Annotated in this window: 58 protein-coding genes and 5 pseudogenes (1 of these 63 running past the window's edge); 37 read left to right on the forward strand and 26 right to left on the reverse strand. The window is 41.8% G+C overall.

The annotated features are described in order from the left end of the window. On the reverse strand, positions 1-472 hold a 472-nt coding region (locus AACQ83_RS07455; RefSeq protein ID WP_339366765.1), incomplete at its 3' end, for a DEAD/DEAH box helicase. 318 nt (positions 473-790) lie between these two features. On the opposite strand from AACQ83_RS07455, the pseudogene cpmA reads away from it, so the two are divergent. From cpmA to panD, 16 genes and pseudogenes are all read left to right on the forward strand, one after another. Then, positions 791-2,296 (forward strand): annotated as a pseudogene (cpmA, locus tag AACQ83_RS07460) (carbapenam-3-carboxylate synthase). 2 nt (positions 2,297-2,298) lie between these two features. Then, positions 2,299-3,060, forward strand: coding sequence for a carboxymethylproline synthase (cpmB, locus tag AACQ83_RS07465; protein WP_112877014.1), 762 nt, complete (start codon positions 2,299-2,301; stop codon positions 3,058-3,060). Beyond that, a pseudogene (cpmC, locus tag AACQ83_RS07470) lies at positions 3,061-3,882 on the forward strand ((5R)-carbapenem-3-carboxylate synthase). It abuts the gene before it with no gap. A gap of 76 nt (positions 3,883-3,958) precedes the next feature. After that, positions 3,959-5,160: pseudogene (gene cpmD, locus AACQ83_RS07475) on the forward strand (carbapenem biosynthesis protein CpmD). Beyond that, complete coding sequence (cpmE, locus tag AACQ83_RS07480; RefSeq protein WP_112877016.1) at positions 5,129-5,383, forward strand: carbapenem biosynthesis protein CpmE; 255 nt, start codon at positions 5,129-5,131, stop codon at positions 5,381-5,383. Before cpmD ends, cpmE begins: the two are co-directional and overlap by 32 nt. A gap of 8 nt (positions 5,384-5,391) precedes the next feature. Then, positions 5,392-6,240, forward strand: coding sequence for a carbapenem biosynthesis protein CpmF (cpmF, locus tag AACQ83_RS07485; RefSeq protein ID WP_112877017.1), 849 nt, complete (start codon positions 5,392-5,394; stop codon positions 6,238-6,240). After that, positions 6,230-6,766: a carbapenem biosynthesis protein CpmG gene (gene cpmG, locus AACQ83_RS07490; protein WP_011145247.1), complete on the forward strand. Its 537-nt coding sequence runs from the start codon at positions 6,230-6,232 to the stop codon at positions 6,764-6,766. The genes cpmF and cpmG overlap by 11 nt, the downstream gene beginning before the upstream one ends. Beyond that, on the forward strand, positions 6,747-7,307 hold the full coding sequence (cpmH, locus tag AACQ83_RS07495; RefSeq protein ID WP_370446050.1) for a carbapenem biosynthesis protein CpmH: 561 nt from the start codon (positions 6,747-6,749) through the stop codon (positions 7,305-7,307). Before cpmG ends, cpmH begins: the two co-directional genes overlap by 20 nt. A 502-nt stretch (positions 7,308-7,809) precedes the next feature. Continuing rightward, a complete protein-coding gene (gene sfsA, locus AACQ83_RS07500) occupies positions 7,810-8,517 on the forward strand; it encodes a DNA/RNA nuclease SfsA (RefSeq protein WP_112877019.1) in 708 nt (235 codons plus the stop codon). A gap of 195 nt (positions 8,518-8,712) precedes the next feature. After that, positions 8,713-9,168: an RNA polymerase-binding protein DksA gene (gene dksA, locus AACQ83_RS07505; RefSeq protein WP_011145244.1), complete on the forward strand. Its 456-nt coding sequence runs from the start codon at positions 8,713-8,715 to the stop codon at positions 9,166-9,168. 62 nt (positions 9,169-9,230) lie between these two features. Beyond that, entirely contained in the window at positions 9,231-10,181 is a 951-nt protein-coding gene (gene gluQRS / locus AACQ83_RS07510) for a tRNA glutamyl-Q(34) synthetase GluQRS (RefSeq protein ID WP_112877020.1), read from the forward strand. A 90-nt stretch (positions 10,182-10,271) separates the two neighbouring features. After that, a complete protein-coding gene (gene pcnB, locus AACQ83_RS07515; RefSeq protein WP_240000729.1) occupies positions 10,272-11,774 on the forward strand; it encodes a polynucleotide adenylyltransferase PcnB in 1,503 nt (500 codons plus the stop codon). 6 nt (positions 11,775-11,780) lie between these two features. Beyond that, complete coding sequence (folK, locus tag AACQ83_RS07520) at positions 11,781-12,275, forward strand: 2-amino-4-hydroxy-6-hydroxymethyldihydropteridine diphosphokinase (RefSeq protein ID WP_112877022.1); 495 nt, start codon at positions 11,781-11,783, stop codon at positions 12,273-12,275. Between the two features lie 89 nt (positions 12,276-12,364). After that, positions 12,365-13,156, forward strand: a complete 792-nt coding sequence (gene panB / locus AACQ83_RS07525) for a 3-methyl-2-oxobutanoate hydroxymethyltransferase (RefSeq protein ID WP_112877023.1) — start codon at positions 12,365-12,367, stop codon at positions 13,154-13,156. Between the two features lie 53 nt (positions 13,157-13,209). Further along, complete coding sequence (gene panC / locus AACQ83_RS07530) at positions 13,210-14,064, forward strand: pantoate--beta-alanine ligase (protein ID WP_112877024.1); 855 nt, start codon at positions 13,210-13,212, stop codon at positions 14,062-14,064. A gap of 67 nt (positions 14,065-14,131) precedes the next feature. Continuing rightward, on the forward strand, positions 14,132-14,512 hold the full coding sequence (gene panD, locus AACQ83_RS07535) for an aspartate 1-decarboxylase (RefSeq protein ID WP_112877025.1): 381 nt from the start codon (positions 14,132-14,134) through the stop codon (positions 14,510-14,512). A gap of 99 nt (positions 14,513-14,611) precedes the next feature. On the opposite strand, the gene AACQ83_RS07540 is transcribed toward panD, so the two are convergent. Beyond that, positions 14,612-15,382: an ABC transporter permease gene (locus AACQ83_RS07540; RefSeq protein WP_112877026.1), complete on the reverse strand. Its 771-nt coding sequence runs from the start codon at positions 15,380-15,382 to the stop codon at positions 14,612-14,614. Between the two features lie 11 nt (positions 15,383-15,393). Continuing rightward, complete coding sequence (locus AACQ83_RS07545; protein WP_112877027.1) at positions 15,394-16,305, reverse strand: ABC transporter ATP-binding protein; 912 nt, start codon at positions 16,303-16,305, stop codon at positions 15,394-15,396. Between the two features lie 187 nt (positions 16,306-16,492). Here AACQ83_RS07545 and can point away from each other — a divergent pair, with 187 nt between their 5' ends. The 3 genes from can (at position 16,493) to AACQ83_RS07560 (ending at position 18,258) form a co-directional block, all read left to right on the forward strand. Continuing rightward, positions 16,493-17,146, forward strand: a complete 654-nt coding sequence (gene can / locus AACQ83_RS07550) for a carbonate dehydratase (protein WP_011145235.1) — start codon at positions 16,493-16,495, stop codon at positions 17,144-17,146. Between the two features lie 516 nt (positions 17,147-17,662). After that, complete coding sequence (locus tag AACQ83_RS07555) at positions 17,663-17,917, forward strand: AbrB/MazE/SpoVT family DNA-binding domain-containing protein (protein WP_225816796.1); 255 nt, start codon at positions 17,663-17,665, stop codon at positions 17,915-17,917. Further along, positions 17,917-18,258, forward strand: coding sequence for a type II toxin-antitoxin system ChpB family toxin (locus tag AACQ83_RS07560; protein WP_112877029.1), 342 nt, complete (start codon positions 17,917-17,919; stop codon positions 18,256-18,258). The genes AACQ83_RS07555 and AACQ83_RS07560 overlap by 1 nt, the downstream gene beginning before the upstream one ends. Positions 18,259-18,425: 167 nt before the next feature. Here AACQ83_RS07560 and hpt read toward each other — a convergent pair whose 3' ends face one another. The 4 genes from hpt to cueO all read right to left on the reverse strand — a co-directional run bounded on the left by hpt (position 18,426) and on the right by cueO (position 21,539). Then, the gene (gene hpt / locus AACQ83_RS07565; protein WP_112877030.1) at positions 18,426-18,962 is read right to left on the reverse strand and encodes a hypoxanthine phosphoribosyltransferase; all 537 of its coding nucleotides are present in this window, start codon (positions 18,960-18,962) and stop codon (positions 18,426-18,428) included. 448 nt (positions 18,963-19,410) lie between these two features. Then, positions 19,411-19,608 (reverse strand): Panacea domain-containing protein, encoded by a 198-nt coding sequence (locus AACQ83_RS07570; RefSeq protein ID WP_262981281.1) that lies wholly within the window; start codon positions 19,606-19,608, stop codon positions 19,411-19,413. Between the two features lie 13 nt (positions 19,609-19,621). Further along, the gene (locus AACQ83_RS07575) at positions 19,622-19,882 is read right to left on the reverse strand and encodes a Panacea domain-containing protein (RefSeq protein ID WP_255566960.1); all 261 of its coding nucleotides are present in this window, start codon (positions 19,880-19,882) and stop codon (positions 19,622-19,624) included. Positions 19,883-19,994: 112 nt separating this feature from the next. Further along, positions 19,995-21,539 (reverse strand): multicopper oxidase CueO, encoded by a 1,545-nt coding sequence (cueO, locus tag AACQ83_RS07580; RefSeq protein WP_112877031.1) that lies wholly within the window; start codon positions 21,537-21,539, stop codon positions 19,995-19,997. Positions 21,540-21,743: 204 nt separating this feature from the next. Between cueO and AACQ83_RS07585 the strand changes: the two genes are divergently transcribed. From AACQ83_RS07585 to AACQ83_RS07600, 4 genes and pseudogenes are all read left to right on the forward strand, one after another. Continuing rightward, positions 21,744-22,091 carry a YacC family pilotin-like protein gene (locus tag AACQ83_RS07585; protein ID WP_112877032.1) on the forward strand — a complete coding sequence of 116 codons (348 nt, stop codon included), beginning with the start codon at positions 21,744-21,746 and terminating at the stop codon, positions 22,089-22,091. A 112-nt stretch (positions 22,092-22,203) separates the two neighbouring features. Then, a complete protein-coding gene (gene speE / locus AACQ83_RS07590) occupies positions 22,204-23,067 on the forward strand; it encodes a polyamine aminopropyltransferase (RefSeq protein ID WP_112877033.1) in 864 nt (287 codons plus the stop codon). Between the two features lie 28 nt (positions 23,068-23,095). Continuing rightward, on the forward strand, positions 23,096-23,890 hold the full coding sequence (gene speD, locus AACQ83_RS07595; protein ID WP_112877034.1) for an adenosylmethionine decarboxylase: 795 nt from the start codon (positions 23,096-23,098) through the stop codon (positions 23,888-23,890). A 110-nt stretch (positions 23,891-24,000) separates the two neighbouring features. Then, positions 24,001-24,399, forward strand: a pseudogene (locus AACQ83_RS07600) (transposase); the annotation flags it as partial. A 142-nt stretch (positions 24,400-24,541) separates the two neighbouring features. On the opposite strand, the gene AACQ83_RS07605 reads toward AACQ83_RS07600, so the two are convergent. The 3 genes from AACQ83_RS07605 to AACQ83_RS07615 all read right to left on the reverse strand — a co-directional run bounded on the left by AACQ83_RS07605 (position 24,542) and on the right by AACQ83_RS07615 (position 25,582). Next, positions 24,542-24,949, reverse strand: coding sequence for a type II toxin-antitoxin system HicB family antitoxin (locus tag AACQ83_RS07605; RefSeq protein ID WP_036782624.1), 408 nt, complete (start codon positions 24,947-24,949; stop codon positions 24,542-24,544). A 51-nt stretch (positions 24,950-25,000) separates the two neighbouring features. Beyond that, positions 25,001-25,183, reverse strand: a complete 183-nt coding sequence (locus AACQ83_RS07610) for a type II toxin-antitoxin system HicA family toxin (protein ID WP_112877036.1) — start codon at positions 25,181-25,183, stop codon at positions 25,001-25,003. Between the two features lie 309 nt (positions 25,184-25,492). After that, the gene (locus AACQ83_RS07615) at positions 25,493-25,582 is read right to left on the reverse strand and encodes an S-4TM family putative pore-forming effector (protein WP_232832504.1); all 90 of its coding nucleotides are present in this window, start codon (positions 25,580-25,582) and stop codon (positions 25,493-25,495) included. Positions 25,583-25,780: 198 nt separating this feature from the next. Here AACQ83_RS07615 and AACQ83_RS07620 point away from each other — a divergent pair, with 198 nt between their 5' ends. Together AACQ83_RS07620 and AACQ83_RS07625 are read left to right on the forward strand one after the other, a co-directional pair. Next, positions 25,781-26,260, forward strand: coding sequence for a hypothetical protein (locus tag AACQ83_RS07620; RefSeq protein ID WP_112877037.1), 480 nt, complete (start codon positions 25,781-25,783; stop codon positions 26,258-26,260). A gap of 83 nt (positions 26,261-26,343) precedes the next feature. Then, positions 26,344-26,502 (forward strand): annotated as a pseudogene (locus AACQ83_RS07625) (IS982 family transposase); the annotation flags it as partial. Here the strand turns inward: AACQ83_RS07625 and AACQ83_RS07630 are convergent. Beyond that, positions 26,489-26,650, reverse strand: coding sequence for an isochorismatase family protein (locus AACQ83_RS07630; protein WP_112877039.1), 162 nt, complete (start codon positions 26,648-26,650; stop codon positions 26,489-26,491). The pseudogene AACQ83_RS07625 and the gene AACQ83_RS07630 sit on opposite strands and share 14 nt — an antisense overlap. Before the next feature lie 238 nt (positions 26,651-26,888). On the opposite strand from AACQ83_RS07630, the gene AACQ83_RS07635 reads away from it, so the two are divergent. After that, positions 26,889-27,068: a type II toxin-antitoxin system HicA family toxin gene (locus AACQ83_RS07635; protein ID WP_049583294.1), complete on the forward strand. Its 180-nt coding sequence runs from the start codon at positions 26,889-26,891 to the stop codon at positions 27,066-27,068. Positions 27,069-27,088: 20 nt separating this feature from the next. Next, positions 27,089-27,499: a type II toxin-antitoxin system HicB family antitoxin gene (locus AACQ83_RS07640; RefSeq protein ID WP_112877040.1), complete on the forward strand. Its 411-nt coding sequence runs from the start codon at positions 27,089-27,091 to the stop codon at positions 27,497-27,499. A 129-nt stretch (positions 27,500-27,628) separates the two neighbouring features. Here the strand turns inward: AACQ83_RS07640 and AACQ83_RS07645 are convergent, their stop codons facing one another. The 9 genes from AACQ83_RS07645 to agaR are packed head-to-tail and all read right to left on the reverse strand — an operon-like array spanning position 27,629 to position 36,345. Beyond that, positions 27,629-29,533 carry an enterotoxin gene (locus AACQ83_RS07645; RefSeq protein WP_112877041.1) on the reverse strand — a complete coding sequence of 635 codons (1,905 nt, stop codon included), beginning with the start codon at positions 29,531-29,533 and terminating at the stop codon, positions 27,629-27,631. Positions 29,534-29,572: 39 nt separating this feature from the next. Then, the gene (locus AACQ83_RS07650; RefSeq protein ID WP_112877042.1) at positions 29,573-30,433 is read right to left on the reverse strand and encodes a tagatose bisphosphate family class II aldolase; all 861 of its coding nucleotides are present in this window, start codon (positions 30,431-30,433) and stop codon (positions 29,573-29,575) included. A gap of 9 nt (positions 30,434-30,442) precedes the next feature. Beyond that, positions 30,443-30,877: a PTS galactosamine/N-acetylgalactosamine transporter subunit IIA gene (agaF, locus tag AACQ83_RS07655; RefSeq protein ID WP_112877043.1), complete on the reverse strand. Its 435-nt coding sequence runs from the start codon at positions 30,875-30,877 to the stop codon at positions 30,443-30,445. A 22-nt stretch (positions 30,878-30,899) separates the two neighbouring features. After that, positions 30,900-31,793, reverse strand: a complete 894-nt coding sequence (locus AACQ83_RS07660; protein ID WP_112877044.1) for a PTS system mannose/fructose/sorbose family transporter subunit IID — start codon at positions 31,791-31,793, stop codon at positions 30,900-30,902. Beyond that, positions 31,783-32,568 (reverse strand): PTS N-acetylgalactosamine transporter subunit IIC, encoded by a 786-nt coding sequence (gene agaW / locus AACQ83_RS07665; RefSeq protein WP_112877045.1) that lies wholly within the window; start codon positions 32,566-32,568, stop codon positions 31,783-31,785. The genes AACQ83_RS07660 and agaW overlap by 11 nt, the downstream gene beginning before the upstream one ends. A 10-nt stretch (positions 32,569-32,578) precedes the next feature. Then, positions 32,579-33,061 (reverse strand): PTS N-acetylgalactosamine transporter subunit IIB, encoded by a 483-nt coding sequence (gene agaV / locus AACQ83_RS07670; protein WP_192880998.1) that lies wholly within the window; start codon positions 33,059-33,061, stop codon positions 32,579-32,581. After that, entirely contained in the window at positions 33,027-34,244 is a 1,218-nt protein-coding gene (locus AACQ83_RS07675; protein ID WP_112877046.1) for an AgaS family sugar isomerase, read from the reverse strand. The genes agaV and AACQ83_RS07675 overlap by 35 nt, the downstream gene beginning before the upstream one ends. Next, positions 34,241-35,536, reverse strand: a complete 1,296-nt coding sequence (locus AACQ83_RS07680) for a D-tagatose-bisphosphate aldolase, class II, non-catalytic subunit (protein ID WP_112877047.1) — start codon at positions 35,534-35,536, stop codon at positions 34,241-34,243. The genes AACQ83_RS07675 and AACQ83_RS07680 overlap by 4 nt, the downstream gene beginning before the upstream one ends. A gap of 35 nt (positions 35,537-35,571) precedes the next feature. Then, a complete protein-coding gene (agaR, locus tag AACQ83_RS07685) occupies positions 35,572-36,345 on the reverse strand; it encodes a transcriptional repressor AgaR (protein WP_112877048.1) in 774 nt (257 codons plus the stop codon). Positions 36,346-36,745: 400 nt separating this feature from the next. Here agaR and ampC point away from each other — a divergent pair, with 400 nt between their 5' ends. Next, positions 36,746-37,903 (forward strand): class C beta-lactamase, encoded by a 1,158-nt coding sequence (gene ampC, locus AACQ83_RS07690; protein WP_112877049.1) that lies wholly within the window; start codon positions 36,746-36,748, stop codon positions 37,901-37,903. Positions 37,904-37,982: 79 nt separating this feature from the next. On the opposite strand, the gene AACQ83_RS07695 is transcribed toward ampC, so the two are convergent. Further along, entirely contained in the window at positions 37,983-39,281 is a 1,299-nt protein-coding gene (locus AACQ83_RS07695; RefSeq protein ID WP_112877050.1) for a phospholipase, read from the reverse strand. A gap of 36 nt (positions 39,282-39,317) precedes the next feature. Continuing rightward, complete coding sequence (locus AACQ83_RS07700) at positions 39,318-39,797, reverse strand: CesT family type III secretion system chaperone (protein ID WP_240000730.1); 480 nt, start codon at positions 39,795-39,797, stop codon at positions 39,318-39,320. A gap of 1 nt (position 39,798) precedes the next feature. Here AACQ83_RS07700 and AACQ83_RS07705 point away from each other — a divergent pair, with 1 nt between their 5' ends. Further along, positions 39,799-40,026: a hypothetical protein gene (locus AACQ83_RS07705; protein WP_112886941.1), complete on the forward strand. Its 228-nt coding sequence runs from the start codon at positions 39,799-39,801 to the stop codon at positions 40,024-40,026. Here AACQ83_RS07705 and AACQ83_RS07710 read toward each other — a convergent pair. Continuing rightward, a complete protein-coding gene (locus AACQ83_RS07710; RefSeq protein ID WP_112877051.1) occupies positions 40,023-41,117 on the reverse strand; it encodes a terpene synthase family protein in 1,095 nt (364 codons plus the stop codon). The genes AACQ83_RS07705 and AACQ83_RS07710 overlap by 4 nt on opposite strands. A gap of 264 nt (positions 41,118-41,381) precedes the next feature. Here AACQ83_RS07710 and AACQ83_RS07715 point away from each other — a divergent pair, with 264 nt between their 5' ends. The 8 genes from AACQ83_RS07715 (at position 41,382) to AACQ83_RS07750 (ending at position 50,192) form a co-directional block, all read left to right on the forward strand. Continuing rightward, a complete protein-coding gene (locus AACQ83_RS07715; RefSeq protein WP_112877052.1) occupies positions 41,382-42,014 on the forward strand; it encodes a response regulator transcription factor in 633 nt (210 codons plus the stop codon). Further along, a complete protein-coding gene (locus AACQ83_RS07720) occupies positions 42,011-43,555 on the forward strand; it encodes an MASE1 domain-containing sensor histidine kinase (RefSeq protein ID WP_112877053.1) in 1,545 nt (514 codons plus the stop codon). The genes AACQ83_RS07715 and AACQ83_RS07720 overlap by 4 nt, the downstream gene beginning before the upstream one ends. 213 nt (positions 43,556-43,768) lie before the next feature. Continuing rightward, complete coding sequence (uhpC, locus tag AACQ83_RS07725) at positions 43,769-45,100, forward strand: MFS transporter family glucose-6-phosphate receptor UhpC (protein WP_112877054.1); 1,332 nt, start codon at positions 43,769-43,771, stop codon at positions 45,098-45,100. A gap of 17 nt (positions 45,101-45,117) precedes the next feature. After that, positions 45,118-46,149 carry an ABC transporter substrate-binding protein gene (locus tag AACQ83_RS07730; RefSeq protein WP_112877055.1) on the forward strand — a complete coding sequence of 344 codons (1,032 nt, stop codon included), beginning with the start codon at positions 45,118-45,120 and terminating at the stop codon, positions 46,147-46,149. 71 nt (positions 46,150-46,220) lie between these two features. Next, complete coding sequence (locus AACQ83_RS07735) at positions 46,221-48,299, forward strand: ABC transporter permease (RefSeq protein WP_112877056.1); 2,079 nt, start codon at positions 46,221-46,223, stop codon at positions 48,297-48,299. Positions 48,300-48,314: 15 nt separating this feature from the next. After that, entirely contained in the window at positions 48,315-49,370 is a 1,056-nt protein-coding gene (fbpC, locus tag AACQ83_RS07740) for a ferric ABC transporter ATP-binding protein (RefSeq protein ID WP_112877057.1), read from the forward strand. A gap of 181 nt (positions 49,371-49,551) precedes the next feature. Beyond that, positions 49,552-49,884, forward strand: coding sequence for a type II toxin-antitoxin system RelE/ParE family toxin (locus AACQ83_RS07745; protein ID WP_112877058.1), 333 nt, complete (start codon positions 49,552-49,554; stop codon positions 49,882-49,884). Further along, complete coding sequence (locus tag AACQ83_RS07750; RefSeq protein ID WP_112877059.1) at positions 49,881-50,192, forward strand: helix-turn-helix domain-containing protein; 312 nt, start codon at positions 49,881-49,883, stop codon at positions 50,190-50,192. The genes AACQ83_RS07745 and AACQ83_RS07750 overlap by 4 nt, the downstream gene beginning before the upstream one ends. 251 nt (positions 50,193-50,443) lie before the next feature. On the opposite strand, the gene AACQ83_RS07755 is transcribed toward AACQ83_RS07750, so the two are convergent. From AACQ83_RS07755 to AACQ83_RS07765, 3 genes are all read right to left on the reverse strand, one after another. Then, a complete protein-coding gene (locus tag AACQ83_RS07755; protein ID WP_240000731.1) occupies positions 50,444-50,653 on the reverse strand; it encodes a type II toxin-antitoxin system HicB family antitoxin in 210 nt (69 codons plus the stop codon). A 105-nt stretch (positions 50,654-50,758) separates the two neighbouring features. After that, positions 50,759-55,171 carry a Tc toxin subunit A-related protein gene (locus AACQ83_RS07760; protein ID WP_112877060.1) on the reverse strand — a complete coding sequence of 1,471 codons (4,413 nt, stop codon included), beginning with the start codon at positions 55,169-55,171 and terminating at the stop codon, positions 50,759-50,761. Between the two features lie 48 nt (positions 55,172-55,219). Beyond that, positions 55,220-57,671: the 3' portion of a Tc toxin subunit A gene (locus tag AACQ83_RS07765; RefSeq protein WP_158537763.1), read on the reverse strand. 437 nt of this gene lie beyond the right edge of the window; 2,452 of the gene's 2,889 nt are visible here — the last part of the coding sequence; the start codon falls outside the window, past its right edge — the gene reads right to left on this strand; it ends in the stop codon at positions 55,220-55,222.

Raw genomic sequence — 57,671 nt, forward strand, 5'->3', positions numbered from 1 at the left:
GTTCTGCGTGAGTTTGGAACATTTTACCGTACCTCAATGAAATAGTTATTACTAAGATCAGCAAAATAGAAAAAGATTCAAAAAAATCCCCCGATTTTTTATCAGGGGATTTGTGTATGAAAGACAGTGTCAGCATGGGGTCCTGCTGTAACATTCGGGTTAAAATGCCTTCTGTTACCACTTCAAGGCGAGTAGTTGCACTCATTTTCGTTTCTGAACGCATCCGGTAACCCACGGTCTGCCCGATATTTTCATTCAATTGAGCGGCAAGGCGATTGGCGACACTGCGAGCAGCAATCCGCCGTGGTTCTAACATTATGATACGCCCAGAGAAATCGGCTTTTTTCAGAATTTCCAATGGCAAAACCGTCGATTTCCCGGCCCCAGCCGGAGCATGAAGCAGGACCTGTTGTGAACTTTTCAACGTACTCAGGACAGGCTCGACGACCTCATATACAGGCAATAAAGACACAAACACTCCATACAAAGAAAGTTAACTTTCAACCGCCGGCATTGTAGCATTGCCTGCTTCAATCTTATGCCATCCGTCATTAGGGCGTTTTTATGAAATTCTATCCACTGTGCCAATACAGGGTACAGACAGAATATAATCATACATAATTGCCATTGATACAGTAATATTGCGGTTTCTGTTTTTAAAAACAAATAGTTAGATTAGATATATAAATAATTTTAATGTCAAATACATTGATAAATTCATTTAATGTGCTAATCTTTTAATTACTTAGATTCTTAATTATTTTTACAAAGTTATGAAAGGAGTTTAAAATTGGGCTCTGAATTTTGCTTTGTCAAATATGGTTTTGATAAAAATTTAAATGAATTAACAAATGAGTTTCAATTTGATGAGTTATCTACCGGAAGAATACTCTTCCGTAATACAACAAATGTATCTAAATTTAAAAGTGAAAGATATACTGATTTTTTAATTGGTAATATATATAACATATCTACCATCAGATTCATTCTTGGAAAAATAGAAGGAAGAGCTGGTGTGCTTAGCGATGTGGAGGTTTTATTATTAATTAGAGAAAAATTTGGCAATTCCATTATTTCTATAGCAGAAGGGGATTATTGCCTTTTTATTGAGGATAAAAAAGGAAATATAGAAGTAACAACAGAGTCTAGAGGATTAAATTTAGTAAATTTAGTACAGACAGATTTTATTTGGATTACTAATAGCTTGAAGATTGTTGGTAAGGTAGAGGGAGATAAAGCTTTTGATTTCAAATCTGAAAGCGAAGTTATTAAGAGCTCACTAAAACCAGATAATTTTTCACCAATAAGAAATGTGTCTAGATGAAAGCCTGGTACAATAAATAAATTAACATTTGATGAACAAAGATATCCTCATTTAGGAGTTGAGTATGTAATACCTCCTGTAGAGGAAAATTCTTTTGATATAAAAGAAAGTGACCTTCTTGAAATAATTGATTCTGATTTGAGAAATTCTATTTCCCGGTTATCTAAAAATAATAAAACTATAGGTGTTCCACTATCAGGAGGATTAGATTCAAGTTTAGTTACTGCTTTAGCATCAAAGTATTTTGATAAAGTAAAAACATGATCTATAGGAACAGAATTAAGCAATGAATTTGAATTTTCTAAAATTGTTTCTGATTATCTCGGTACAGAACACGAAGTTAAAATTCTTAGTGAAGATGAAGTTATATCAGGTGTAGTAAAAGCTATTTATCATAATGAAATATTTGACGGATTATCTTCTGAGATTCAATCAGGATTATTTAATGTTTATGAATTAGCAAAAGGAAAAGTTAACTCATTGATAACAGGATATGGTTCTGATCTATTATTTGGAGGGATATTAGAACCCGGAAAATCCTATATTGAACCAAATAAAATATTATCTGAGCAAGTTTATAGAACTAAATGGACAGGAGAATTTTCAACTCATGGAGCAGGAAATTATGGGTTGAACGTTTATCACCCATTTTGGACTAATAATCTTATATCTTTATGTCATAATTTGGACCCATACTTTAAAATAAGAGATAATGAAGTTAAAAATATTTTACGAGAATATGCAAACAGTATAAATATCCTCCCAAAAGAAATAATATGGAGAAAAAAAATAGGTATTCATGAAGGATCATCTGTCAATAAGTTTTTTGCAACAATGATAGGAACTGAAGTAAATAACTATCAAGATAAAACAAGGTTTAGTTATTCTATATATAAAGAGTTTTTGACAGGAAAATTGTCAATTGAAGAAGCAAATTCAACCAAGTTGCGTGAAATTATAAAAAGGAGTTAGATATGGTAATAGAAAGAGATTTTAGCTCAATTAGAGTAATTATACTTAACCATGAAAATAAGCATAATCCATTTAGTGAAAGCTTAGAAAATTCAATTAAAAAATCTTTAATTAAAGCTGATCAAGATGACAATGTTAAAGCCATTGTTGTTTATGGTGGAGAGAATCGTTCTTTTTCTTCTGGGGGAGATTTCAATGAAGTTAAAAATCTATCAGGAGAAAATGTGGAACGTTGGATAGATAGAGTGATAGATCTATATTGTGCTGTTTTAAACGTAAACAAACCAACAGTAGCTGCGGTAGATGGTTATGCTGTAGGAATGGGATTTCAATTTGCTCTAATGTTTGACCAAAGAATTATATCAAGCGAAGCTAAATTTATAATGCCTGAATTAAAACACGGTATTGGTTGTTCTGTAGGTGCAGCTATACTTAGTTTTACACATGGACATAATATAATGAGAAAAATTGTATTTGAATGCGAAGAACTTTCATCAGAAATGTGTATTAAATACAACATTGCAAATCAGGTAATAGATAAAGAAATTCTTTTAGAAACAGCTATAGAACGCGCTAATTTACTAGCAAAATATCCGAAAACAGCATACTCGAACACAAAAAAATTTATGAACAAAAAATTCGTTGATATCTTGGAAGATAGCAGAAAAGAATCAAAATTAGTTCATAAAAATTCGTTTGGCTCTAGAGATTCTCAAAAGCACTTTAAAAAAGTACTTGGTGATAAATATTATGAGGATAATTAAATGAATAAAAATTTACAATGGTCACCAATAATGCAGTCAGGTTTTGGTGCTAACATTAGTACAGATGATTTTTTGAAAGCTTCTGCTAAAGAAATTAAAAATCTTCTAATGAGACAAGGCTTTATTGTAGTCAATAAAATAAACCTTAATGCTGATGAATTTCGCGATATATACAGCAAATATGGAACAATAGTTGAGTATGCAGATGAAAAAATAGATGTTGGTTTTGGGTATCGTGATACATTAAAACTTGAAGGCGAAAAAGGAAAAATTGTCACTGGGCGTGGACAACTCCCATTTCATGCTGATGGTGGGTTATTATTATCGCAAGTAGATCAAGTTTTTTTATATGCTGCTGAAATAAAAAACATGAAGTTTCGAGGAGCAACTACCGTTTGTGACCATGTTCTTGCATGCAAAGAAATGCCTAAACATTTATTAAATATTTTATAAAATGAAATTTTTGAAGTAATAGTTCTAGAATATGGCTACTACGTAGATGTATCTCCTGCTGGATGGTTTCAAGTTCCTGTATTTACTGACCTTGGATGGGTGAGAAAAATGCTAATATATTTTCCATTCGATGAAGGACAACCAGCCAGCTGGGAGCCAAGAATTGTTGGGTTCACAGATGAAGAAACAAAGAGATTTTTTGCTGAGCTTACTGAATTTATGAAAAATCCCCGCTATTATTATAAGCATTATTGGGAAAAAGGTGATTTAATTATAATGGATAACAGAAGAGTTATTCATGAAAGGGAAGAATTTGATGACGATAATATCGTTCGTCGTCTCTACCGTGGGCAAACTGCTGATATTTAAATTCCTCCCCCTTCATAGAAGGGGAGGTAAAAATAAAGTGACATATGAGTTGTTATAACTATAGAAATTACAAATAATGGCTAATAAAAAATCAAACAACAATAAAGTTTTTAAAGACGAAACATCACTGTATTCTAGATATAGTATATCAACCCTTTTTCTTAAGTTTTTTGTAACTTTATTGTTAACAAATAAAATCACAAAAAAATTTCTTTATGGATGATGAGATTTATTTTAAATAAAAAAATAAGTTTTTTATTAGGTTTTTAAATGGGGTTTATTTTGGTGGTGAAAGTATAGATGAAGCAAAGGCTAATGTGATTTTTCTATCAAAAAATAATATTCATAGCATATTAGATTATGCAATTGAAGGGAAAAACGACGAAATTTTCTTTAATAATGCGCTAGAGTCAACATTAAAATTAATTGATCTCGCTAGCAAAGAGTCCAATATACCATATGTTGCCATTAAGCCTTCATCACTAGGAGATATTCATCTTTATGAAGAAAAAATGAGAGGTTGGAATTTTTTTGGAGAAAAAATTAATTCTTGGAGTAGGATATTAGAACGTTATGAAAAAATATTTCATTATGCAGAAATTAAATCAGTTAAAGTTATGATTGATGCAGAGCAATCTTGGATTCAGGCAGCAGTAGACAAGATTGTCATAGATAGCATTATTAAACACAATAAAATATTGCCTATTATAACATTAACAATACAATCCTACAAAAAAGAATCCATTGATCTTCTGATGTTACTACATAAAATTGCTATTGATAATAACATTAAAGTTGGTATTAAGATTGTTAGAGGAGCTTATTTAGAAGAAGAGATTAAAAATAAAGAAAAATCAATTGGAACATTTTTTTTAAAAAAAGAAGAGACTGATTTAAATTATAATTATTTAGCTGAATACATATCAAAAAGAATTGAGTATTTTTATCCTTTTTTTGCAACTCATAATGAAAATAGTATATCAATCATATTAAATAAGAATGAATTAAAAAATAAATCATTTTGGATTGGACAATTGTACGGGATTGGAGATCATATTTCATCAAAACTAGCTTACAATGGTATTAGGACGTGTAAATATTTACCATATGGGCCAATTGATAAATCATTGCCATATTTATTAAGAAGGATAAATGAAAATGCAGTGGCTTCAGATACCTTTGTTACAGAAAACAAAAAGATAATGAAAGAGATTATTTTAAGATTAAAAAAATACGGGAGATAAAAATGGATGTCTTTACATTAAAAATTGGAAATGATTCTTTTGATATATCATCGAATGAAACGATTTTGAAATGTGCTTATAAGAATGGAGTTAAATTAAAATATCATTGCGCTTCTGGATATTGTGGCAAATGTAAAGTAAAGCTTATTTCTGGTGAAGTTAATTTAGATCATTCTGGTGGAATATCTAGAGATAAAATATCTTCTGGATATATATTGACTTGCTGCTCATACCCGAAAAGCAACATTGAAATATAGGAAAAAAAATGAAATATATTTATTTGTTTTTATCTATAATAATGTCATCAAAAGCATATTCATTTGATAACATGAAACTCAGCTTTGTTGAAGGCGGTGATTTTTACGTTGGTAGTGTGTTTGGCGCTCAAAATTATGAATCTCATTCTAATGTTACATTAAATTCTTTTTATATCATGAAGAATGAAGTTACTTATTCAGAATATAAAGAGGTATATGAATGGGCTATATTAAATGGTTATGATTTTGATGATGGATGTAATGGGGCATATTATGAAGATTGTCTTCCTCCTGAGCAGGATGAAGGCAGGCATCCTGTGACTAGTATTAAATGGTTAGATACCATTCTTTTTTCAAATGCATTAAGTGAGAAATTAAAACTCACTCCAGTATATTTTCAAAAAGGAAATAAAATTATTAGAAAAAAAGACAAAAACTTAGAGATCTTTATAAATACAAACGCTAATGGCTATCGTTTACCTACCTTAAATGAATGGCATGTTGCAGCAAGGGGCGGAAAACCTGCCTTACGATTAGGAAGATATGGATACTATCACTCTGGAAGCAATGATTCTAAGAAGGTGGCATGGTATCCAGAGTTTAATACAAGTAATTTTGGAACACAGGTTGTAGGTAAATTATCTCCAAACGACTTAGATTTATACGATATGAGTGGAAATGTTTCTGAATGGGTCTATGATAGTTATGAACTTGGTACAGTTAAGTTGTACTATTTTTGTGGTGGAAGTTATCTTTCCCATGCAAACAGCTTATCCAGTTGTGATAACCATAGTTCAGGATATATTATGCCAGATGTTGGATTTAGATTAGTTAGGAGCTATTTAAATGAAAAATAAATTTTACCTTATTTTTATTTTACTTTTCTCGTTTGAGGCATTTTCTCATTGCGGAAATAAGGTAAATCTAAAGGATGGAATCAATCTTATAGATTTGAATGGTGATGGAAAAAAAGATGTAATTTTTTATGCCAAATTTGAAAACAATACATCTCATCCAAGTAACACATTAACTGTTTTTATAAAAAATAAAAATGGGAAATTTAATATAGTTCCACTCCCAAATGATACTGGTTTTACTTGGTTTGATTTTAAATTATCTGCTTCTGAAATAAAAATACAAGATTACGAGCTAAGGGTAAAAAATGGAGTTTATTATATTATTTTTTTTCGCAAAAAAAATAATGATGATGACATATTTGGAGAATACCCAGTAGAATTTATTAAATATGATATAAAATACAACAATGAAGTGCCTGGTATTTCAAATTATTATTGGGATTATACTAAATCCTATCTTACAAAGAAAAAATATAAAAATGTTAGTGATGCCATGACAGAATATAATATGGAGTGTAGTTTATGAAATTTTTTTATTTTTTTTTGTTTTTTTATCTTTTTTTTGTCATTCAGGAGAAAATGAATCTTTTAGAAAAAAAATACAAAAAAAAATTGACGATAAAATATTATTATGCCTAGGTGAAACTGAATGGCCAGTATCAATTAATGAAAATTCTATATGGGTTAATGCGAACATGGAATCTCTTGTTGATGCTGGATTAGTGAAATTGGATTTTAAAAGAGGAAAAAATAAATTATGGAACTTAACCAAGTTAGGAAAAAAAGAATTTAATAAAAATGGTGATTTTTGTTACGGTAGAATGATGTTAAAAAACATTCTAAGTATAACTTACATAAATAAAAAAAGAGGGTTTATAGTTTTTAACTACTATGTGCATTTATTACCTGAATGGGCTAAAAGCAAATCAATAAGATTCGCATATTCTTATCTAGATAATATTATTACAGGCATTGACAATGAAAAATATCAAATTGAATTTGAAAAATCTGACACTGGGGTTATTAAAATAATAAGTGATCCTGTTCAACTTGAAATTCTTTACTAATTTTAAGCGATAATAGGGGTTTCAAAAGCAACGGAATAGTACACTCCATTAAATAACTATTTAATGGCAGATTCGACTAATATACATTACACCTGCTGGATAGTCTTGGTATTCAGCATAAAAACAGTTTTATGAAACATCGTTCAAAAGCAGTTATTTCGGATAAAGATTACTCCAGCCAATCATTACGTAGCCGATTAAAAAATCAGGGAATAAAAGTGATAATTCCGTATATACCCTATGGATTTCAAGATGGATCGCGACGGCAAGGGAGCGAATCCCCGGGAGCATAGATAACGATGTGACCGGGGTGAGTGAGTGCAGCCAACAAAGAGGCAACTTGAAAGATGACGGGTATAAATCAAACGAAAAATCCCGGTCAGATAGACGGGTAAAATTCGACCATAAGACGAAATGTTGTGGAAAGATGTTTTGGTCGACTGAAAGAACATTGTAGCATTGCCTGCTTCAATCTTATGCCATCCGTCATTAAGGCGTTTTTATGAAATTCCATCCTCCGTTACAATCCGCCACACTCATTCGTCGTTATAAACGTTTCCTAGCTGATGTCATCACACCGGAAGGAGAAACACTGACTATCCACTGTGCCAATACGGGCGCAATGACCGGCTGTGCGACACCGGGAGATACGGTTTGGTATTCCACCTCTGATAATCCCAAACGTAAATACCCCAACAGTTGGGAATTGACAGAAACACAGGATGGTCACTGGATTTGTGTTAATACGCTCAGAGCAAATGATCTAGTCGCTGAGGCCATTGCACAAAATGCTATTCCAGAATTTTCTGAATATAAAAAAATCAGCCGGGAAGTGAAATATGGCGAAGAGAACAGCCGGATAGATCTGCTATTACAGGCAGAACAGCAAGTTAATTGCTACATTGAAGTGAAATCAGTGACTCTTCTCCAGGAAAATTGTGGCTATTTCCCTGATGCTGTCACGACTCGCGGGCAAAAACACCTACGGGAATTGCAACACATAGCAGAACAAGGGCAAAGGGCTGTTTTATTTTTTGCAGTCTTGCATTCTGGCATCAGGCAGGTCGCGGCGGCTGCACATATTGATCATAATTATTCATCTCTTTTGGAACAAGCGCAAAATTCTGGGGTCGAAGTTATCTGTTACCAGGCCAACATGACAGGAAAAGGGATGGTTTTAGGCGATAAGTTAACTTTTGTACTAAAATGATTAACTTACCGATTCACCTAATATTTGCAGCCAAGTTGTACAAGGTGTAAAGGCATACAATACATTTGCTTCCACACCATTGTGAAACTAATAGCAGGAACAATTGCCAACCCTTGCTCCATCTGCTATTTATAACGGCCTATTTTTTTCCCCGCTAGGGGTTCGTTTGATAGTGCGTGTGTTAGGAGAAGTATTATGCAAGAAGGGCAAAAACGTAAAACCTCGTCCTTAAGCATTCTCGCCATCGCTGGGGTAGAACCTTACCAAGAGAAGCCAGGTGAAGAATACATGAACGATGCCCAGTTGGCGCATTTCAAGCTAATTCTTGAAGCATGGCGCAATCAACTCAGGGATGAAGTAGATCGTACTGTATCTCATATGCAGGATGAGGCAGCGAACTTCCCTGATCCAGTTGACCGTGCGGCGCAGGAAGAAGAATTCAGTCTTGAATTACGTAACCGCGATCGTGAGCGTAAATTGATTAAGAAGATCGAGAAAACCCTGAAAAAAGTCGAAGATGACGATTTCGGTTTTTGTGAATCTTGCGGCATTGAGATCGGCATCCGTCGTTTGGAAGCCCGTCCAACCGCAGATTTGTGTATTGATTGTAAGACGCTGGCCGAAATCCGTGAAAAACAGATGGCTGGCTAATTAATGGTGTTCCGAATACGGCGTCTTTATGACGCCGTATAAACAACCCCACTGATCTCCATATGATAAAATCTGAACGTCCCCAAGCTTATATTGGGCGTTTCGCCCCATCACCTTCTGGTGACCTGCATTTTGGTTCATTAATCACTGCCATTGGCAGCTATTTGCAAGCCCGTGCTTGTCAGGGAAAGTGGCTGATACGTATTGATGATATTGATCCGCCCAGAGAAGTTCCCGGTGCTGCCAGCCGGATTCTTCACGCACTTGAACATTACGGTTTACATTGGGATGGTGAAATTCTCTATCAGTCTCAACGCCATGAGGCTTATCGCCATGTCCTTAATCAATTGCAACAACAAGGTTTAAGTTATTACTGTACCTGTACCCGTCAACGCATTCATCAGATTAATGGTTTTTATGATAGAAACTGTCGTGAATTAAATTTGCCCATTGATCATGCAGCAATTCGATTCAAACAGCGTCATCCGGTTTACGGTTTTGAAGATAAATTACAAGGATATCTGAACGCCGATCCGGTCATGGCTGAAGAAGATTTTATTATTCACCGTCGTGACGGTTTATTTGCCTATAATTTAGTGGTTGTTATTGATGATGATTACCAAGGGGTGACTGAGGTGGTAAGAGGGGCAGATTTGATTGAACCAACTGTCCGCCAGATTGCGCTTTATCAGCAGTTAAATCTCAAAATACCTGACTATATTCATTTACCACTCGCTCTGAATAAGGACGGCAATAAACTTTCCAAACAGAATCATGCTCAGCCGATCCCATTGGATGATCCCCGGCCATTACTGATTGAAGTATTATCTTTCCTTAATCAATCTGTTATAGAAAATTGGCAAGATCTTTCTCGTGATCAATTGTTACAAAAAGCAACAGCACGTTGGGATCTGGACCGAATTCCACGACAAGGTAAAATGCACATAGATAACATGAATAAAGTTACGGTTAGTCATAACAACCATTCTCAAAAAATACACAGTAGGCTATGATTAGCCGCTGTTTTTTATTTGTTTTATATGATTAGTTACTTATCGAGGTGTACCATTTTTAACCGAGTAGCAAATTTCTGCCGTAACTTATTGATCCGCGAAGGGAAAAATAACCGCGAACTACAGGCAGCCAGTGAAAGGCCAGTCACCGGATCTGACCGTTCTGCTCAGGAAGAGTACATAACTCTTCACTCTAATCGCCAAAACCCTTATCAACTCTTATCCAATGTGGAGACACCAAGGAAGGTTGAACAGGAGAATCCTCATTCGAATTTATCGATAACGATAATTCCACGGGAACAACATTGTATTTCCCGCAGAGATATCAGTGAAAATGCACTGAAGGTCCTTTACCGTTTGAATAAATCCGGTTTTGAAGCCTATTTGGTTGGCGGTGGTGTCCGTGACTTATTACTCGGTACAAAACCGAAAGATTTTGATATTGCCACCAATGCCACACCAGAACAGGTGCGTAAATTATTTCGCAACTGCCGTCTGGTTGGACGCCGCTTTCGCTTAGCTCATATTATGTTTGGTCAGGAAGTGATTGAAGTCGCAACATTCCGTGGTCCACATGAACAAACGGGTTCTGATGATAAAAATCAATCACAACAAGCACAAAGCGGCATGCTACTGCGGGATAACATCTTCGGCTCAATTGAAGAAGATGCTATGCGCCGCGATTTCACCATAAACAGCCTCTATTACGGTATCAATGATTTCTCTCTGCGTGATTATGCCGGTGGCCTTCATGATCTGGAAACCGGTGTTATCCGCTTGATTGGCGATCCTGAAACCCGCTATCGGGAAGATCCAGTAAGAATGCTGCGTGCGATCCGTTTCGCTAGCAAACTGAATATGACCATCAGCGAAGGTACCGCCGAACCTATTTCTCGTTTGGCTTTTCTGCTGAGTAATATTCCACCTGCCCGTCTGTTTGAAGAATCTTTAAAACTTTTACAAACCGGTCAAGGTTACAGCACTTATAAACTTCTGCGCGAATACCGCCTATTTCAACCACTTTTCCCATTGGTTCAACGCTATTTCACCGAAAATAACGATTCGCCAATGGAACGTATACTCAATCAGGTTTTGAAGAATACCGATTACCGGTTACAAAATGATAAACGGGTTAACCCGGCGTTTTTGTTCGCCGCAATGCTCTGGTATCCACTGGTTGAACATGCGGAAAAGCTGTCTCAAGAAGGTGGCCTGGCTTACTACGATGCTTTTGCATTGGCGATGAATGACATTCTGGATGAGCAATGCCACTCCATTGCCATTCCTAAGCGCCTGACAACCATCATGCGTGATATCTGGCAATTACAGTTACGTCTGCCACGCCGTCATGGTAAGCGGGCAAATAAACTGATGGAACACCCTAAATTCCGTGCTGCCTATGATTTGCTGGAACTGAGAGCCAATGTTGAAAATCGCAATGAGCTAAAAGATCTTGTCGATTGGTGGGGAGAATTTCAGCAAGTCAATGCATCACAGCAACGGAGTATGATTTCTGAACTGGGCAGTGAGATTGTTCGTCGTCGTACACGGCCTCGCCGTCACTATAAACCAAGACTGAGCAGGAACAGCTAATAAATTATGGCTCGTGTTTATATCGCTGTTGGTAGCAATCTGGCAGAACCTATGCAGCAAGTAAAAAATGCACTTGCTGCATTAAAAGATTTACCGGAAACAGAATGTATTGCCTGCTCCTCACTGTATCGTACTAAACCGATGGGGCCGCAGAATCAACCTGATTTTCTGAATGCGGCAGTCGCACTGGAAACCACGCTAACACCGGAAGAATTACTCAATCACACTCAGGCGATTGAACTGGCCCAGGGACGGGTAAGAAAAGATGAACGCTGGGGGCCAAGAACACTCGATCTGGATATCATGCTATTTGGTGATCAGGTGATTACTACCGAACGATTGACAGTGCCTCACTACGGACTAAAACAACGCGAATTTATGCTCTACCCGTTAGCTGAAATTGCCCCTGATCTTATATTTCCTGATGGGGAAGCTTTATCTGAAAGACTGAAACACATCCCAGAAAACGGCCTGACACTCTGGCTGCAACCGCAGCTCTGATTCTAATCATTACATATAGGGATCTCAGTTCAGTCCGTGGCCGATTTCTGTACATAACAAGAAAAATTGCAGGAGAAGGAAGATAAATAATGAAACCAATAACCATGACTGATCTGAATCAGCTCAAAAAAGAAAAACGTAAATTTGCAACTATTACCGCTTATGACGCCAGCTTTGCCCACCTGTTTGCCGAGCAAGGTATCGATGTCATGCTGGTTGGTGACTCACTGGGTATGACTGTGCAAGGGGCTGATACCACCATTCCAGTGACAGTTGAAGATATTGTCTATCATACTCGTTGCGTCCGTGCCGGAGCACCTTATACTTTTATCATTGCCGATATGCCCTTCATGAGTTATGCCACACCAGAGCAAAGTTGTGAAAACGCAGCCAAGCTTATGCGTGCTGGCGCTAACATGGTGAAACTTGAAGGCGGTAGCTGGTTATACGATACCATTAGCATGCTTACCGAGCGTTCTGTACCCGTTTGCGCTCATTTAGGGCTAACTCCTCAATCAGTCCATATTCTTGGCGGTTATAAAGTTCAAGGTCGTGATGAAGTATCAGCGAATCAATTGATAAAAGATGCCATTACCTTAGAAAAGGCAGGCATACAACTGCTAGTACTAGAATGCGTACCCGTTGATTTAGCTAAACGTATCACCGATGAATTACAGATCCCGGTAATTGGTATTGGCGCCGGTAATGTGACTGATGGGCAAGTTTTAGTGATGCATGACGCACTAGGCATTACCGTAAGCCCCCCTAAATTTGTGAAAAACTTCCTTGAAGAAGCAGGAAATATACGTGATGCCATCCGCTTATATAAAGAACAAGTGGAAAGCGGCGCCTACCCAGGTAAAGAACACTCATTTTATTAATAAATTACCCTTGTTAGCCCGAAGGCTATAAACACATTAAGGAGTATTAAGCAATGCTGATTGTCGAAACTGTACCGATTCTACGCCGTGAAATCCGCCGCTGGCGTCAGGAAGGAAAACGCATTGCACTGGTGCCAACAATGGGTAACTTGCACGACGGCCATATGACGTTAGTCGATACAGCCAAAGGGCAAGCAGATATTGTGATCGTCTCTATTTTCGTCAACCCGATGCAGTTTAATCGTCAGGATGATCTGGCAAGATATCCCCGCACTTTACAGGAAGATTGCGAAAAACTTCATCAACACGGTGTCGATCTGGTATTTGCTCCTGCTGATAAGGAAATATACCCTGATGGTATGGAACATCAGACTTATATTGAAGTTCCTGGGCTTTCTACCATGCTGGAAGGGGCCAGTCGTCCCGGTCATTTCCGTGGTGTTTCAACCGTGGTGAGCAAACTATTCAATCTAGTGCAACCAGATTTAACCTACTTTGGCGAAAAAGATTTTCAACAATTACAACTTATTCGCAAAATGATCGCCGACCTGGCTTATGATATTACGCTGGTTTCAGTACCTACTGTGCGCGACAAAAATGGCCTGGCTCTCAGTTCGCGTAATAACAATTTAACAGCCGATGAACGTCGAATCGCCCCAGAATTCGGCAAGATCATGCGATCTATCGCTGAAAAAATGGCACAGGGTGAATGCCACACAGAACAATTGCTCATTCAAGCTTCCGCACAACTACACGAAACGGGTTTTGTACCTGATGAGTTGTTTATCCGTGACGCCGAAACATTGGCGCCGTTAAATACCGAAAGCAAAAAAGCCGTTATTCTAATGGCTGCCTGGTTAGGGCAAACCCGTTTGATCGATAATCAACAAGTAGATTTAACGCAATAATCGCCGTTGTATCAGGCGTTATTGATGCAAAAAGGTTCTAAGTTGTCATCGAATCAGGAGAAAAACCATGTTGCGTACGATGCTACAGGGGAAATTGCACCGGGTGAAAGTCACTCAGGCAGATTTGCATTATGAAGGTTCCTGTGCAATTGATCAGAATTTCATGGATGTAGCCGGTATTCTGGAATATGAAGCTATTGATATCTATAACGTGGATAACGGCGAGCGTTTTTCCACTTATGCTATCGCCGCTGAACGTGGTTCTAGAATAATTTCAGTTAACGGGGCAGCAGCACGCCGTGCTGCGGTAGGTGATAAGCTAATTATTTGCTCATATGTACAAATCCCTAACGAAGATGCCCGTCATCATAAGCCTAATATCGCTTACTTCGACGGTGATAATATTATGAGCCGTATAGCTAAAGCCGTGCCAGTTCAGGTAGCTTAAATATTAATTTAAGCGCTCAATAATGGGTAGGTTGTGAAGACATTGCAAGTAAACTTCCCCTACCCATTCATCACCATTTAATAACAAAATAATCTACAATTAAGTTCTCAATCCCCGCCCTGTTTCAATTAAATACCAAGCAACAAGATAAAAAACCACAATAAATGCAGTCAAAACACTCAACGTAATTATCAAAGAAACATCAGTAATCCCCAAGAAACCATAACGGAAACCACTAATCATATAAACGATCGGGTTCAACTTGGAAACCGCTTGCCAAAATGGGGGTAATAATGTCAATGAATAAAATACCCCACCAAGATAAGTCAGTGGCGTTAATACGAAGGTCGGAATAATGCTGATATCATCAAATGTTTTAGCAAAAATCGAATTCAGCAAACCACCTAGTGAGAACAAAATGGAGGTCATCAACAACGTGACAACAATCATCCACCACTCATGAATATGAAGCGGCACAAAAAATAGAGAAACCAATGTCACCAGAATACCGACGCTGACACCACGGGCAACACCACCACCAACAAACCCCACAATCACTATGTGTGTCGGAACCGGCGCCACCAATAATTCCTCAATACTGCGCTGAAATTTCGCACCAAAGAAGGAGGAAGAAACATTGGCATAAGAGTTAGTAATCACTGCCATCATAATAAGGCCAGGGACAATAAACTGCATATAATCGACACCGCCCATTTCTCCAATACGTGAACCAATCAAGCTACCGAAGATAATAAAATAGAGCGACATGGTAATAACCGGCGGTAATAAAGTCTGTACCCAGATACGACCAAAACGGGTAATTTCTTTAATCCAGATAGTTTTTAGCGCCACCCAGTACAACTGAATCATTTACTATCTCCTTATTTGTTGCTCACCAAGCTGACAAATAACTCTTCCAGACGGTTCGCTTTATTACGCATACTCAAAATATGAATACCCTGAGCACTTAATTGGGTAAATACGCTATTTATTCCCTGACCACGTTGAACATCCACTTCCAAAGTAGAAGCATCCAGCAGTCTATAATCATATCCTACTAGTTCAAGAATTGGGTTTTGTGTTGCCAGATCGAAGAAGAATGTTTCAGATTCCACCCGACTGAGTAAATTTTTCATACTGGTGTTTTCCACCAATTCACCATGCTGAATAATACCAATATTACGGCACAGCATTTCTGCTTCTTCCAGATAGTGAGTCGTTAGAATAATTGTCGTTCCCTGAGCATTCAGCTCTTGCAAAAAATTCCACATAGAGCGACGAAGTTCAATATCAACACCGGCAGTCGGTTCATCAAGGATCAATAATTTAGGCTGATGCATCAACGCACGTACAATCATCAGACGTCGTTTCATCCCACCAGACAAACGAATCGCCCGTTGATTGCGTTTTTCCCACAGATCTAACTGCGACAGATAAGTTTTCGCTCTGGCTTGAGCCACTTTTCGCGGTACACCATAGTAACCGGCCTGATTGAGAACAATCTGCAACACCGTCTCAAACGGATTAAAGTTAAATTCTTGCGGAACAAGACCTAATTGACGTTTAGCATTCACAATATCAGTATCAATATCATAGCCAAACACTTTAACCTTACCGCTGCTTTTGTTTACCAGAGAGCTAATAATGCCGATTGTGGTGGATTTCCCTGCACCATTCGGGCCTAATAATGCGTAGAAGTCTCCAACTTCCACATTCAGGTCTATCCCACGCAGCGCCTTAACGCCATCAGTGTAAGTCTTAGTAAGCTGCGTTAACTCCAATGCATAAGTCATAAATTACAAAACACCTTTATTATCTGGTCGCCTTTGCGTGTAATGTGGAAACATAATGCCCCTTTTCTGCCTGACTTGCTTTGCAAAAGCAGCAGAAAGATTAAAAACAAACAGCAATAAAATATTAAAATTTCAATTGATGTTGTATATGATTCTATCTTAAAGAAACACTACCAGGCTATGAATCATGATGAAAAAAATAGAAGAGCTGCTTGCCAATAACAAGCAGTGGTCAGAATCGGTTAACGAAGAAAATCCAATTTTTTTCAAAGAATTAGCAAAATCACAAAAACCTCATTTCTTATGGATTGGTTGTTCAGACAGCCGGGTACCTGCAGAAAAACTAATTGATGCCGCCCCCGGTGACTTATTTGTTCACAGAAACGTTGCAAACCTGGTTATTCATACTGACTTAAATTGTCTTTCAGTTATTCAATATGCGGTAGACGTACTGGAAGTTGAACATATCATTATCTGCGGACACTACGGTTGCGGTGGTATCGAAGCGGCAATTGATGGCACCGAACTGGGGTTGATTAACAACTGGCTGCTACATATTCGTGATCTTTGGTATAAACACAGTTCTATGCTAGGTGAATTACCCCCTAATGAGCGTCTGAACCGTCTGTGCGAAATTAACGTTGTTGAGCAAGTATATAACCTTGGTCACTCAACCATTATGCAAGCAGCATGGAAACGAGGCCAAAAAGTAATGATCCACGGTTGGGTTTACGGTATTCATAATGGTCAATTGCAGGATCTGGAAGTCACAGCTGACAGTCGTGAAAAACTGGAACTTGCCTATCGCCAGACAATATCCAAACTGACGCATAAGAAGTGATTTTTTAGATCATTCATAAAATACGCTGTAGAAAAGGTTATATTTAACCTCTTCTATAGTGTAATTAAGCAAATATTTATACAGATTTTTATTTTATTAAATCGCTGCCTATTTGAATCTTAAGTATTTATTTTGATTTCTTTATTTTACGAATGTACTAAATATGGTAATAAAAAGAAAACAACGTAATTCATGATAAATATATTCATCATCACTACAGAAAAAAGGAAAGATAAATATATTATTATCCACTAGGTAAAAAATTCGGTTATCAGTTCTACCACCTTCATTCCATTTGACTGTTTCCTACCTTGTCGAAGTTGTTACAAAAGGCTAGCGTTTCTTACTACAATAAGGAATGTTTCAAATTTTCCTTGAATGGACAAAATAGTTCATGAAAAAGAACATTTTTATGGGCTATTGAATCACATTATCTGTAATAACAATGTTGACACTTAGGTAAAACCACGCTACAGTGTCAACAATGTGATAACCGTTACTTACGAGGAAAGTGCTATGCTCACTCATGTCAGAAAAATTGGAAACTCTGTTGGTACTATTATTCCAGCTCAGCTATTGAAATCTCTCCACCTGAAAGAGGGTGACCAATTATCAATTGTCGAAGAACAAGGAAAAATTGTAATCTCTGCGGTAAACCATCGTCCTAAGTATAAATTGGCCGATCTACTTGCTCTATGTGACTCAGAAGCACCAATGCCTGAAATATTAAAAGAATGGGATGCTAGTAAACCTGTAGGGAATGAAGTGTAATGGCAATATTTCAACGAGGGGATATTATTGAAGCTTGCTTAAACCCAGTCGCGGGTCAAGAACTGCAAGGTGACAAAAGACCATGCTTAGTAATAAGTCCATACAATTTTAACAAATTAGGTTTAACAATTATTGCTCCTATAACACAAGGAGGAAATTATGCCAGGTTCGCAGGTTTTGCCGTGACATTAATGGGCACCGGTACACAGACTCAAGGAGTGTTATTAGCGAATGGCATTCGTTCCGTCGATCTAAATGCAAGACAGGCAAGAAAAATTGAAGAGGCACCGACGTCTGTAGTTAATGAAATTTTAGCCATAGTGTCCAGCATATTGGAATAAATTCTACTGTTAATCAGGGATATCTGCCGATATGGTTCTATGACCGGAAGCCGTATTAGGCACCAGTGCCGAAATGTAAATAGGAACGCAGCCCCCTACACACCATGCCTGAATCACAAAGCCAAAAACGGCAACCCAAAAGTTGCCGTTTTCAAATGAGATAAAAACTACTCTTCTAACAAAACCACATGACCGATATAAGGAAGATGACGGTAAAGTTGCGCATAATCGATACCATAACCCACCACAAATTTATCCTCAATTGAGTAACCAATCCACTCAACCGGAACATCAACTTCACGGCGGGAAGGTTTATCCAGCAAGGTACAGATTGCCAGTGATTTTGGCTCACGCAGCGCTAAAATTTCACGCACTTTATTCAAGGTATTACCTGAATCAATAATATCTTCCACAATCAGTACATGCTTACCGCGAATATCCTCGTCCAGATCTTTTAGAATTTTCACATCACGCGTGGAATTCATACCGCTACCGTAACTGGAAGCCGTCATAAAATCGACTTGATGAGGGATCTGAATTTCACGGCATAAATCAGCCATAAAAATAAATGAACCTCTCAGCAATCCGACCAACACCAGCTCACTACCGCCGTCACGATAGTGTTCAGTAATCTGTTTTCCCAGTTCAGCAATACGTTGTTTAACCTCCTGTTCGGAGATCATAACTTCTACAGTGTGTTTCATTATAAAGTTAACCAATTGTTTTTAATGAATAAATATATGAAAATCAATAAAAAATCATAACCAGTTGATATGCCAATTAATACGCTGTTCTTCTAGCAATATTGTTGAACAGTTCCTTTTCCCTAGGATATCTAAAGGCAAGTATGGCATAAGATAAGGATGTTTATATACCCGTTATCTTTCAAGTTGCCTCTTTGTTGGCTGCACTCACTCACCCCGGTCACATAGTTCTCTATGCTCCCAGGGATTCGCTCCCTTGCCGTCGCGATGCATCTTGAAATCCATTGGGTATAGTATTTAGAAGAGAAACCAACAGATATTTTAACTTTGGCAGAGTCGTAAAAGGGCAGTGAAGATAAAGAACATCTCCTATAGCCAAACTCTGTTTGGCTGAAAAATCTGCCCTAAAAGATGCGGGAAATCTGTCACCAAGATTAGTCATCGTTACTCAAGTAAAAGTCAAATAAGCAACTAACTTATCACCATCTTTACAACTGGCAGCGATCACTTCCAATGGAATCTCTCCATTCTGGTTAGCCGCCATCCAAACACTATCGTGGCTGATATCACGTATTTCTTTAAAAGAGAGATTCCCATATTTTTCAATTGATTCATTTATGCAATCAATATCAGAATCACTAAACACATCTTCATCGAAATCACGCAAAGCACATATTTGGAATAAAGCGCCCGTCTCCCCTGGCTACTTTTATAATATCATAGGCATTCTCTGCAACAGGGCCATCTTTCATTGCAAGATGGTTATCACCCGTAATTAACCGGCCATAACGTTCTAAATGCAGCCGGTCAGCAAAATACAGAATTTTACCCACATGATAAATGTCAGAAATTGGTGCTGTAGAGGCAACGTACAGAATAGACTCTATAGCTTTTTCTGAGTCAAATCTTGCACTAAGCATCTCAATTACCTTCATTTAAACAGGATAAATAATATACAAAATCTATGCCTATTCTAATACCTACCATAATCCCTGTACAACGCTTTGTTATGCTCCATTGCGGTCAGCAAAATTATTTACTAACAGTAAAACCCACCATCATGCCGGTATCTTCATGTTCCAGTAGATGACAGTGCGCCATAAATGGATGTTTCACTCCCGCCGTATGATTGAACTGAACCAGCACTTCACTCTCCTTACCTTCCACATGAACAATGTCTTTCCAACCACTGCGGTGAGCAGCAGGCTTACGGCCATTTTCACTCAAAATACGAAAACGGGTGCCGTGGATATGGAACGGATGCAGCATCATGTCGCCGACCCCCGAAATCACCCAACGCTCATACTGCCCCTGTTTCACATCAAAAGCGGGTTCCATCATGGAGAAAGCCCGCCCATTAATGGTATTGGCATGATGGAAATTTAACTCGCCACCATGATGCATATCTCCGTGGTTTATATTCCCATGATCCATTTCCATACCCGCCATAGCCCGATCACCGTAGCGCTGAGACAACATCATCATTCCCTGCATATCCAGACGACTATCCATCGCCAGATGTAAACGACGCCGATTCAAACCGGTAAAAGAGGGCAATGCAGGAAGCTTGACAAGCTGTTCCGACAGTATTACGCGGCTAGAAAAAAGCTGAGGTTGAATACGTAAAACCGGCAGCGGCTGATCAAATGGCGGTAATGTCATTCCTATCTGAACTACAGGTAACGTCACCAGATCGAAAGATTTTCCATCCGAAGCATCTATCACTACCTCAAAACGCTCTCCCGACAAAATCGGTAACTCATTAACCGCAACCGGTTCCGCTAACAAACCACCATCACTGGCAACAACATACAATTGACGGCCATCACTGGTCGCAATATTGAGACTACGAGCATTACAGCCATTTAGCAAACGCAGACGTAACCAGCCACGCGGTGCAGTATGTTGGGGCAAAACAACACCATTGGTCAACATCATATCGCCAAACCAACCAACAGCAGCACTCATCACATCCAGTTGATAATCAATCTGTCCCTCGTTATTCAAGCGCTTATCCTGCAACATCACCGGAATATCATCCACGCCCCATCGATTTGGCAAACCCGTATTAATACTGTTCTCATCTTCAATCAGTACTAATCCGCCAAGCCCCATTGCAACCTGATAACCCGTCTTGCCATGCGTATGTGGGTGGAACCAACAAGTTGCTTCCGGTTGTTCAGGCGTAAAATTGACCGTCCGACGCCCACCTGGCGCAATCATCGCATGCGGCCCACCATCGGCTTCCCCAGTGATCTCCAAACCATGCCAATGAACTGTGGTCTCTTCTGGTAGATGATTACGAATATCAATAGTAACAGGTTTACCAGAAATCAATTTCAGTGCCGGCCCCAGTAAATCACCGTTGTAACCCCAGGTCTTAGTCACCATTCCTGCTTTAAAACTGGATTTTCCCGCTTTGATTTCAATAGCAATTTTTCCTGCCGCATCTGGCTCTAGTTGTAGAGGAATGGGTAATGGCGGATAAGATTCAGCAAAGGAGAAACGACTCCATACGGGCAACATACTGGATAGCCCCATAATGGCGCTTAATCTGATAAAATCACGTCGTTGCATATTCACTTCCTAGTTAAATCAATCAAAAAATAGACAACAAAAAACATCTCATAAAGGAAACCTAAGGGCTACCCTTACAGGAAGGTCAAGCGAAGGGAATGTGATTTAAGTCGATCTTTACAGTAATTTTAAAAAATAAATTTTACCTAACAAATATATTAATATGTTAACGTACTATGACATGGATTGATTATAATAATACAAATGCGAAAATTAGCTCTCTTGACTTACATACTGGTTCTTTTCGGTTTTTCTCACCCCGCAAAAGCGCTGACAGAAAATGAAGCTGAAGATCTGGCCGATCTGACAGCGGTGTTTATCTACCTGAAATATGACTGTGGTTACAGCCAAATTCCTGACCGGGAAATTAAACGAGCTATTATTTATTTTGCTCAACGCAATAAGTGGGATTTAACTAATTACAACAGCCGATTGATGGACAAGCTCAATGAAGAAAGCTACCAAGATCTAAAAGGAATTTATCTGTCTAATGCGATAAAGTGCCATGCTCTCGCCAGAGATTCTCTGAGTTTATTCGCCTACGTTAAATAGTCCTTTTCCTCATACCCCTAAAGGGGTAAATTTCACCGTGCAACTGTGAGAATTGTTGGTTATTATGTGCTCCCAACTTTCATGACTGTCACAGTGGAGGAAAAGCCGGGATATGTCACAAAAAGAAATTTGGTACGAAACCCTGCACGCCAACTTTGGTCAGTATTTCTCCGTCGATAAAGTACTTTATCACGATAAAACTGAGCATCAAGATTTGATTATCTTTGAAAACGCAGCATTAGGCCGCATTATGGCGCTGGATGGCACAGTACAAACGACTGAACGTGATGAATTTATCTACCACGAAATGATGGCTCATGTTCCTTTGTTCGCCCACGGGAACACCAAACGAGTACTGATTATCGGCGGCGGTGATGGCGGTATGCTACGTGAAGTCTGCCGTCATCAATATCTTAAAAGCATCACTATGGTTGAAATCGATGCTGGCGTAGTGGAATTCTGCCGTCAGTATCTGCCTAATCATAATGCCGGTGCTTATGATGATCCACGCTTTAATCTGATCATTGACGATGGCGTTAATTTCGTTAATACCACCGATCAGAAATTCGATGTCATTATCTCTGACTGCACTGATCCGATCGGGCCGGGCGAAGGATTATTCACATCTGAATTCTATCAAGGTTGCCAACGCTGCCTGAATGAAGATGGCATCTTTGTTGCTCAGAATGGTGTCTGTTTCCTGCAACAGGACGAAGCCATCACCAGCCATAAAAAATTGAGCAACTATTTTGCTGACAGCGGTTTCTATCAGGCAGCTATTCCAACCTATTATGGCGGAATTATGACCTTTGCCTGGGCGAGTCAGAACCCGGCACTGCGCTATGTGGATCTAACAACATTGCAACAGCGCTTTGACAACGCAGGTTTTACCTGCCGTTACTACAATCCAGCCGTTCATGTCGGTAGCTTTGCTCTACCACAATATCTGCTGGATGCACTATCCGAGAACCCATAATCACCCATTAGCCAGGAGGTGAAATAAATTGCACAAGCTGAAATTGCACGGCTTTAATAACCTGACAAAAAGCCTGAGTTTTTGTATTTACGATATCTGTTATGCAAAAAGTCAAGCTGATCGGGATAGTTATATCGCTTATATTGACGAACAATATAACGCTAACCGTTTAACGGAAATTCTTAGCGAAACATGTTCGATCATTGGTGCAAATATTTTGAATATCGCCCGTCAGGACTATGAGCCACAAGGGGCAAGCGTTACCATACTCGTCAGCGAAGAGCCGATGGACCCAAAGGATGTAGACAATACTGAAAATCCAGGTCCGTTACCCGATTCCGCCGTTGCTCATTTGGATAAGAGCCATATCTGCGTTCACACTTATCCAGAAAGCCATCCGGGCGGCGGCATATGCACTTTCAGAGCTGATATTGAAGTATCAACCTGCGGTGTTATTTCACCTCTCAAAGCGCTGAACTATCTGATCCACAAATTAGAATCAGATATTGTCACAATGGATTACCGCGTCCGAGGTTTCACCAGAGATGTGAATGGCATGAAACACTATATCGATCATGAAATCAGTTCTATTCAGAATTATATGACTGAAGAAGTGCAATCGCAGTATTACATGATGGATGTTAATATTTATCAGGAAAATCTATTTCATACAAAAATGATGCTAAAAAGATTTGACCTGAATGATTACCTATTTAATGCCACACCAGAACAACTTAGTGAAACTGAAAAGCAGGAAATTACCCATCTTTTGAAAAAAGAGATACAAGAAATTTATTATGGACGTAATTTACCCGCTGTTTAACTTTCACTAACTTATTATTTAACCTGAGGTTTGCTTAAGAAGGGGACTAAGTGCCTGAGGCACAATCAAAGTTTTTGCTAGATAAAACAAAATCGTGGAGATCCTCAGACATATCTAATTTAGAAGAACTTTACTGCTGCGTCGATGACTTTTGCCAAAAATTTATTCCTCTCTGGCATCAACAGTTAATTGAAAATGGTTAGCTCAAACGTCGCCGCGAAGCTTCCCTTTCTCTCAGTGAAGTGATGACGCTCCTCATTTTATTCCACATGAGCCGTTATCGTGATTTTAAAACGTTTTATATTCAGCATATTAAACACTATCTTAAGGCCGATTTTCCCCGGTTGGTCAGCTACACCCGGATGTTAACCTTAAAGCAAAGGGCGCTCATTCCTCTCTGTGCTTTTCTTTCGTCACGCAAGGCTGAAACCCAGGGGAGCGCTTTTATTGATTCAACCAAAATTGCCGTTTGTCACAACCTCCGTATTCCCCGTCATCGCGTATTCCAACCTAAAAAACCGAGCTTGAATTTACGGGATTGTGATATCGCTATTTTTAAACGAAACTGAGGTTAGTCATGTCACTTTGGTATTCTTAAAAGAAAAAACCCACTGTTAGCGGGCTTTTCATGGTTTTGATAGAGGGATTATCTTACGAGTGTTTCGATAGCTCACGCCGAGCCAATTCAGCCAAGAATCCGCTGCGGCTATGATACTCACGATGTGAGTTCACGTATTCATCAATTCTACCCAACAAAAGTTGGGGCATAGTAATGTTTAGCTTGATGGCTTTTCCATCGTATTTAGTTAAATCCATGTCAACATAAGCCCAACTGCCGCCGGTGCAATCTTCATTGCTTAGATGGTCAGCAACAGTTCTGGCTTGTACTGGAGCCTCACCCTTTTCGCTCATGTATTCAAAATAAGTATCTAATGCGTTTTGAGCATCGCTAATAGCGTCATCAATGGTATCGCCAGCAAAGTAACATCCGATCACGTCTGGCACAAAACCGGAAAACGATCCGTCGTCAGCCTGATGTAAATAAATAGGATATCTCATGCTTACACCTTCTCTTTGATTAAAGAGCGGCCTTTCAACCGCTTAATTAAGTTATTTCAGTCCTGCTTGTTTAAGTATTTTATTGAGCGTCCCGACCGCCAAATCTTTGCGCGGATGCGGAATTACTATCGGGCTGGGTTCCCCTGATTTATCGAAAACATGATGCGAACCATTGGCTCGCACAAAATTCCAGCCAACCGCTTTGATTTGCTTTATTAGTTCATCGCTAGACATTATCCCTCTCTTTAATCAAAACCAAGAGAATGATAGCACCCATCATACCCACCATCAACACCAATACCCATGATGGGTATAAGAAATATTGTTCGGGTAGCCGACTATTTTGTCACTCACAGGTTTAGAACGCGAATAACTAGCATTACTCATTATAAACCTGGATTAAGACCTAGCTCAATTGATGGCATTTAAACCAATTCTCCCTAGCTTAATTCCGGAAGCGCGGGTTACTTGGTGCTCTGTTACGAAATTGACTATTATCACCCTTTTTTATAGTAAGAAGATACTTTAAAAATATTCTCACGACTAATTTTTTCCAACTTTAAACTCGTTCCATGGAATGTGTAGAACATCACAGTCATATATTTCCTGAATGGTCAACGCAGTCTTTTTCATTGAGGGAAAAATACCAGAAAAAATAATTTCATTGAAGTAAAACCACGCTGTGCATCTATATTCTCCCTATTTATAGAAATTTTAAAAATAGTGTCGAAATATTATGGTTATTATTAAGTCATATATAAAAATAAGAATGTGAAAAAATTTTTTATGATCTAGTATATAATTGTTAATTTTAATTGGAGGTTTTAAAAAATGGCTACATATCATATTTATAGACAGGAAGACTTTAATAATACCAGAAGATATGCGAAAGCTGGAGTGCCCGTTAATCAGGTAAGTATATTAACAGCTGATCATACGCAAACACCTGCATCTACAGACCCTTCATTTAAATGGGTATTCAATAATACTTCTGTACCTGTGGATGGAATGATTACAACTATTTCTCAACTGGATACAGATTTGTATTGGGTACGAAGAGATGTTTTTACTGCTGGAGGGAAAAGTTATACGGGCATTGAGCTCGAGTCTCAATCTCCCACAAAATCAAAATTACAAGTAAGACTAAAGAAACCAAGCTTTGGATTTGGACAAGGTTATGACTTATATTCATTAAACAATGAATATATTATTATTGTATATGATCCTATTAAGGAGCGTCATAGAATTTGTCTTTCTGCTGATCCTGATCCTCTTGGCTATCATAAATGGTATTTTAATCAAGTAACCTGAGGTTTGCTTAAGAAGGGAACTAAGTGCCTGAGGCACGATCAAAGTTTTTGTCAAATAAAACAGAATCGTGGAGATCCTCAGGCATATCTAATTTAGAAGAACTTTACTGCTGCGTCGATGACTTTTGCCAACAATTTATTCCTCTCTGGCATCAACAGTTAATTGAAAATGGCTTGCTCAAACGTCGCCGCGAAGCTTCCCTTTCTCTCAGTGAAGTCATGATGCTCCTCATTGAGCATCATTAGCATAAACCACCAGCCAATCCGGTTGACGCCGGGCATGATCAATCAGCCGTTTAATTACCGGTACGATCTTCATCGCATCCGCCTCATTGGCGAGTAATCCTGTGACAAAATCGTTCAGCATGTCAATTACGATCAACGCTTTCATTCGTTTTGTCCTTTAAATTTGTTTGTACAAAAACAATTGCAGTGACTGACTTCCACCACTAAGTTACAGACAATTCTGACAAGATTTTCTTATGATTAATATTAGCTCATGAAACTGGGATGGCCGACTTTTTAGCTGCTCTAGCAACTAATAATAACGCCAATAACCCCTATTATCTTGACACATGACATTACAGGGTTATTATAACTCCACAAAGACAAAACAAGAGAGCTGGAGGATGGATAGCAGAAACGCGATAGCAATGATAGAAGCTGACGGATGGTATCTGGTGAGGGTTAAAGGCAGTCATCATCAGTTCAAACATCCGACCAAGAAAGGACTGGTAACGGTAAAACACCCACAAAAGGACATACCTTTACCAACATTAAAAAGTATCCAAAAACAGGCGGGGCTTTAGCCCACTTCTTGGAGGTGTAAATGTTATATCCAGTTGCCATTGACAAAGGTAATTCATCCTTTGGCGTCCGTGTCCCAGATATCCCAGGTTGCTTTTCTGGCGGAGATAATTTTACAGACGCGATAGAAAGCGCCCGTGAAGCAATTGAAGCGCATATCGAATTGCTGGTTGATGATAACGAAGTAGTACCAGAAGCGACCAGCGTGGAAAACTACCTGACAAACCCTGAATATATGGGGGCAATATGGGCATTAGTTGATGTAGATATTACCCGATTATTGGGGAAGTCAGAAAAAATCAACGTCACTCTTCCATCATTGCTGATCCGCCGTATCGATCAATTCGTCGCAAATCATCCAGAATACGGGAGCCGCTCAGGTTTTCTATCACATATAGCGGCAGAAAAAGTTATTAGCAGAGCCAAAATCTAATACATCTGAAGTGTCAAATTATTGACAATATGCTGACTTTATTCTAATAAAACACCGCCATAATAGTTTCCACAAATAATCACTGCCCCGAATAAAATCATTATTCAGGGCAGTTCAATAACACTGTGATTATTTCGATGGTGTCAAAGAAAAGGTCAATGTCTCCAACGGCTGAAGCGTAATCAACGCCGTTTTATTGATAAACTTCGGTACCGAGCTGTTCTCGCCATAATCGATATTAACGTCATATACCGAAGGCTGATTATCAGGCAATTCAAGATCGCTTTGCAGATCCAGATAATATTGTTTCACTTCATCAGAAGGATTTCGCAAGGTGATAATCGACTTTTTCGGACTCCAGGCTCCCCAACCGTACACCGCTAGATCGGTGGGATCTTTACCAATCCAATGGGTATCAAACAGCACATCTTTATTTTCCTCTGACCATTTCGCCGCGTTTGCCAGCGTATCCCAATCCTCGGTGGTCAACAGTTCAGGCGTAACATACATCTCCTGTAACTGAGTGCCACTGCCAAAATAGCTCCAAACCTGATCGGCAAAATCTTTAGGTGACTGTTTATCCAGATGCTTAGCCTGTTTAGCATACACAATGCCATGCAGCATCAACGAATTCAGTGGGAACAGCGGCCCCTTTCTGACGACATTACGATAAGTTTCTGCATCACGATAGGTAAGCCACTGCTGCACTTTGGAACCTGTACCGTGAAACTCCACATCATAGCCGCCACGCCAAATAGAATCGGCGAAAAATAGCCAAGAAGGCGTGGCTTTGGTGCCTGTGGTCAAGTTGATAAACAGATCATTGCCTGTACTGCGCATATCTTCAATAAGGTGGATAGCGGCATCAAAATCACTGGTGAATGAACTCCCTTTAATCACACGATCAGCATTGCCGGTGCCATCCAGCTTAAACATGGATACATTTTGTTGTTGAATCAGGTTGAGTACCCGGTTATGGAAATTGGCGTAGTAATTAGGGCCTGAGAGCGCAAATCTGCCATCTATCACTTCATAACCAAACTCCTCCGCATGCGAAACACGTTGCTCACCAGGTGGGCCATAACCGCCCCAAGGAGAAAGCCAAATACCTAAACGAGCACGATATTGATCTGCTGCCTGTTTAAGATTTTTGAACTCATGGGGAAATGCCTGACTAAAACCCCAATCTCCTTTGAGGTTATCCCAACCATCATCAAACAGATAACCACCCAACTTCACACCGCGCTTAGTCACCAACTCCTGCCCAAACTGTTTGATACGAGTCAACGACTCTTGTTCGGTATAAGGCGTGAAGAAACCAATATCGTACCAAGAGTTGTAATGTAAGTAAGGACTATATTTACGCGGACGCGCATTGTTCAAAAACTCATTGACGTTGCGCCGCAATTGCCCTTGCTGATAAACACCAATATACGTCTTATAACTTAACGTTTTCCCCGGCTCTAGCGGGATAGAGAGCGCAATTTTTTGCGAAGCGCTCCCTTTATAAGCCTCAGTGGTAATCAATGGATTACCGGGAACAATAAAGAAGCTATCGCTGATAATCGGTGAACTGACGATAGACCCGTGAACAAAAGCGGTTTTAGTGTGAAATGGTATCAACGAGACAGAGCTGAACTCCAACGCGTTTTCCTGCGGTGTAATGGTGATTTCAAACGAGCCGTATTTATCTTTACCCTCCACAGTAATTATATTGCTTACCTGAATGTCACCATGTTTCAGAGAGATAACAATACGATTTCGCTTTTTGCTAATGTCAGTAATCTGAAAATCTTTAGCCGTGAGCTTTTCTCCCGATTTCAACGTGATTTCAAACAGATTGTCAATGATGATGTGATCGTGGTTTGTTGGATTTTCAAATTTTAATTGCGTTACTTTACCGTGTTCGTCGCTAACCGTTACATGGTAATTGTTACCGTCCAACAGCCAGCTATCTGCCCAGACTGGGGTGTTATACAACATGGAACTCGCTAATAAACTTAACGTGATTTTATTTAACGTTCTTATTTTCACAGCAGTTTCCTTAATAGTCAGGATGAAAAAACAGAACCTTCACGAATACAGCTTACCTGCACTGCCACAAATCCGGATTTTTTCTTCTACTACTGCCTGCATAGCCTGTTTTCCCGGCGCGATATATTTACGTGGATCATTCGCATCTGGGTGCTGAATGAAATAACGCTTTACCGCATCAGCAAAAGCAATTTTCAGATCGGTCGCCACATTGACTTTGCATACACCAAGACCAATCGCCTGCTGTATCATCACTTCAGGAATACCCGATGCACCATGTAGCACCAACGGAATATCCACCTGTTCACAGATTGCCGCTAGCCGATCAAAATCCAAATGCGGTTCACCATGATACAAACCATGCGCAGAACCAATCGCTACCGCCAGAGAATCAATACCGGTACGGGCAACAAAGGCTTTTGCTGCCAGCGGATCGGTAAAAAAACTATCGGCACTGGAGACCTGCAAATCATCTTCCTGCCCGCCTAGCCGCCCCAATTCCGCCTCAACGCTAACATCGTAACGATGGCAAAATCGTACCACCTCAGCCACCTTACGAATATTCTCTTCAAAGGGTAAATGCGAGCCATCAATCATTACCGAGCGCACACCTGCGGTCACTTTATGACTGATATCCTCCAGTTCCTCATGATGATCGAGATGCAACGCCAGCGGCAGATTGTGGCGACGAGCAGCATCCTGACAGATTGACACTAGGTAGTCAGTCCCCGCATAACTGAAAGTACTCGGCGTACCTGCCAGAATAACCGGTGATGCCAAGCGTGCAGCGGTTTCCGCTATCACCTGGACAGTTTCCAGATTATGGACGTTAAAAGCAGGAACCGCATAGCCTCCACGCAGAGCCTTTTTCAACATTTGACGACTGGAAATCAGATACATGTAAGCTCCTCAAATGCCATCCAGATTCGGGCTGTCATACCCTCGTTTCTGCTGTTCGTGCCACAGGCTGGTTAATCCCCGCCGCCCACACTCCAGCGCCGTATCACGAAATGTTTCCAGCGTCATACCTTCACGATCTAGCACCATCTCTACCGCCAGTTGCATATTCGTACCGGCAATAACTTCATAACATGGATTAGCTATTGCCAGTTGCGCCGCCTGCCGAAACGGTGATCCACCCAGTAAGTCACTGAGAATAATGATACCCTCACCACTATCACAAGCTGTGCAGGCCGCCTCCAACAACACCAATAATTGTTGCGTACTGATTCCCTCAGGAAAATCGACAGCACAGCACTGCGGTTGTCGTCCGACAACTTGTTCCACTGCCTGCAACAACCCACTGGCGAAATGTCCATGACCGGTGATTACAATACCTAACATTCCCTCTCCTCAGTGCCGTTTATTAAAGAAAACCCACAAACTTCCCTACAATACCGATCACAACCGTCAAACCAATTAACTTGACCGGGGAAAATCCTTTTTTCATCAACCAAAACACTAGCAGGGTGAAACACAACGGCAACAAATTAGGCATTAGTTTGTCCAGCACATCCTTCTGCAACGCCACACTGGCCTTACCGGCATTTACTATTACTGGCGTTGAGAGATGGACATAGGAAGCTACCAACGCTCCGATTACCGTCATTCCCACAATTGAAGCAGCGTGGGAGATCTTTTTGGTATGCTTTTTCAACAAGCTTAACGCGCTGGTTCCTGCACGATAACCATAATGCGCCAAACCAAAACGCAAGCCGAAATGCACGATATTGAACAGCAACAGGAATATGATGGGGCCAAACAGACTGCCCTGTAGCGCCAGAGAGGCCCCAATACCCGCGCAGATGGGTAGCAGAGTCAACCAAAACAATGCATCGCCAATCCCACCTAGTGGCCCCATCAGCGCCACTTTTACTGCACGAATAGTGGAAATTTTCTCCTTATTTCGCTCCATTGCCAGCACCAACCCAGACAGGAAGGTGGCATCAAACGGATGCACATTGATAAACTCCATATGCATCTTCATCGAATTTGCGAGATCTTGCGGATTCTTGTGGATCTTACGCAGACCCGGGATCAAGGTGTACAACCAGCCCCCCGCCTGCATACGCTCATAGTTAAATGACGCCTGTAGCAACAAAGAGCGCCACGCCATACGATTCAAATCGCCGTTGGTCAGATCCTCACTCGGTATCGTGTCCTGATAGTCATCCTGTTCAACCTGACTGGTTGCCAGCGTCTGCGCCATCCTGTTCTCAGCTTTAGCTGCCATAGCTGCATCGGTATCGTTAAATGCCATCTTCCATCTCCTGAGATTGAGTGGTAGGCGCGCTGCGTTCAGCGGCCTCTTCCATACGGGAACGGTTAAAGAAATCGATCAATGCAATCGCAAAAGCGCCAAGTGCTACGGCAATAATCGGCATATTAAGGAATGTGACTGAAATAAAACCTAAAATGAAATAAGCGATATAAGTCTTTTTCATCATAATTTTCATCAGCATAGAAAAACCGATAGCAGGCATCATGCCGCCCGCAACCGCAAGACCATCCAACAACCATTGCGGCGCCTTCTGTACCATGACGCTGGCAGCGTCAGCACCGAAATAGACTGGCAGAAATGCCACGATAAAGTAGAAACAGAACAGAATGGTGATACCCAAGTAGTTCACACGCTCCACGCCGCGCCAGTTCAACGCTTTCACCATCTGATCGCACTTATGCATCATGGGTGAGAACAGGGTAAACAGCAGGGTGATGCAGCCTTGTACCGCAATAGAAAACGGCACCGCGATACCAATCGCCACCTTAGGATCAGCATGAGTCAAAATGGCAAATGCCGTGCCAATCACACCCCCAATCACCACATTTGGCGGCTGAGCACCTGCCAGTGGCACCATTCCCATCCAGACCAGCTCCAGTGTCCCCCCGACCAGCAAACCCGTCTGCACATCCCCTAAAATCAGCCCGACCAACGGCCCAATCACCACTGGACGATGAAAATGAGTCAACCCATCGAACAGATCCACTCCGGCCAATCCTGCCAGTAACCCAATCAATATCGCATCAATCAGCATAACTCACCCCTTAAACCAGCAATTTAGCGATAGGTTCTCCCGCTTCATCCGGCACTCGCCGAATCTCGCAAGTGATACCCAGTTGCTCCAGTTCACGAAATACCACCACGTCACTGTCATCAACCGAAACCGTCTTATGAATTTGACGCTTTCCCTCAGCAAAATGCATATTACCCACGTTGACGAAGCGGATCGGTACTCCGCCTTTTACTAACGTCAGTACATCCTGCGGTGTTTTACAGACGATAAAAATCTTCTGGCGCTCAGCCGCTTTATGAATCACATCAATGGTTTTTTGCAGGGTGAAATAACGCGTCTGAACCCCATCAGAAACCACCATATCCATCAGATTTTGCTGCATCAAATCACTGGCAACGTGATCATTAGCCACCAATACCAAATTGGCCCCCAGTGAATTGGTCCAGGTCACACCGACTTGACCATGCACCAACCGGTTATCAATTCGAGTCATTAAAATATTCGGTATCGACATAATCACTCCTGCTACATTTTATTCTTGGTGAATACGGTGGATGATAAGGATAAATTTCCACCCCCTTCACCACGCGGTTGACTTCCCCTGTCGGACATGGATTGTCTGGCGTTATGCCCAGTGCCAGCGAGGTTTCAAACGCTAACATCTGCAAAAATATCAAATAGGGGAACAACAGCCAGATATCGTCTTGTTCACTGTTAACCACAGTGAACCCTTTCCCCTGTGTGCCACTCAGTGCAACAATTTGACACGCCAATCCGTCATGATTCAGCTCATGCCACAGATCGAGATCATAACGACGACGATACTGATCAGCCGAAAGCATCATGACCACCAACGTATCGCGTTCGATCATAAACTTCGGCCCATGACGCACCCCCATTGACGAATCGTAACGCGTCGTGACACGCCCGGCAGTCAGCTCCAGCATCTTGAGCGCCCCCTCCTCTGCAACCCCAGTAAAACAACTGGAACCCAAACACATCATGCGTTTAAAACCACAACGGGCCAGCCGCTTAATCTGTGTCTGCCACTGTTCCCTTTCCCGCTCACACAACACGATCATCGCCCTCAACGGCTCATCACACTGTTCCAACGTCAATGGCCCTAGCAGCAGCACTGTTGCTAACGTCATGCAGCTAAAACTGGACGTCATAGCAAAACTTTGGTCATGAGAACCCTGTGGCATATTCAACGAACAGACGTGAGAGCGCCCTTCGGCATAACGCGCTAACGCACCGCCGGGATTACAGGTCAGCATCAGGTGATAACAGCGTGACAGGAGCTGATCCGCCAGTTTTACCGCCGCCACGCTCTCCGGGCTATTGCCCGATCGCCCATAAGAAATCAGCAAGGTTGAACGTGTTGGATCGAGATATTGCAAAGGAGAAGGCACAATGTCTGTGGTGCTGTACGCGACCACATTCAGTCCACACTGCTCGCGCAACCAAGGCGCCAGTGTGCGCCCGATAAACGCGGAGGAACCTGCGCCACACAGCACTATCTGTAACTCCGGATCAGATAATAAAGGCTGCAAAAAGGGTCGCCATAACGCTTCTTCACGTTGCAGATTTTGATATAACTGACGCCAAAGCTCAGGCTGTTGATGAATCTCTCTGGCAGTATGCAACGCATGGTGCTCACGCAGCCAGACTTCGGCATAGGAAAACAGCTCATTCATGCTAAAACTCCTTGTACCTCGGACTCACAAGCCTGCACATAGTTTAAGAGTACAGAACGAATTTTATCCAACACCCAAGCGTGTGGGTCATTATCCAACCTTCCGGCATTAACGGCCTGCGCCTGCTCCGGCAGGTACTGACTCAGCAGTGAAAGGGAAACCGGGCGACAACACAGGTTATCCATCAAGGTATTCACTGCCTGTTGTACCTGTGGATGCGGCCAGTAGTAACGAACGCGATCACTCAAACTGTATTGACGATCAATAAACTGTTGATGCGGTGTACCATGGTAATAGCGATTCCAGTGCTCCGGCTGCTCAAGCATGACCTGTTCTAACGTGGCGCACAGATGAGCCGCGTCCTGTTCCCCATTCCATTCACCATCGATTTTATCGAGTGCGAAAAGCGCCTCACGTAAAGCAAAAGTCAAAGCTGGGCCGACTTTCAAAATGGCAAAGTGATCACGTACCAACTCACGGTAAGCTTGCGCCGTTTGATAATCAGTAGAATGAGCTTCATAGACTAAATAAGGTTGAGATTCGATATATTGACTCAGTGCCGCTGCACGTTTAGGTTGATAATGTTCAATATAATGGTGATCGAACTCCACCCCCGGTTGCACCACCAGCGCAATCACCCGCGGCCATACCGGTTCCAGTCCAGCCAATCGCCAGGCTTGTTGATGTACACTCAACGTTGTCGCCGCTGCCTGAGGCGTCGTGACTTGCATTCCTGCCAATGCTTCTTTCGCTCCGCCCGGTACCGGCACTTCGGTACCTATCACATAAACCGGTGGTTCTCCCCCCACCTGCTGCCAACAACGTTCTGCCACCTGACACAAACGAGCTGCACGTACCGCAACCTCCTTGTCGCCAAGCGGCGTTGGATCATCCAAACAGGACATCGAGCAATCGAGATGTATCTTACGAAACCCCGCCGCCACATAATCGTGTATCAACGTTTCAGCCAGTTTCATTGCCTGTTCAGCGGGAAGATCCTGCCAGGCATTGGGTCCAAGATGATCGCCCCCTAACCAGACACGATCACGCGGTAAACCAATGCGATCGGCCTGTTGCCAAACTGCATCCCGGAATTGAGCAGGTTGCATCCCGGTATAACCACCAAACTGATTGACCTGATTAGAAGTTGCTTCAATCAATACCGAGGTCTTACGCTCTTTAGCGACGCGCAAAGCACTTTCCAATACCCAGGGATGAGCGGAACAGACCGAATAGATCCCCACTGCTTCACCTGATTTGTGACGACGGATAAGTTGTAATAGTGACTGCATGGTGTCTCCCATGCGGGCAAGAATCTCGGTAAGAACTATTCGTCGGCAATAATCACATCCACACCGAGTTCAATTAATGCCCGCCTGTAGTTATCGGGGATCCGACTGTCAGTAATCAGCCGATGAATCTGTCCAGCTTGACGGATCATACAAAAACTTCTGCGCCCAAATTTACTGGCATCCGCCACCGCGATAATTTCATGCGCTACCTCACACATTACGCGATTAAGGTGGGCTTCACCGGGGTGTGGCGTGGTTATCCCTGCTTCCAGATCAAAACCATCGACGCCAAGAAATAGGGTGTCAAAGCGATATTGACGCAATTGCTGTTCCGCCGCCGGGCCATAGAGCGAGTAGGAGTTCTGACGCACACTCCCGCCAAGCACCATCACCTCCATCCGGTCAAACCCCGCCAATTCATAGGCGATATTCAACGCGTTAGTCATGACGACCAGATCACGCCGCTCTTTCAGAAATGGCACAATTTGCGTGGTAGTCGAACCAGAATCAAGGATCAGAGCATCACCATCCTGAACAAACTGTGCCGCCTTGGCCGCAATGCGCGATTTCACATCACGATTCATCCGGCCTTTATCTTGCAAGGGGCGATCAAAGGCGAATTGCTGATTCAACATGGCACCGCCATAGGAACGCAATGCACAACCTTTTTGTTCCAGATAACGCAGGTCATTACGGATAGTGACACTGGAAACCCCAAAATGAGTACTCAGATGCTCGACACGCACGCTGCCCTCATGACACAGCAAGTCGATAATCTGTTCACGTCTTTTTACGGTATCCACAGCCATTCCGTTATACTCCTCAGATTTTCAGCGACAAATTTATGCCGCCTGTGATGAATTGCTTTCCCTCTCTTTCGATTTAATTACAGCAAAAGCAATTAAATGAAATTGTGATCGCTATTACAGTCTATTATATAGACAAAAATTGGCATAAAAGGTTTCGATTGGAAACGTAACGAAAGGAAATACTAAATTCTCTGGTCACTGACTATTTACCCAAAAATCAGTTTTCATCCCCATTTTGGGTAGCAATTGATATAAAGAAACGAAAGCGCTTGGTTTTCAATCAGCAACCGCAAAGTTTTATTTTGTCAGGTGATAGAGATCACAAATTTTGTGATTGGGTGTACAAATCCTGATAGAATCCAAGACTGAAAGCTCTCACTGTAATTGAAGGACACGCCACATGACAAAACGATTTTCGGTGCTGACTGGCAGTTTGCTGCTTGCCGCTTCTCTCGGCGCTCAAGCCTCGAATACACCAGATCAGCCCCGCCTGACAAATACCGTTGATAAGACCATACACTCCCTGATGCAGGAATATGACATTCCAGGAATGGCGATTGCGGTGACTTTCCGCGGTCAACATTTTTTCTATCAATACGGTGACGCGTCAAAAGAGAGCAACACGCCGGTCACCAAAGAGACAATCTTTGAAATAGGATCGGTCAGCAAAACCTTTACCGGCAGCCTGATTTCTTGGGCGCAGGTGACGGGAGCCATTTCCCTCTCCGATAAGGCCAGCCAGCATTTTCAACCGCTTGCAGGCAGCACCTTTGACAACATAAACCTGCTGAATATTGCCACCTATACCGCAAGCGGCCTGCCGTTACAATTCCCTGATGAGATCGACAGCAATAACAAAATGGTGGACTGGTTTCAGCACTGGCAGCCAAAGTACACGCCCGGAACCTACCGCCAGTACTCCAATCCCAGCATTGGCCTGGCGGGCTATATCGTTGCCCAACGCCTTGAAAAATCTTACTCAATACTGGTGAAAAACCAAATCCTTTCACCGCTTGGTCTACACCATACCCGGTTTAACGTGCCCGAGCAGGAGATGAAAAATTATGCATTGGGTTATTCAAAAGAGAATAAACCGATTCGCATAACTCCCGGCGTGCTGGATGAGGAAGCCTATGGTCTGAAAACCAGTGCACAGGAGCTGATCGGCTTCGTAGACGCAAATATCGATCCTTCCCGCATAGGTGACAGCAAACTGGCACAGGCCATTCGGGCAACCCATACCGGCTATTACCGGGTGGGGGAGATGACGCAAGGGCTGGGCTGGGAGCTTTATCACTGGCCCGTTACCCTTGAGCAGGTACTGAGCGGCAACTCGGCGCAGATCGCTTATCAGGCCAACAAAACCACGGAACTATCGCCGCCAGAGCCGCCAACGGATGCGCTTTTTATCAATAAAACCGGTTCCACCAATGGCTTCGGCGCGTATGTCGCGTTTGTGCCGCAAGAGCAAATGGGTATTGTGCTGCTGGCCAACAAAAACTACCCCAATGAAGTGCGCATCAAAGCGGCCTGGCAAATCCTCAAGGCGCTGAAATAAGGTGCAACTGCATTAAATACCGTGCCTGTTGGCAGCAACAGCGCCTCCCCAGGAGGCGTTGTCCTGACATATCGAGTCGTTAAGCCAGTAAGGCTTCCAAACCTGCGGTCACCGACTCCATACGGTGACCACCTGAATGCTCAATAACATAACGCTTGCCTACCTGAGAAGAAGCATCCAGCCCCCAAATACCATGTTCGGCCTTCTGACTCAGAGGATCGCTACTGGTATTGATGTGGGTGACGTTGGCACTATCCAACTTGTCGGCCAGCCGATCCCGTAATCCTACATGCAATCCCATGCTGTTGAATGCGGTGACCTTGATCCCATGTTTTATGCCCGCATATTGCGCCAGCCCGCCTCCCAAGGAGTGGCCTAGAACCTCAACCTTGCCGCCATATTGTTTAGTAAAAGCCTTGACCAAGCGGTCAGCATCCTGAAACGCGCTGTCCTTGATCCCCAAAGCAGCGCCGACGTCACTCTTCACTGTACCAGGACGCTTAGTTGGCTGGGTGCCCACGAAGGAGAGCACCATAGTATCGTCACGTTTGTAAACAGCAACCTTGAGCGCAGACCAGCCATCTCCCTCAAGGATTAAAGGATCATTCACCCCCTTGCTGGGGCGAACATGCAGGGTTAACTCACTGCCAGTTCCGCCACTGCCATCCTCCCGGCGAGCCAGTATTGAGGACGGGATATCAGCTAAAGTGGAATGACTGTAACCCGCAGGCATATCCCGATAGCTACTGGAGCAACTGATTCTCGCCAATTGAGCCGCATCCATCACTGCCTTAGCTCCCACAGCATTCAACGGCTCTTGCTCCGCTTTAGCCACAAACGCAGGTTTGGCGATCACCTTGGCAGAATTCAGCAATTGCTCGGCACGCGTTCCAGCCTGCAAACGATCGGACGCGCCAAGCGGCAGGTGCGAGACTCCCTTCGCGCCCGCTCCGGCCAGCCCTAAGGCAGAAGATGCCAGCAAACGCCCTGTGGATTCCGCCAGGTTTTTAACGCCTGTAACACCGACTGAAATTGCACCACTCGTTACACTACTGGCACCGCCCGTGATATTAGCCAATCCCTTGATAATGGCCCCAGTCCAGTAACGCGCCTTACCTTTGGCACTCTGTGCATGGGAGTCATGTCCTCCCTGTATGGCAGTGCCAATCTTGCGAGCCGGGGCACTCAATGTCAGATATTTCAGTGTGGTGGTTAGCACCTTGCCCGGCGACACCTGAGTACCAAGACCAGTACTGGTGTAATGAGAGGCAAGATGATGATGAACATTATTATTGCGAGATGGTGTCTGTACTTCTCCGTTCGAAAGGGGTGCCAATGCCGTGGCGCTGGGAGTGTGCCCAATACCTTGAATAGACATCTTATTATTCTCCTTGGTTATTCAGATGACCGAAATTCAGCATACGATGGCTGAACCGGGTAATGGATGCAGCACAGATGATGCGCCATTCTGCTGGGTGTTGATCACCTGAAACTGAGACTGCAAGCTGATCCCAAGATCGAGGAACTCTCCCAGAGTCTGCATAAATGCAGTTTCATCGAACATCTCGATTAACGCGGAGAAGCTCAACACCAGATAATTGGTACGACTGTCCAGACTGATCTGACTACCGCCCGTGGTAAGACCGAACATATTCAGCTCAAGGGCAGCCCGGGTCAACATCAACTGGCCCGGCTCATCTGCTGGCAATCGCAACAAAGGAATATAGAAATAAAATGCCTGAACGTCATCATTACCCGGCACTTCGATGATGCACTCACCACCTTGGCCGAAAGGTACTGTACAGTGACCATCGCTGCCAATGCTCAAAGCTACACCTTGGCGTTCACCAACAAGGCGCAACCATTCAGATACTGTCTGTTGATATGCTTTCACTATGATGTTCTCCGCTCGTTATCCCTTACAGACCAAGGGTTTCGCACGCAATAGAAAGTGTGAGCATGTTAACAATCACTGGCAAGCCGTGATTTATCTCCGGGGCGAAGTTTTTTATATCGACGTCGAAATAGCGCCTTATCGGCAGTTGGGTTGTACCGTAAAAGCACAGCTCACATCCACCGTGCTCAGTTCAGCCAACAGACATTGCCTCAATAGTGCAGGTTAATTCATATGAGTTTTACGAGCCGGATCATATTCCCACCACCACTCAAAGGAGGGAAGTCCTAGTGATTCGAAACTTTCCGGCGGCATCTTGTCAGTAACTTGCCCACCTTCAAATACACTTTCCTGGGAAAGACCGCTGATAGAACAATAGCGCTTACAAGTCCGAACCCAAAACAAACAGCCACTGTAATAGGTAGTCAATCCATTAATGTAATCACGAACTTCAGGAGATGCAGTAATCAACACCTCTTTTTGTAACCGTAAGAACAAACTAACTACCCGCCAACGCAGTTCCCAATAATGCTCCATGCTCTGTTCAACCGTATAGCCATATTGCCGACGCATGATACTAATAACATTATGTTCCTTATCATCTACAGCTCTCCCTTGTTCCTTAGCATAAGCATAGGATTCACAATCCCATGCAGTCAGGCAGCCCATCATTTCTGACAATGCGCGAACTCGACGATCTTCGAATTCATCCTGACTAATATTAATACCTGCGATAACATGGTTGAGCACAGGATATGCCCAAGCACCTCCACCATACATACGCATCACCAAATAATCATCAAGCAAAGGTTTTGGTTCCATCGCTTTCCACATTTCAGTCATGATGTAAGTACGCATCCCTTCAAAAAAACGGCCTGCCAGAGTAGGAGATGCATAGCGATTTAATCGAATACACAAGTCACGCATTGCTCTAGCGTAACGATCGTTGTTAACGGAATATTCAGGAGATTCAAGAGCACGCTGTAGTTGAGCCGCATTATGGATAAAAGCGGTAGGATTTACGCTTAATGGCCCTTCATCACAATATTCATCATCATAGGTAAAACCCCACATTACGAAATCTGAGCCCACTTGTAGTAATTCCTTGCTCCCCTTTGGATATATTAACCCCGCCAACCGTGCACTTCCCATTTGCCATAAACGTCGCCTTTGTGTTTCGTCACTATATAAGCGAAAGCGATCCGCATATTCACGCGTAGCTATTGCAATCTCACAATTTTCCGGATCTTCCGCATTAACTAATGGATGTAACATATATGGGAATGGGTTAGGTATGGGGGGAATTTTAATGATATTCACAAATAATTAGCTCCATAAAGTAATTTATTGACAGAGTGTGGCTTAATAGTCATTAACTTATAGATGGATATCGGTTCTTTTTCCAATCAGGTTCAATCTCTCGGATTAAACTAGCCTGAAACAACTCCCCCATCCACTTAGTCATCCGACAACTCACTAAATTTGTTAGCTTTCTTACAAATTCAACTTATTAATTTGCATAACCAGCCTTTCCTGCACATCATGGAAGTTATTGTATTTACCATTATCTATTAACTAAAACTTATGATTAGAGTTGCACTTATTGACGACCACGTAGTCGTCCGTTCCGGTTTTGCACAATTACTCACGCTTGAAAATGATCTTGAAATCGCCGGGCAATACGCCAATGCCAAAGAAGCCTGGTTGGGTTTACTCAGAAACCCGATTGATGTTGCCGTGATGGATATCGCGATACCGGATGAAAGTGGTTTGCACCTGCTCACTCGGTTACGGCAAAAACGGCCTGATTTTCGTACCATTATTCTCAGCATTTATGACACCACCGCATTTGTACAAAGCGCATTGGATGCCGGCGCCTGCGGCTATCTCACCAAACGATGCGGCCCGGAAGAATTAGTACAGGCAGTACGTTCCGTACATCAAGGGGGATGCTATTTGTGTGCCGATGCACTAAAAGCACTGCGTCAAACATCACAGAAAGTTACAGCACTGCAAATTCTAACCCCCAGAGAACGGGAAATATTTGATCTGCTGATCAATGGTATTAATGTTAAAACTATCGCAGAACAACTCTATCTCAGTCATAAAACTGTTCATGTTCACCGCGCCAATATTCTTAGCAAACTCCAGTGCGATAGCACCATTGATCTGGTTCATTACGCTCTGCAACACCAGATTCCAATGGGGAATCCATGAACAGAGGATCACGATTTGGCCTGTTATCACTCTTTCTGCTGATTTTTTATTCGCTGAGCTGGCTTGCTCTGTGGACCATCAGCTTCTACCTGAATGACAATGGACAACAAGCTGCACTACTTCTGCCACAAGGGTTGCGGCTAGCGCTGTTTATCCTACTGGGACGTCGTTACTTGCCCACCTTATTAGCCACTGAGATTATTATTCTGCTATGGCTCGGCAGCGAACAACTTATTACTCACAATATCATTCTGTTATCACCCTTTCTCAGCCTAATACCCACCCTTATCGTGCAACAATTCTGGTGGCGCTATCCCCTGTATTGGCAACGGCTCTCAATTCTGCTGGCTGGCGTAGCCGCCAATAGCGTATTACAGGCTGTTTGTCTGGGATTTACGCTGACTGCCGGCACCAGCCACCTGTTTCTCACCTCGTTAACCGGTGGAGTTTTATTGTCACCTTTTGTTTATCTGATCTATGAATATCTACGTCAGCAACATCTAAAAAATATGCTGCAACCGAGTGACCCTGATCCTCAGTTACGCCCTTCTTTGTTGATGTGGTGTTGTCTATTCTGCTTGCTAGGATTAAGCGCCCAGATCTTTATGTCACCAGAAATTGAAAACCTTTTGGTGATTCTCATATTTATCCCTAATGTCTTTATGGCCTACCGTTATGGCTGGCAAGGCGGCGTACTGGCGGCTTTACTAGGGAGCCTAATGATCACATCAGCTCGGCAATTCAGTGGCGCTTTTAACGATTTAGGCGAACTGGAAATGTTCCTGACCATTCAGGCCCTCTTAGGCATAGGTCTGGGGATAGCAATCAGCCGCCAACAACAGCTCGCTGAAAATTTACAACGTTACCATGAACTCTTAGAGCAGGAACTAACCGCCCGCCATACTCTGATGAAGAAGCTGGTTCACACAGAAGAAGATATTCGTAAAAGTATTGCCCGCGAGTTACATGATGAAATTGGTCAGAATATTACTGCCATTCAAATTCAGGCAACGCTGATAAAACGTACCGCCATCACCCCGGCAACAGAAATGATCGCAGAACAGATCAATAACCTGGCCCAACAGATCCACCAATCCACCCGTCAATTATTACGCCAATTGCGCCCACCGGTTTTGGAAGAGATGTCCTTAGAAAAAGCGCTTCACCATCTGATCCATGAATTTGCGTTTAAAGAACAACATATTGATTGTCGGTTGGACTACCAGCTTCCTCAAAATCCAACCAATGAAACGGTGGTTTTTACCCTTTACCGTCTGGTTCAAGAGTTACTGAACAACGTTAGTAAACATGCCAAAGCGACTCGAATCGCTATCATCCTGCGGCAACACCGGGATGTGATCGAACTCAGAATCAGTGATAACGGCATCGGCATTACAGAAGATAAAAGAAAAGGTGGATTTGGCCTCCAAGGTATTGAAGAACGTATCCGCGCGTTAGGTGGAGATTGGCAGTTAAGTAATGATAACGGCACACGCATAATTGTTAAGCTGCCCACAAATTCCGATGAAAATCAGGCATAACTAGGAATTATTCTTAGTTTCCTAAAACCTTATCCCATCCATTTTCATCAACCTTTCTTTATATACCCTATGGATTTCAAGATGGATCGCGACGGCAAGGGAGCGAATCCCCGGGAGCATAGATAACGATGTGACCGGGGTGAGTGAGTGCCGCCAACAAAGAGGCAACTTGAAAGATAACGGGTATATTTCATTTTCATGGAGGAGCCGGGTATGCAAGCCACCAGCCAGAAACAGATTTCACAACACTATCACCGCTGGCGCAGCCGTTTGCTGATTTCCATGATCATTGGCTATGCCGCATTTTATCTGACGCGAAAAAGCTTCAACTTTGTTATGCCGGTTATGCAGTTGGAACTGGGATTGGATAAAGGGCATATCGGCTGGATAACCACTCTGTTCTATCTGACTTACGGCAGCTCAAAATTTATTTCTGGTGTATTTCATGATCACACCGGTTATCGCTGGTTTATGGGTGCCGGATTAGTGATGACAGGTGTGTTAAACATTATCTTTGCTTTCTGCTCATCATTTTCTGCACTGCTGATCATCTGGACACTGAACGGCTTCTTTCAGGGCTGGGGATGGCCCCCCTGCGCCAGATTACTGACACACTGGTACTCCCGCAATGAACGCGGCTTCTGGTGGGGATACTGGAATACCTCCATTAATATCGTCGGTATTACCGTCCCGATGTTGTCCGCTTTTCTGGCGACAACTTACGGCTGGCAAACAGCGCTGATGATGCCGGGAATTATTTGCATTTTATTAGGCATCTGGCTCTGCCATCAGTTATGTGGCACCCCACAACAGCACGGTTTGCCCAGTGTGGGGCAGTGGCGGCAGGATTCACTGGAGCTTCGACATGAACAGCTATCGCACCCCATGCCGATGATGCAGATACTACGGGATACCATCTTAATTAACAGAACTATCTGGTTGCTAGGATGCTCCTACATTCTGGTCTATCTCATCAGAATGGCGATTAACGATTGGGGAAACTTGTGGTTGTCAGAAACACATGGCGCCAATCTGCTCAGTGCCAATGCGACGCTCTCGCTATTTGAACTCGGTGGTTTAACCGGCGCTCTGTTTTCCGGTTGGGGATCTGATTTACTGTTCCGCGGCCAACGCGCCCCAATGATTCTCCTGTTTGCTCTTGGGCTATTCGTGACTGTCACCGCATTGTGGCTCACTCCCATTCATCACTATGCGCTGTTGGCAGTCTGTTTTTTCAGTATCGGTTTTTTTGTATTTGGCCCGCAAATGCTGATTGGGCTGGCAGCAACGGAATATTGCCATAAACAAGCTGCCGGCACCGTCACGGGTTATCTGGGATTGTACGCCTACCTAGGCGCAGCAATCGCAGGCTGGCCACTAAGTCAGGTGGTTGCCCACTATGGCTGGTCAGGGATGTTTGCCCTGCTCACCGCCGCAGCCGCCATGATGGGTTTGCTGTTGATGCCACTGTTAATGGCAGACGTTGGTAAAAGGGAACATATGGCAAGGGTAGCCTCGCTACTTTCTAATAATAAGCAGTTTTGAATACTAAGGACAAAATAATGAAACTGAAACCTCTCTCTACACTTATTGCAGCCGGTCTGGCCGTTGCTGCATTTACCAACAGTGCTCAGGCCGCCGGACGTTTGATCGTTTATTGCAGCGCGACTAACGCCTTGTGTGAAACTGAAACCAGAGCATTCGGTGAAAAATATAATGTAAAAACCACTTTTGTCCGTAACGGTTCAGGCAGTACTCTGGCAAAAATTGAAGCCGAAAAACGCAATCCACAAGCAGATATCTGGTACGGCGGGACTCTGGACCCGCAATCTCAAGCGGGAGAGATGGATCTACTAGAACCTTATAAATCCCCTAATCTGACACAAATCATGCCACAGTTCCGCGACCCGGCTAAACGTAAAGGCAACTACAGCTCCGCCGTTTACGTCGGTATTCTCGGCTATGGCGTCAACACTGAACGTCTAAAAGAGAAAAATCTGCCGATTCCAACCTGCTGGAAAGATCTCACCAAACCGATATATAAAGGCGAAATTCAGATTGCCGATCCTCAAAGTTCAGGCACCGCTTACACCGCGTTAGCAACCTTTGTTCAGTTATGGGGCAAAGATCAGGCATTTGATTACCTGAAAAAACTAAACGTCAACATTTCTCAGTACACCAAATCCGGTATTGCCCCAGCACGAAATGCCGCTCGCGGCGAATCCGCGATTGGTATCGGTTTCCTGCATGATTACTCATTGGAAGTAGAAAATGGCGCCCCACTAAAACTTATCGCGCCATGTGAAAGTACCGGTTATGAAATCGGCGGCGTAAGTATCATCAAAAATGCCCGCAATATGGACAACGCCAAACTGTTTGTTGACTGGGTGTTATCCAAAGAAGCTCAGGAATTGAGTTGGAAGAAAGGAAAAGCTTATCAGATCCTGACCAATACCAAGGCGAAAGCTTCTCCTTTGGCGCTTAAATTATCCGATCTGAAACTGATTAATTACGATATGGATAAATATGGCGCCAGTGATGTACGCAAAGAGTTAATTACCAAATGGGTGACAGAAGTGAAAATGGCTAAATAAAGTCAGTCAAGGGCGGATCACCTCCGCCCTTAAGAAGCTATCTCACAATAATAATAAAATGGAAGGAAATTATGTCTCACGCATTTACCCTGCCTATCAGACAGAAGCAGGATGCCGTGTTCTGGTGGATTGCTCTAATGTGGCTGGCCTTCGCGCTTTTGCCATCATGGAGCCTGGACTACGGCCTATTCGACTCTACTCAAGATGAACTTCTCGCCGCCTATGGCTGGAACAGATTAAACATCAATTTACTGTGGTTCCTGTTACCCTCAGTGCTACTACTACGCCCACTGACACCAGCAAACCGCAATCAACATCGACGCCACTATTTTGACGCTGGTTATGCCTTATTATGCGCTCTATTTGTGGTTATTAGCGCAGCTATTATCGGTCGTGGGCTGGGCTACTCGACGATTTTCCTGTTTATCTCACTGGGCGCGATTATTACTCTGGCTCTGTCTCGCCTTGAATGGCTTGGTGGTGACAGTTTTGTTATCGGCTCATTGGTCGCGGTTATTGCCCTAATCGGCATATTTATCCTTTATCCGAGTATTGCCATCTTTATTCCGATGTTTACGGATGATGCCGGTCAGTTTGCCCCATTTGCTTTTATATCGATCCTGGGGCAAGCACATATTATTCAGGTTATCATCAACTCCATTCTGCTCTCTCTAGCCGTTGGTATAGGTTGCACTTTCTTCGGGCTGGTACTGGCAATTTATACCGCCAGAATCGCCCGCCGTTCCGCCATTATTGGCCGGGTATTCTCTATCTTACCCATCGTAACGCCACCGTTTGTGGTTGGTTTAGGCGTCACCCTAATGATGGGCCGTTCCGGTTATATCACTGAATTTATGGCAACCTGGTTTGGCCTAACCAACACCAACTGGCTGTATGGCTTTACCGGCATCTGGCTGGCGCAAGTTCTAGCCTTTACGCCAATGGCATTTATGATCCTTGATGGCGCTATCAAAACCATCCATCCCTCATTGGAAGAAGCTGCTTATACTCTGCGAGCCAATCGCTATCAGACATTCTTCAATGTTTTTATTCCGCTGTTAAAACCGGCACTGGCGAACGCTTTCCTGATTGTCATTGTCCAGTCGCTGGCAGATTTCAGTAACCCATTGGTACTGGGCGGTAGCTTTGACGTACTGGCGACCCAGATCTATTTCTATATCACCGGTTCTCAACTCGACTATCAGGCCGCCAGTACTCTCGGCGCTTCACTGCTGGTTTTCTCATTACTGGTCTTCTGCGTGCAATATCTGTGGATTGGTAAACGTTCCTACGTCACGGTTTCAGGCAAATCCTACCGTGGTGACGTACAACCGTTGCCAACTTCGCTGGTTTGGGGGGGCTGTGCCATCCTATTTATCTGGGTTGTGTTCAACATTTTGTTATACGGCAGCATCTTCTACGGCAGTTTCACCGTCAACTGGGGAGTGGATTACACTCTGACCTTAGATAACTTCATCAAACTGTTCGGTCAAGGTCTGCACGATGGCGCATGGCCATCATTACTGGATACCCTGCTCTACGCCGGTATCGCTGCCCCCATTACCGCGATCCTCGGTCTATTGATTGCTTACATTGTCGTACGCCAGGAATTTCGCGGTAAAAAAACCATCGAATTCACCACCATGCTATGCTTTGCCGTACCGGGTACCGTCGCCGGGGTTTCCTACATTCTGGCCTTTAATGATTCACCTTTTTATCTCACCGGAACCGCAGCCATCGTCATTATCTCCATGACCATGCGAAACGTGCCGGTAGGTATCCGAGCAGGCATTGCCGGTCTTGGACAAATTGATAAATCACTGGATGAAGCTTCACTCAGCCTGCGCGCTGGATCGATGAAAACCATCTTCCATATACTGTTACCCTTACTGCGTCCGGCGATTTTATCTGCACTGATCTACAGCTTTGTTCGTGCGATTACCACCGTCAGCGCGATTGTCTTCCTGGTCACACCAGACACCCGCGTAGCAACCTCTTATATTCTGAATCGAGTGGAAGATGGTGAATACGGGGTTGCTATCGCTTATGGCTCGATCCTGATTGTGGTTATGCTGGCCATTATTTTCTTATTTGACTATCTGATTGGCGAAGCGCGGATCTCTCGCTCCAAAGCCAAAAATGCACAGTAATCACGGAGTGACGATATGACACAACAAAATTTTGTCGAACTGAAAAATGTAACCAAACGGTTCGGTAGCAACACCGTGATCGATAATCTGGAACTATCTATTCCGCAGGGACATATGGTCACGCTGCTAGGGCCATCCGGCTGCGGTAAAACCACCGTATTGCGTCTGGTCGCCGGGTTGGAGAAACCTAGTGAAGGTAAGATTTTCATTGACGGTGAAGACGTTACAGATCGCTCTATTCAGCAACGGGACATCTGTATGGTATTTCAGTCCTATGCCCTATTCCCGCATATGTCACTGGGGGAAAATATTGGCTACGGGCTGAAAATGTTAGGACGGCCTAAAACGGAGATACGCGAACGGGTTAAAGAGGCACTGGAGCTGGTGGACTTAGGCGGCTTTGACGATCGTTACGTAGACCAAATCTCTGGCGGGCAGCAACAGCGTGTTGCTCTCGCTCGCGCACTGATCCTCAAACCTAAAGTGTTACTTTTCGATGAACCGCTGAGTAACCTTGATGCTAATCTGCGCCGCAGTATGCGCGAGAAAATCCGCGAATTACAGCAGCAATTTAATATCACCTCGCTATACGTTACTCATGATCAAAGTGAGGCATTTGCAGTTTCCGATGCGGTACTGGTGATGAATAAAGGTAAAATCATGCAAATTGGCACGCCACAAACACTCTATCGCCAGCCAGCATCTGAGTTTATGGCAAGTTTTATGGGAGATGCCAATATCTTCCCGGCGACTTTAGGTGCTGATTATGTCGAGATTTTCCAATATCGCCTGCCACGACCAGCAAACTTTACCACCAACCGACAATCGGTAACGGTAGGCGTCAGACCGGAAGCCATTACCCTGAACCGGGATGGAAATATCAGCCAACGCTGCACCATCAGCCATGTGGCTTACATGGGGCCACAATATGAAGTCACAGTAGATTGGCAAGGGCAAACGCTGTTATTACAGATTAACGCCACCCAATTGCAACCCAATGTCGGCGATAATTACTATCTGGAAATTCATCCGTTTGGGATGTTTATTTTGGCAGAGCAAAGCAGCCGTTAATTTGATTGCAAAAAATCCTGACTTTCCGATCAAGAGGCCGCCAGTTGGCGGCCTGTAACCCTCAAGAATGTTTTTCAATGACCAAATCAACGCCCTCATTTTTTATTTTTAAGATTATCCTAGCCTTATATACAAAAAAACGTATGATTGGATATACAAAATTTAGTATAATGGATATCAAATGCGGAAACATCTTAGTTTTATCGATAGCAGCCTTGACGATTTACGGTCTTTTCCCGAAGACGCCAGACAGAACATTGGGTTTCAGCTTGATCGTGTGCAACAGGGGCTGGAGCCAGATGACTGGAAGCCATTAACTATTGTAGGAACTGGCGTTCGCGAAATTCGTGTAAGGGACGAAAGCGGTATTTATCGGGCGATGTATATCGCTAGATTTGAAGAAGCTGTTTATGTACTGCACTGCTTTCAAAAGAAAACACAGGCGACCAGTAAGCAGGATGTGGAGCTTGCCAGAAAACGCTTTAAAGCACTTATACAGGAACGGAAATTATGAAAATACAGACTTTTGAAAACGTATGGGACGCGATCAGTGATACATCGGAACAAGCCGAAAACATGAAGATCCGAGCGCAGCTAATGAATATGCTCAATGAATGGATAGCAAAAAGGGGATTTACCCAGGCTGAAGCCGCCAGAATGTTAGGGATTACCCAACCCCGTGTTTCAGAACTTGCCAGAGGGAAAATACAGCTTTTCAGTGTGGATAAACTGATTGCAATGATGGCTCATGCAGGTCTGTATATTCGGCATATTGAGATAAGCGAGCCGGAAGTCGCTTTAACCGAGTTACCCGCCGTTTAATCCTTGCAAAAGTGAGATCCCGTGCTTAATGCGCTGAATTTCACTTTTACCTGACAGCTCCCATGCCGTAGCGGGCTGATTGTGAAAAACCAATAATCCTTCCGCTTGAAGAAGCTATGCGCCAATTGCCCATTCAGGCAATAAGCAGTTCATTGATAGATTGATTGATGCTTGTGCAGTAATAGCAAACGCCCGGTGACGCTCTGGTGACAAACCTGTGCTAACTTTGCCACTATACAATTTGTAAAGTTTTACTTGTAAGGTTCTATGCCGTCTTTTTTACACTCATCAAAGAAGATAACCAGAGATTTAACGCCCTCTTCCTTCAACTCACCAATGTTATAAGCGTAAAAGTCAGCACCACCACTTAACCCGACAAACTCACCGCGAAACATCTCTATTTCTAGGTCAAAAGTGACAACAGCCACATGGCCGGCAATTTTTAATGTACTGTTCATCATATCTCAATCCCCAATTAAAACAGCAAGAACCTGGCAAATAATAGAAATAAATTTACCAGATTCCTGATTAAATATTAAATACAAAAACAGCGACAAATAAACATATTATTTAAGTAGCTCTCTTACCTGACCAGCAAATGCCTCACCGCCATCTTTCGCAGTATAACGTACATGCAAAATAATATCGGTCAAATTATCCAGAATATCTCGCTGTATACTATCTGTTGCCGCTGATGGGAAGGTGAGTTTCCAGTCAGAAACCGCCCCGGTTCCTTCAAAAGGTAAATAGCGATCATCACCGAAATTAAGATTAAATGTACCGCTATCATTAATCCCTGATGAAAGTGCGATTTGTTGACTCGCTCTCAAATTGGTGACAATCTGCTTATTATCGCCCTCCTTATTTGACAGTAAATATTTCACACCATTAATATCCGGCGTTTTCAACGTATAACTTTTCGTTTGAGTTAAGGTCGCTTTAATATCCTGATAAGGACCCATTAATGTCGGCAGTGTAACCGATACAGAAGTAATTTGACGTAAATAATGCCCGGCATAATCTTGATCAAATAACTTTTCATTCAGTATAAATGTCATTCCTTCACCGGTTTTAAGTTCAGATTGAATCTCTGCCCATTTTTTCGTATCAGATAATAGATTTTTTAACGAGATCGTTTTAGTTAACTCTAAACGACGTTCATTGCGATTCAAATAAGCCGATTCCATTTTCAGTAGATTCAGTTTAATCTTTTCTCCTACCAATAAACCATTATGGTTATCGTCCCAACTATTTTGCACAATGAATTGTGTGGCAAAATCCCCCATTTCATATTGCCAGCATGCTTGTGCATTTAAACATAGCGAAAGCACCGCATCGTAAGCCTGACGATATAATGACATCATCTGATCATTCAGCCATTGATAAAGAGAAGATTTCGTTACTCTGGTCACTGTAAGAAACTGATACATATCCTGCTCTTTTTGCAATTGAGCCTGAGATTGTTGTAATGTTGTATTCGCGGCGGAGATTTGCGCCTCTTGCTGTTCAAGCTGTTTTTTTAACATTTCCAGCTCACTTTCCGCCTGTTTATATTGAATCTCCCACTCTTCACGTCGCCGGTTATAACCCGCTTTAACACTCAATGTATCACTCGCCATTTGCATGATTAATGATGCAGTACGTGTAATACCCGCAGAACAAACAAGCGGCATATGCCATCGTTGTCCGCCAAATGACGTTCCCGCAATGCTAGGTATCAACGAGGCGGCACCGGCGGCAGTTAACATTCCTTCCTCAACAGAAGAAATAATTTTTGCCGTACCTTGTAAATTCAGAGCATTGGTTTCATCTGTAGAAATGTTTTCATCATAAAGCGCCTGATAATGATCAATCCGCTGCTGTAATGTCTGCTGACTTTTTAATAATGCCTCTTTCCCTTTTTCAGCAATTGCGACAGCATCTTTCTGCAATGAAATAGCAAAAATAGCTAAATCTTTCAAATGTAATTGATTCAACTCTTCCTGTTCCGCGCAATCTTTACGTTCTTGGGCACTCAAGAGTAAATCACCAAAATGACTTAATGTATCTACTGCATGATAAACACTGGGTAATAATGCCCGGAAACGATAAGGCGGTATATTCAAAATACCCGTACTACCTGCTGCCAATAATGATCCACCATTTGCTAGTAAAGCAAGCAGATTTTTTGGATCAACCGGTGTTGCATATAATGGTAACGACAAAGGTTTACCATCTAAAGTCAAGTTGTGACGCAAATTATAAAATCTGCTGGATAAAATATCCCAATACCACAATAAATCATTGTTCAAAGGCAGTCGGAAAATAGCATTATCCACCGCCGTATGAGCACCGACTTTAGTGGCTGGAAGATCAATTAATATGTCTGGATCAATATTACTCTCAAATTCGCGTAATTTATTATTCTTTGAAGAGGTAATATCTGCCAATTCAACAGGTAGCCAATGACTGACTAAATCAAAATCGGGTCTGGGACCCAGTAATTGTTGTGCTTGGAGATAGCGTAATTTAGCATTATTCAATCCGTCATTGGTCAGAAAGCGATAAAAACTATCACCAAAATCAATTAAGTTCTGCACATACATTTGAAATATGGCTTTCTTATAATGTACCGGATCTGCATAAGCTATCGCATCTGGATCTTGTAATCCTTTTAGTTGTACTGAGCTATCTTGGGAAACCTGTAACAGGCTGCAATTCCAATAGTTTGGGCTACCATTAGCCTTATTTTTTACTCCTGGATTGAAAATATAATGCAACCAGTTTTGGGCATCCTGATATTGTTGTGAAGCATTGAGTTGATACGCAACTAAATAAGGCACATGGAAGAAAAGCTCCCAGAAATAAATACTATTTGCTCCATTAAGCGCTGAATCATTATTTTCATTACTCCCCAGGATAGGCGGTTCATTAATATGTTGAGCCTCCCAACTCAGTACATCAGCAATAGAATGGTTAGCCCGCGCAATAAGCTCCTTGCCAAATAGGGTATTTAATCTAATAGATCGATATTTAAATTGTAATTCAGTAATATCCAGATACTGCGCTTGCGTTTTTTTATCATAGGCCAACAGTAAATTAGGATAAGGCGTTTTATTTAGTTTAACTTCATAATAGTTATAACCTAAGTCCGCATCTTCACCCTCTTTCTTATAACCTAATTTTAAAAATACACTCGAATCCTTACCATTTATTTTATCGAGATCAAGTTCTACAGTAGGAATAATACTCTTTCCATTAAGTAATTGGCGTTCTGAATATAACAGACTATCGCTTCCCCCGTTAATATTCCATAAACAGAAATCAGCCTCCCGATAATCTGACTGATCAATATCTACTTTTGGCGTTCCATCGCCAGAAGCAACAAGCTTACCACCATATTTATTGAGTTCTGAACTAAATGCTTTAGCTTCTTTTAGTCCAAACAGTGGTACTTCCATTTCTTTGGTAAAATGATAGGCATTACCTTGCTTTTGTCCCCATTCAGAAAAATTAACTTTCAGCTCAGGATAACCACTCTGACTGGAATTAAACATAATATAAAAATAGTCACCTGATTCATAACTATTATCATTTATAGTCACCACGACAGAAACTGTTATTTTTCCATTATTTTCTTTAGCGCCATCAGCAAGTGAAATATTAACCTTTCCTGCTCCACTAGCTTTACGTTTAAGATCAATATCACATGCTACAGATTTAATAATCTCTTTCCCAATCGACAAACTATTATTACCACGGAGACGTAGTTTTCTACTACCCATTTCAGCAAATAGTGTCATTTTCCCTGTCGCAAGCCCAGGGTAACTTTTTGACTCCAAATAAACAGGCTTATCAACTAATTTATATGCATCCCCAAAATAGGCTGACAACATATTTGATTGTGCAAGATCTTCCGTAGGATTAGATTTAATCTGTTGATAAATATAAATATCTAATGGCTGCTTACCAACCTTAGGCACAGGAACTTCATTAAATAGTAAATTACAAGAGTATGGATGATAATCTTCTTCTGATATATTATTATTTAATTTTTCCGTTTTATAAATAGCAGAAATAACTAATACAGGCTCAGCTCGCAAATCCATTAATGCAATTAGTTCAAAACCACTATTAACTTTAATCTTATCACCAGTAAAAGTGCGTAATTTATTTGGAAGACTCCATTCACCATTAAATTTTCGATATATCAAATTAATACTATAATAATTTTCTTCTTTATTATTAGCTTCATGCGCTAACCAAATGATATGAAGACGACCATCAATAACAATTGGCCGGATCTTAATCACTTCCCCAGTAGCAGGAATGCCAATTTTCTCCCACTCTTTCCAAGCGGTAGGATTAATGATATCTTGCATATTTCGATTAGCCATATTCAGCGATCGCCAGTAATATTGACCTGGCGTAATATTCATTTTACCAATAAAATAATATTCAGCCTGAGCGGGGGCTAATTCTTTAGTCGTATTGATATAGCCACTCATTAACTCTAAGTTACTTATCTCTTCAAATTTATTCAAGTAATTCAATATGGCTTCCTGAACAACCTCGTCACTCAATTTCCCTTTATTTAAATTATCCTCTAACTCCTTAAAATCACTTGTTTTACCTTGACGTAATATAGGGCTAATATAATTCTCTGGATAATTCCATAATTGTTGAAAACCCGCCCAAATATTATATTGGCTTAAAACATTATTCCATTTTTCTACTTTATCTTCATATTGATAATCATACCCGGGTTCCATATTAAGCATAATACCATTAATATATTGCTGAACACTGGAAATCGCTTGAGCAACGACACTGGTATTAACCTGACTAGATACCTGATTATCAATAAGTAAATATTGATACAAATCATCCGGCGTTTTTAAATCAGGTACATTAGCTGTTTTTGAAATATGCCCCAAGTAATAACTCACCAATCCATCACGAACATTCTCAGCTAATTTTTTAGAAACAATATTTTTCATATCCTGAACCTCTATTAAAAATTTGTTATTCCATCATGACAATTATATTTACAGAGTTGCGACTATCGCTGTACCAACCTGTTTATAATCCTCATAAGAGGAATGAGCATTAATATTTATTGTCGCTAACAATGAACGCATGGAAAGTGCCATTTCCTCAGACCAAACTTTAAGTCTCATCATGATATCTATTTCGGCCAACGTTTTTGCTATATTATCTTCTTTGCCAATAATATACGAATTAGCTAATAGCACTTCATCACTCTGCCATGACAATAGTTCAGTTAATATCTTCACTATATTAGCTTTATCGTTATTTTGACCATCCATATTAACTAGCTGTAAATAACGAAATATTTTATCTTCCACGTTATTTAAACAAGCAACTAATTGCATCCAATCCCGATAGCGACTGAAATAATAAATAACCGATAAAGAAAGTTGCGTGCTCTGGCAGCCAAACCATTCAGGATGTTCAGAAAAATGACTTAACATCACAGTACTCAGTTGAAAAGTCTTAATCACTGAAATATATCGCGATAAATCATACATCAGTATCAAATAATCCTGACCGATCATCTCTGGTTGTAAATTTTTCTTATCAAACAGTTCAAATGATTTCAATAAAAAATCGTAGCTACTTGAGCCAATCCAATTTAAAATAAATAAAGGAAACGGTTGTGATAACTGAAATGCATTTACTAACATACTGGCCGATATTGCATTTTGTGCAGATTGAGCTTGAGTAATAATTGCAGACCATTGTTCAGTAATAGATACTTTGACTTTCTCATCAAGTAATATACTTTTTATCGCTTTATTAATTTCATCAGTAATATTAACATCAGGCTTAACTAAACCATATTTTTGATGAGATACTGCATTTAAAACAATTTGACGTGGAGTTAACCAATCAATCAAATCACCATTATTATCTAATGCTGGTACGATATTTGATGATAAACTTTCCAGGGTTAAACTCTCTGAATTACGATGCAATCCAACTTGATTAATAAAAGCCACTTGCGCCGCATTTCCTGTCATAACAACTTCATTAGCTGGTAATAAGAATAGTTGAAGAGTACCAACAGATAATTTATTTATTCTCAACCATTCTGTAGTTTGATCCATTGCAATCATAATATCCAGAATATCTGTTTGCCTATTATTTCCTGATTGCGATAAATAAGGCATACCCGCGACCTGTTTTAATACTTTATTTCCACCTATCAACGTTAAAAGAACTACACCTTCCTGTGGTGTTAACCCCAAAATTCTCGACAGTTGCACAATACGATAAAACGCAGAAACAACAGAAAGTGAACATGTTAAACTCTTTTTATCCATCGATTCAGCAACTAATGGTGCTAATAAAGAAAAATCTTTCGCTTTAATTTTCAATCCAGCACACAACTTACTAATGATAGTATCATCCTGTTTTTTCTCTGAATAAAACTCACAATCATCTATCACCAATGGTGCATCAAATAGCGAAGATAAATTGAATATCTGATCAAAAAAAGGAATCGCTGTACCTATCGAAAAGGGCGTAATTTGATATATCAACGCAGCAAAATCATCAGGTGAAATATGATATTTTTTACTCCAATGATGAAAAACACCTAACATACGTAAGGTATTATCATTCATCTGTAATTGTTTATTTGCATCCCCTTCTGCCCGCATCGTTGCAGTTACCAATAAATCAATTTTATCTACCGGCAATTTAATCCATTTCCACAATCGTATCATGCGATTTAACCTATCAAAGCGTTCATGATTCACACCGGATAATTTATTTACCGCTTGTGGTAAATTACCACTTGAGGCAAACTCACGATACAAATGTAGAAAATCACTCTCTTTTGCATTCGGCCCATTAATAAAAACGGCACCATAACGATAAGGAGCCGCAGGTATACCTAAATTAAGCACATTTTGAGATAGTCTCACATTATTTTGCTCTAATGCAGCCTCTTTATTTGTCGATATTCCTTTTATACATAATAATTGCTCAACCTCCGCGACAGAGAGAGCTGTTTGTGTAATAAAAGTTGATAACAACTCAAGTAGCTCTGCATTATTAACACCGTAATTATCCTGATAGAATTGGCTATTAGAGGGATTCAATGGCTCATTAATTATTTTTTGCTGAGAAATTCCTAACTGATTTGCTAAAGGTGCCACAAATTCTCCATTAGCAGTATTCAGATTGGATTTAAGAAAATAAGGATAACTCTTATCTGTCTGTTGCACCATTTCCAAACAAAAAAGTTTTTTATTATCAAATGTTAGATTAATTTGGTTTTGTGCATAATCATAAGGAAGTTGAAATGGATAACGTACATTAGCCAAAAGATCATAACTGGATAAATTGGTCTTTCCTTGTTGTCTTAGCATAGCTTCCAAACGTTGATTTAGCATAGCATTAACCAATGACAGTGTTGAAATCTCTTGATTAATACTCACTTCATCCAGCATTAAATGCGCTAAATCAGAG

Source organism: Photorhabdus sp. S10-54, from assembly GCF_963878145.1.
GTDB lineage: Bacteria > Pseudomonadota > Gammaproteobacteria > Enterobacterales > Enterobacteriaceae > Photorhabdus > Photorhabdus kayaii.

Bases quoted from the DNA above. Each gene is read 5' to 3' on its own strand.
- AACQ83_RS07540 (WP_112877026.1), bottom strand. From the start codon at position 15,382: ATGATTCAGTTGTACTGGGTGGCGCTAAAAACTATCTGGATTAAAGAA.
- cpmE (WP_112877016.1), top strand. From the start codon at position 5,129: ATGGATGTCTTTACATTAAAAATTGGAAATGATTCTTTTGATATATCA.
- can (WP_011145235.1), top strand. From the start codon at position 16,493: ATGATGAAAAAAATAGAAGAGCTGCTTGCCAATAACAAGCAGTGGTCA.
- AACQ83_RS07720 (WP_112877053.1), top strand. From the start codon at position 42,011: ATGAACAGAGGATCACGATTTGGCCTGTTATCACTCTTTCTGCTGATT.
- AACQ83_RS07640 (WP_112877040.1), top strand. From the start codon at position 27,089: ATGTTATATCCAGTTGCCATTGACAAAGGTAATTCATCCTTTGGCGTC.
- panD (WP_112877025.1), top strand. From the start codon at position 14,132: ATGTTGCGTACGATGCTACAGGGGAAATTGCACCGGGTGAAAGTCACT.
- AACQ83_RS07750 (WP_112877059.1), top strand. From the start codon at position 49,881: ATGAAAATACAGACTTTTGAAAACGTATGGGACGCGATCAGTGATACA.
- agaF (WP_112877043.1), bottom strand. From the start codon at position 30,877: ATGTTAGGTATTGTAATCACCGGTCATGGACATTTCGCCAGTGGGTTG.
- AACQ83_RS07555 (WP_225816796.1), top strand. From the start codon at position 17,663: ATGCTCACTCATGTCAGAAAAATTGGAAACTCTGTTGGTACTATTATT.
- AACQ83_RS07615 (WP_232832504.1), bottom strand. From the start codon at position 25,582: ATGAAAAAGACTGCGTTGACCATTCAGGAAATATATGACTGTGATGTT.
- cpmF (WP_112877017.1), top strand. From the start codon at position 5,392: ATGAAATATATTTATTTGTTTTTATCTATAATAATGTCATCAAAAGCA.
- gluQRS (WP_112877020.1), top strand. From the start codon at position 9,231: ATGATAAAATCTGAACGTCCCCAAGCTTATATTGGGCGTTTCGCCCCA.
- AACQ83_RS07735 (WP_112877056.1), top strand. From the start codon at position 46,221: ATGTCTCACGCATTTACCCTGCCTATCAGACAGAAGCAGGATGCCGTG.
- AACQ83_RS07730 (WP_112877055.1), top strand. From the start codon at position 45,118: ATGAAACTGAAACCTCTCTCTACACTTATTGCAGCCGGTCTGGCCGTT.
- AACQ83_RS07760 (WP_112877060.1), bottom strand. From the start codon at position 55,171: ATGAAAAATATTGTTTCTAAAAAATTAGCTGAGAATGTTCGTGATGGA.
- AACQ83_RS07605 (WP_036782624.1), bottom strand. From the start codon at position 24,949: ATGAGATATCCTATTTATTTACATCAGGCTGACGACGGATCGTTTTCC.
- AACQ83_RS07660 (WP_112877044.1), bottom strand. From the start codon at position 31,793: ATGGCATTTAACGATACCGATGCAGCTATGGCAGCTAAAGCTGAGAAC.
- panB (WP_112877023.1), top strand. From the start codon at position 12,365: ATGAAACCAATAACCATGACTGATCTGAATCAGCTCAAAAAAGAAAAA.
- ampC (WP_112877049.1), top strand. From the start codon at position 36,746: ATGACAAAACGATTTTCGGTGCTGACTGGCAGTTTGCTGCTTGCCGCT.
- uhpC (WP_112877054.1), top strand. From the start codon at position 43,769: ATGCAAGCCACCAGCCAGAAACAGATTTCACAACACTATCACCGCTGG.
- AACQ83_RS07680 (WP_112877047.1), bottom strand. From the start codon at position 35,536: ATGCAGTCACTATTACAACTTATCCGTCGTCACAAATCAGGTGAAGCA.
- sfsA (WP_112877019.1), top strand. From the start codon at position 7,810: ATGAAATTCCATCCTCCGTTACAATCCGCCACACTCATTCGTCGTTAT.
- cueO (WP_112877031.1), bottom strand. From the start codon at position 21,539: ATGCAACGACGTGATTTTATCAGATTAAGCGCCATTATGGGGCTATCC.
- AACQ83_RS07635 (WP_049583294.1), top strand. From the start codon at position 26,889: ATGGATAGCAGAAACGCGATAGCAATGATAGAAGCTGACGGATGGTAT.
- AACQ83_RS07610 (WP_112877036.1), bottom strand. From the start codon at position 25,183: ATGTCTAGCGATGAACTAATAAAGCAAATCAAAGCGGTTGGCTGGAAT.
- folK (WP_112877022.1), top strand. From the start codon at position 11,781: ATGGCTCGTGTTTATATCGCTGTTGGTAGCAATCTGGCAGAACCTATG.
- hpt (WP_112877030.1), bottom strand. From the start codon at position 18,962: ATGAAACACACTGTAGAAGTTATGATCTCCGAACAGGAGGTTAAACAA.
- AACQ83_RS07675 (WP_112877046.1), bottom strand. From the start codon at position 34,244: ATGAATGAGCTGTTTTCCTATGCCGAAGTCTGGCTGCGTGAGCACCAT.
- AACQ83_RS07620 (WP_112877037.1), top strand. From the start codon at position 25,781: ATGGCTACATATCATATTTATAGACAGGAAGACTTTAATAATACCAGA.
- fbpC (WP_112877057.1), top strand. From the start codon at position 48,315: ATGACACAACAAAATTTTGTCGAACTGAAAAATGTAACCAAACGGTTC.
- speE (WP_112877033.1), top strand. From the start codon at position 22,204: ATGTCACAAAAAGAAATTTGGTACGAAACCCTGCACGCCAACTTTGGT.
- dksA (WP_011145244.1), top strand. From the start codon at position 8,713: ATGCAAGAAGGGCAAAAACGTAAAACCTCGTCCTTAAGCATTCTCGCC.
- agaR (WP_112877048.1), bottom strand. From the start codon at position 36,345: ATGGCTGTGGATACCGTAAAAAGACGTGAACAGATTATCGACTTGCTG.
- AACQ83_RS07715 (WP_112877052.1), top strand. From the start codon at position 41,382: ATGATTAGAGTTGCACTTATTGACGACCACGTAGTCGTCCGTTCCGGT.
- AACQ83_RS07560 (WP_112877029.1), top strand. From the start codon at position 17,917: ATGGCAATATTTCAACGAGGGGATATTATTGAAGCTTGCTTAAACCCA.
- agaV (WP_192880998.1), bottom strand. From the start codon at position 33,061: ATGTCGATACCGAATATTTTAATGACTCGAATTGATAACCGGTTGGTG.
- AACQ83_RS07755 (WP_240000731.1), bottom strand. From the start codon at position 50,653: ATGATGAACAGTACATTAAAAATTGCCGGCCATGTGGCTGTTGTCACT.
- agaW (WP_112877045.1), bottom strand. From the start codon at position 32,568: ATGCTGATTGATGCGATATTGATTGGGTTACTGGCAGGATTGGCCGGA.
- panC (WP_112877024.1), top strand. From the start codon at position 13,210: ATGCTGATTGTCGAAACTGTACCGATTCTACGCCGTGAAATCCGCCGC.
- AACQ83_RS07585 (WP_112877032.1), top strand. From the start codon at position 21,744: ATGCGAAAATTAGCTCTCTTGACTTACATACTGGTTCTTTTCGGTTTT.
- cpmB (WP_112877014.1), top strand. From the start codon at position 2,299: ATGGTAATAGAAAGAGATTTTAGCTCAATTAGAGTAATTATACTTAAC.
- AACQ83_RS07630 (WP_112877039.1), bottom strand. From the start codon at position 26,650: ATGAAAGCGTTGATCGTAATTGACATGCTGAACGATTTTGTCACAGGA.
- AACQ83_RS07575 (WP_255566960.1), bottom strand. From the start codon at position 19,882: ATGCTTAGTGCAAGATTTGACTCAGAAAAAGCTATAGAGTCTATTCTG.
- AACQ83_RS07745 (WP_112877058.1), top strand. From the start codon at position 49,552: ATGCGGAAACATCTTAGTTTTATCGATAGCAGCCTTGACGATTTACGG.
- AACQ83_RS07695 (WP_112877050.1), bottom strand. From the start codon at position 39,281: ATGTCTATTCAAGGTATTGGGCACACTCCCAGCGCCACGGCATTGGCA.
- AACQ83_RS07705 (WP_112886941.1), top strand. From the start codon at position 39,799: ATGATGTTCTCCGCTCGTTATCCCTTACAGACCAAGGGTTTCGCACGC.
- cpmG (WP_011145247.1), top strand. From the start codon at position 6,230: ATGAAAAATAAATTTTACCTTATTTTTATTTTACTTTTCTCGTTTGAG.
- AACQ83_RS07545 (WP_112877027.1), bottom strand. From the start codon at position 16,305: ATGACTTATGCATTGGAGTTAACGCAGCTTACTAAGACTTACACTGAT.
- AACQ83_RS07650 (WP_112877042.1), bottom strand. From the start codon at position 30,433: ATGTATCTGATTTCCAGTCGTCAAATGTTGAAAAAGGCTCTGCGTGGA.